The sequence below is a fragment of the Rhodococcus gannanensis genome, assembly GCF_042681175.1.
Taxonomy (GTDB): domain Bacteria; phylum Actinomycetota; class Actinomycetes; order Mycobacteriales; family Mycobacteriaceae; genus Rhodococcus_G; species Rhodococcus_G gannanensis.
Map to the genome: position 1 here is coordinate 33,062 of NZ_JBHUFB010000019.1, position 57,671 is coordinate 90,732.

The following is a 57,671-nucleotide window of genomic DNA, read 5'->3' on the forward strand; positions in this document are numbered from 1 at the left end:
TGGAGATCAGGCCCCGGCCGGATCCCTTCTCCGCCAGCATCTTCGCGAGCGACGCCACGATGCGTCCACCGGTCGCCGCGAAGGGATGGCCGGCCGCGAGCGACGACCCGTTGACGTTGAGCTTGCTGCGGTCGATCTTGCCGAGCGCACCGTCGAGGCCGAGGCGCTCCTTGCAGTACTCGTCGGACTCCCACGCCTGCAGCGTCGCGAGCACGACCGAGGCGAACGCCTCGTGGATCTCGTAGTAGTCGAAGTCCTGGAGCGTGAGGCCGTTGCGGGCGAGCAGGCGCGGCACCGCGTACGTCGGTGCCATGAGCAGGCCGTCCGGGCCGTGCACGTAGTCGACGGCCGCCGTCTCGGAGTCGACGAGGTGCGCGAGCACCGGCAGGTTCCGCTGCTGCGCCCACTCGTCGGTGGACAGCAGTACCGCGGACGCGCCGTCGGTGAGCGGGGTGGAGTTGCCCGCCGTCATCGTCGCGTCGCCGAGCTTGGCGCCGAACACCGGCTTGAGGGTGGCCAGCTTCTCCACGGTGGACCCGGGACGCAGGTTGTCGTCGCGGGTCAGGCCGAGAAACGGCGTGACCAGGTCGTCGAAGAAGCCGCGGTCGTAGGCGGCGGCCATGTTCTTGTGGCTCGCGGCCGCCAGCTCGTCCTGGTCCTCGCGGCGGACACCGAACTCCTTGGCGGTGATCGCGGCGTGGTCACCCATCGACAGGCCGGTGCGCGGCTCGCCGTTGCGCGGAATCTCGATGCCGACCATCGACGGCCGGACGTGGCCGAGCAGCTTGACGCGCTCGCCGGTTGTGCGGGCGCGGTTGACCGCGAGCAGGAACTCGCGCAGTTCGTTGTTCACCCCGATCGGGGCGTCCGAGGTGGTGTCCGTACCGCCGCCGATGCCGGCGTCGATGCGGCCCGCCGCGATCGCGTCGCCGACCGCGACGATCGACTGCAGGCCGGTGCCGCAGGCCTGCTGCAGGTCGTAGGCGGGGGTGTACGGGCTCAGTGCGCTGCCGAGCACGGACTCGCGGATCAGGTTGAAGTCACGGCTGTGTTTGAGGACGGCGCCGCCGACGACGAGGCCGAGCTGCTCGCCCTGCAGGTTGAACCGGCTGACCAGACCGTCCAGGGTCGCGGTGAACATGTCCTGGTTGGATGCCTGGGCGTACGCCTTGTCGGAGCGCGCGAAGGGGATCCGGTTGCCGCCGACGATGGCGACGGGACGCAACTGACGACCGGTCGCTGCGGCCGGCTTCTTGGTGGTGCGCGCTCTGGGGGTCACGGTGTCTCCATCTGGACGAGGTCTCCAAGTCGGCGTTTCCTGCCTCGACACCAAACTTACTTCAGAGTAAGTTACTTGTCGACACCGCATCCGCCCCGGATGCACGAACACGCGACGAAGAAGGTGGACCGTGGCAGCCAGCAAGGGCGCTCCCGACCTCTACTCCCAGTTCCTAGGCTCCGCGCCGGGCGCATTCATCGCCAAGCAGGCAGGCCTGCCGAAGCCGGAGAACCTCCGTCGATACAAGGCAGGCGAGCCCGCCCTCGCCGGACCGATCCTCGTCGGCGGCAACGGCCGGCTCGTCGAACCGCTGCGTGAACTGCTGTCCGACTACCCTGCCGCGCTCCCCCACGACGACCGCTACGGCGCCCTCGTCTTCGACGCCACCGGCATCACCCAGGTCACCGAACTGGTCGAACTGTTCGAGTTCTTCCAGCCCGTGATCCGCAAACTCGCCCCGTCCGCCCGCGTCGTCGTCCTCGGCACCACCCCCGAGGAGACGTCGAGCATCGACGAGCACATCGCCCAGCGCGGCCTCGAAGGCTTCACCCGCAGCGTCGGCAAGGAGGTCCAGCGCGGGGCCACCGCCCAACTCGTCTACGTCTCGCCCGGCGCGTCCACCGGCCTGTCCGGCGTCGAGTCCACCCTGCGGTTCCTGCTGTCCGCGAAGTCGGCGTTCGTCTCCGGCCAGGTCATCCGCATCGGCGCGGCCGACGCCACCGCCCCGGCCTCCTGGGACAAGCCGCTCGACGGCAAGGTCGCCGTCGTGACCGGCGCCGCCCGCGGCATCGGCGCCACCATCGCCGAGGTACTCTCCCGCGACGGCGCACACGTCGTCTGCGCGGACATCCCCGCTGCCGGCGAGGCGCTGTCCGAGACCGCGAACAAGGTCGGCGGCACCTCCCTCGCCCTCGACGTCACCGCAGACGACGCCGCGGAGAAGCTCGCCGCCCACCTGCTCGAGCGGCACGGCGGCGCGGACATCATCGTCCACAACGCCGGCATCACCCGCGACAAGCTGCTCGCCAACATGGACGAGTCCCGCTGGAACATGGTGATCGGCGTGAACCTGCTTGCACCGCAGCGGATCACCGACCACCTCGTCGCCAAGGGCGCTCTCAAGCCCGGCGGCCGCGTCGTCGACGTCTCGTCCATCGCCGGTATCGCGGGCAACCGCGGCCAGACCAACTACGGCACCTCCAAGGCAGGCGTCATCGGCCTCGTCAAGGCCACCGCGCCGGTCCTGGCCGAGAAGGACATCACCATCAACGCCGTCGCCCCCGGCTTCATCGAGACCGCGATGACCGCGGCGATCCCGTTCGCCACCCGCGAGGCCGGCCGCCGCATGTCGTCGCTGCTGCAGGGCGGCCAGACCGTCGACGTCGCGGAGACCGTCGCCTGGTTCGCGAACCCGGCGTCGAGCGCCGTCACCGGTCAGATCGTCCGCGTCTGCGGCCAGTCCCTGATCGGCGCCTGATGGCCGGCCGCATCGTCGAGGTCGACAAGGCCCCGAGCACGCTGAGCATCTACACCAAGGCCGCCCTCGGCGCGCTTCCCGTCGTCGGGAAGTCCGGAGTCGGTCGGTCGCTTCCGGACTCGACCCTGGTCGTTCGCGGCATGAAGGTCGACGCCGAGAACCTCGCCGCGTACGCGCGGGTGTGCGGGCTGCGGTTCGGCGACACCCTGCCGCTGACGTATCCCTTCACCCTCGTGTTCCCGACCGTCATGCAGGTGATGGTGTCGAACGAGTTCCCCTTCCCCGCAATCGGTTCCGTGCACATCGAGAACGTGATCGAACGGACGCGGCCGATCTCGGTGTCGGAGCCGCTCGACCTCGCGGTCCGGGCCGAGAACCTGCGACCGCACCCGAAGGGGACCCAGGTCGACTTCGTCAGCGAGATCAGCGTCGGACGCGAACTGGTGTGGCGCCAGGTCAGCACGTTCCTGAAGATGCACCCGACCGACGCACCGAAGGAACCGCGGGTCGAACGCGCCGACGAGGTGCCTCCGCCTCCGACGACCACGCTGCGTGTCGACCAGAAGGCGATCAGCCGGTACGCGGCCGTCTCCGGTGACCGCAACCCGATCCACGTCTCGTCGCTGGGCGCCAAGGCCTTCGGGTTCCCGCGCAGCATCGCGCACGGAATGTGGAGCGCGGCCGCGGCGCTGGGTGTGGTCGAGGGCCGGATCCCCGACGCCGTCACGTACAGCGTGAAGTTCGGCAAGCCGGTGGTCCTGCCCGCAACGGTGAACGTCTACGCCGACGCCACCACGGACGGCGGCTGGGACCTCGCGCTGCGGCACCCGAAGAAGGGCTACCCGCACCTCACCGCCACCCTCCGCTGACCCCCCCAAACCCCACCCACTCTTGGCTGAACGTGGCGTTCATCCGATCTGACGAGCCGAACGGGACGTTCAGCCAAGAGCTGGGGCACGGTCCGCGTGTGCCGCCCCTCTCGGCTGAACGTGGCGTTCATCCGATCTGACGAGCCGAACGGGACGTTCAGCCAAGAGCTGGGGGCGGCCGGCCGGTGTGGGGGCTACTTCTTCTTGCCCGCGAGGCCGCGCCAGGCGAGGTTCTCGAGCAGGTCCGCAGCCTTTTCGACCTCGATCTCGCCGCCGGCGACCCGGTCCGCGACGGCCTCGCCCGCGCCGACGAGCGCGACGGCCATGATCCCGAAATCGGTGTCCGGCTCCGGATCCTTCGTGCTGGACTCGAGCAGCTTCGCGGTCAGTTCGATGAGCCGCGCGCGACTGGTCCGCACCTGACTCGCGAAAGTCTGCTCCCCCATCGACTGCCGGTACAGCACCATCCACGACGACCGGTGCTCGTCGACGAAGCCGAGGAACCCGAGCAGGGCGGCGCGCAGCTGCTCGCGCGGCGTGAGCGAGGGGTCCGCGGCGGGGGTGATCGCCTCGACGAACCGCTGACCCTCGCGGGCGATGCCTGCGCTGAACAGTTCGTCCTTCGAGCCGTAGTAGAGGTACAGCATCGGCTTGGAGATCTCGGCCGCGGCGGCGATCGCGTCCATCGACGTGTCGTGATAGCCCCTGGCAGAGAAGACCTCGACGGCCGCGTCCAGCATCTGCTGCTCGCGCACGGCGCGCGGGAGCCGTTTCGTTCCGCCTGCCATCGTTCCTCCAGAGTCTGTGGTGCCGAGCACAGTCGGCCCCCAGGGGGTCTATCTTACTCTAGAGTAAGAATGATTTGTGTCCACCGGCATTCTGCCGGAACGCCGCGACCATCATGCACACCGCGCAGCGACCGGCCTGCGCCGACACACGGCGCACCCCGGATCAGCAGGCGACGACGCCCTTCGCCGTCGCGACGCGGAGCGCGGAGGCATCCACCTGCGACTGCGGCAACCGTCCCGCCGCGACCTCTGCCTCCAGGTGGTCCAGCACCGCGGGCACCTCGGCGGTCGTGAGCCACAACGCGACGTCCGCGCCCGCGGCCAGCGCCGCCGCGACGGCGTGCGGGACGTCCATCCGATCCGTGATCGCCTTCATCCCCGACAGGTCGTCCGTGAAGATCGGCCCGTCGAACGGCGGCGCACCGTAACCGGTGCCCGTCCGCAGCAGTGACATGGCCGCAGGGCTGATGCTGGCCGGCACGCCCGGCGACGTCAGGCCCGGCACGTCCAGGTGCCCGACCATCACACCGACGTCAGTCGTGACGAGCGAGCGATACGGTACGAGATCCCACGTCTGCAGCTCGTCCAACGGCGGCGTCGTCACGGCGCCGGTGTGCGAATCCCCCGACGCAGACCCGTGCCCCGGGAAGTGCTTGATCACCGGGAAGACCCCGGCATCACGCAGTCCGCGGGCGTACTCGCCCGCGTACGCCGTCACCACGTCCGGATCGTCGGCGAACGAGCGGTCGCCGATCACAGAGTCCGCAGGCTGCCCGCTCACGTCGACGACCGGCGCGAAGTCGACGGTGATCCCGAGGTCGGCGAGGCCGCGACCACGCTCGAGCGCCATCTCGTACGTCTCCTCGGGCGTCATGGTCTGTGCGACCGTCCGCGGCGCCGGATCGGCGCCGAGCAGGTCGGACACCCGCGACACCCGGCCGCCCTCCTCGTCGATGCTCACCATCACCGGCACCGTCGCCACGGCCTGCACCTGCGGAACCTGCCGGCTGGCGAGCATCGACTCGTCCGTCCAGCTGCCGACGAAGATGCCGCCCACCTGCTCGTCGCGTACCACCGCGACGGCGTCGGCGGTTCCGGTGACGCCGACGTTGAGCAACTGCGCCAGTCGCTGCCGAGGAGTCAGGTCGGAGAGGAACTCGGCGCCGCACACCGGTGCCGCAGGCGTCGCGGCCTCGGTCGTCGGGGGCGTCGTCGACTCGGTCGTCGCCTCGGTGGACGACGCCGCCGTGGTCGCGTCCTCACCCGATTCCGAGTTGGTGCATCCGGTCGCCACACCGAGACCGAGAATCATGGCCAGAACACGGGTCGAGCGGGTTGCATTCACCACGCCAGGGTAGGCCACGCCGCCCGCCCGGCCTGCCCCGAACAGGTACCCTGGCAGCAGGATCGTCCCCCGCCACCAGGAGGTTTCGATGCCCGCAGACCTGATGCTCATCGCCTACGACGGAACCGAGAACTCCCGGCGCGCAGTCGAGCACGCCGGACGATTCCTCAGTGCGGAACGTGCCGTCGTCGTGACGGCCTGGGAGCCGATGGTGCGCCAGGCGGCGCGCATGTCGGGACTGTCCGGGGTGGTGCAGCCCGAGTGGGTGCCGGACGAGGACACCGAGGACATCGCCCTCACCGACGCCAAGGCCGTCAACAGCGAAGGACTCGACCTCGCCCGCAGCGTCGGCCTCAACGCCGAGGGCCGCACGATCGAATCGGTGACCACCATCTGGACCACCATCGTCGAGGTGGCCGACGAACTCGACGCGGACATCATCGTCACGGGAACGCGTGGCACAACCGGCCTCAAGTCGCTGCTGCAGTCGTCCGTCGCCGATCACGTCCTGCGACACAGTCACCGGCCGGTGCTCATCGTCCCGCCCGGACGCTGAGAGCCAGTCCCACCCCTCAGGAAATCGAGGACCGGGTCTCCGCCTGCCGACCCGAATCCGGGCCTGCAGGTGATACCTTGGCGCGAACGTTTCCGTATGGCAGCAGCAATTGGGAGATCCGAGATGAAGTTCCTTGTCCCCGGCGTGGCAAGTGCAGTGATCGGCGCGGTCCTCGGACTGGCCGTGGTCTTCGGCGTCACCGCCGCCGCCTCGGACAACACCCGCCCGGACGTCGACCGGAGCGGTAACGCGAACTCGTCGCTGCTGAACCAGGTGGAGTACGGCAGCCGCTAACAGCACCGCAGGGGAGGGCGACGCGATCGCTCACCCGTGACGAACCCGTACCACTCGACCACCGAGGCGCCCGACACCGAACCGCTGACCAGGCGGTGGCTGTCGGGCGTCTCGGTGGTCGCGTTCGTCCTGGCCTTCCTGCAGGCCCCCGGCACGCTCGTCGCCGACACCAAGTACGACCTGACGCAGAATCCGCTGGGGTTCCTGGAACGGGCCTCGCACCAGTGGTCGTCGCTCGCCCCGCTCGGCCAGGTCCAGAACCAGGCGTACGGCTACTTCTTCCCGCACGGCGCGTTCTTCGGCATCGGGCACGTCCTGCACGTTCCGCCGTGGATCACCCAGCGGGTGTGGTGGGCCCTGCTCCTGATCGCCGGCTTCTGGGGCATCGTGCGACTGGCCGAGGCACTCGGCATCGGCAGTCGCAGTTCCCGCATCATCGCGGCCGTCGCGTTCGCGCTCTCGCCCCGCGTGCTGACCACGCTCGGATCCATCTCGTCGGAAACCCTGCCGATGATGCTGGCCCCGTGGGTGCTGCTCCCCGTGGTTCTTGCGACTTCGGCGCCTGTGCGCGCTTTTGGTAGCCCCCACTACCAAAAACGCGCACAGGTGCAGCTCGCCGCGCAGTCCGCGCTCGCCGTCGCGCTGATGGGCGCGGTCAACGCCGTCGCGACCGCCGCCGCCTGCCTCGTCGCCGGGCTCTGGTGGATCGCGCATCGACCGAACCGCCGGTGGTGGATCTTCACGGCGTGGTGGCTGCCGCTGTGCCTGATCGCCGTCACCTGGTGGATCGTCCCGCTGCTGCTGCTCGGGCGCGTCAGCCCACCGTTCCTCGACTACATCGAGTCGTCCGGCGTGACGACGCAGTGGACGAGCCTCACGGAGGTCCTCCGCGGCACCGACAGCTGGACCCCGTTCGTCTCCCCCGAGCGGATCGCGGGGGCCGTCCTCGTCACGCAGCCCGCCGCCGTCGTCGCGACCGGTGCGCTCGCCGCTGCCGGCATGGCCGGGCTGGCGATGCGCTCGATGCCCGCCAAGGGCCGACTGGTCCTGATCCTGTTCGTCGGGCTCGCCGGTCTCGGCGCCGGGTATGTCGGCGAACTCGGCTCGCCGATCGCCGACGCGGTGCGGACGTTCCTCGACTCCGGCGGCGCCCCGCTGCGCAACGTGCACAAGCTCGAACCGTTGGTTCGGCTGCCACTCGTCCTCGGTCTCGCGCACCTGCTGGCGAAGGTGCCGCTCCCCGGGTCGGTGTCGACGGCCCGGTGGCGCAGTGCGTTCGCCCACCCCGAACGTGAACCGATGGTCGCACTGACCAGTCTGATCCTGGTCGCGCTCACCCTGGCCACCTCGCTCGCGTGGACCGGCAAGCTCGCCCCTCGCGGCGCCTACGACGAGGTGCCCGCGTACTGGCACGAGGCCGCCGACTGGCTCGGCGAGCACGCCGCCGGGGACTCCCCGGACGGTTCGGACGCCGTCCGCGCACTCGTCGTGCCCGGCGCCCCCTTCGCCGCGCAGATGTGGGGACTGACCCGCGACGAGCCGCTGCAGGCCCTCGCCACCACACCGTGGGCCTCGCGCGACGCGGTCCCGCTGGTGCCGCCCGGCGCGATCCGCGCCCTCGACTCGGTCCAGCGGCTCGTCTCCGACGGCACCCCGTCCGCCGGTCTCGCGGCGACGCTGCGCGGACAGGGCATCGGCTTCGTGGTGATCCGCAACGACCTCGACCCCGAGACGTCGCGCTCGACCCGGCCGCTGCTCGTGCACCGGGCGATCGAAGGATCCCCGGGACTGACCCGGGTGGCCGAGTTCGGGGACGAGATCGGGCCTGCGGCGATGGAGGGCATCGTCACCGACGGCGACCTGTACCCGGAGTACCCGGCGATCGAGATCTACCGCGTCGACGCACCCACCGCGTCGCCCGCCGGCCCGTACACCGTCGACCTCGCGGGTGTCCCGGTCGTGCAGGGCGGTCCCGAATCGCTTCAACGTCTCGCGGCGCGCCGGGCCGTCGACGGCGACGGGGTCGCGGCCGGGCCGGCGCTCCTCGCCGCCGATGCCGCGGCGGCCGGGCTGCCCGTCGACGCGGTCACCGTCACCGACACCCCCACCGACCGCGAAACCGACTTCGGGCAGGTCGACAACCACAGCTCCGCGCTGCGCGGACCGGACGACGCCCGGCGCACCCACAACCTCGTCGCGGACTATCCCGTCGCCGGTGCAGACCTCGTGACCGGCCGGTGGGAGGGTGCACGGATCACGGTGTCGAGCTCCGCGTCCGACGCCACCCAACTCGGCGGGACCGCGCCCGGCAGCGGGCCCGCCGCGACCGTCGACGACGATCCGGCCACCGGCTGGTTCAGCAACGGCCTCGAGAGCGCACTCGGCCAGTGGATCCGCCTCGACTTCGACGAACCGGTCACCAGCGGACTGCTGAAGCTGCGCACCAGCGGGGCCGCCCTGGGCGTCCCGGTCCGGCAGCTGGAGGTCACGACCGCGAACGGCAGCACCGCGGTCCGCATCTCGGAACCCGGTGAGCCGGTGGTCGTGTCGCTGCCCCCGGGCCGCACCGAGTGGGTGAAGGTCACCGCGACCCACACCGAGGACGGGTCCGTCGGAACCCAGTTCGGGATCAGCGAGATCTCCGTCGAGGACTACAGCGACCGCGACAACCCCGTGACGGTGCCGATCCGGCATCACACGGTCCTGCCGGCGACGCCTCCGGGCGCGACCGTGACGGGCTGGGACCTCGGTCAGGAGCTCCCCGGCCGCACCGCGTGCGTCGACGGCCCCGACCGCGTCCGCTGCCATCCCGGCCTCGGCCTGCAACCGGAGGAGCCGGGCGTCTTCGAGCGCACCCTGTCCGTGCCTGCGGACACCGCAGTCACCCCGCGACTGCTGGTGCGCTCCCGTCCGAGCCCCGAGCTGGACGACCTGCTCGCCGACCCGACCCGTCCGCGCGCCGGCGGCGACGCCCTCGTCGCCGACGTCCGCGGATCCACCGCCGCGAGCGTCGACGGCGACGAACGCACGAGCTGGACCGCCTCCCGCGACAGCATCGGCGAGCCGGGCGGGAAGCCCACCGTGACGCTGTCACTGCCGCAGCCCGTGCTGGTGTCGGGCCTCGACCTGACGCCGAGCATGGGGACGGTGCCCGCGCACGCGACGCGGGTCGCGGTGAATCTCGGCAACGGCCCCCAGGTTCGGGACGTCGACGAGGACAACCGAATCGAGCTGGCGCCCACCGTCACCGACCGCATCGTCGTCAGCATCGTGGACTGGGACGACGTCCTGGACCGCACCGCCCTCGGTTTCGCTCAGCCGTATCCGCCCGGCATCGCCGAGATCGGCGTCCTCACCCCCGGCGGCGACGGCCCGGTCACCGTCGCAGGTACGGGCGTCGCGGAGGCTCCCGGTGACCGCGTCGTCACCGTGGGCTGCGATCTCGGGCCGGTGATCTCGTTCGCCGGGTCCGTCGCCCGCACCACGATCACCGCGACGGTCGACGAACTACGTTCCGGTGCAACGGTTCCCGCGACGGTCTGCGCCGTCGAGGGCGCCGGGGGAACCGGGCCGTCCGTGCCGCTGCCCGCGGGCGAGCCGTCGGTGGTCGTCGCGCCCGGACCCGCGTTCACCGTCGACAGCCTGAGGCTCGACGCCGCGATCCCGACCGTGGTCGCGCAACACCTCGTTCCCACGCCGACGACCGCCTGGACCCCGAACCACCGTGAACTGACCGTTGACGAGGGCGAGGTCGACCGGATCCTCGTGAACCCGGAATCCCAGAACGTCGGCTGGGTCGCGACCGCACCCGACGGCACCGAACTCACTCCCGTCGTCGTCAACGGGTGGCAGCAGGGCTGGATCGTGCCCGCGGGAACGGCAGGCACCGTCACCCTCGAGTTCGCCACCGACCGCTGGTACCGCTTCGGGATCTTCGCCGGTCTGCTGGCGCTGCTACCGCTGCTCGCGCTGGCACTGTGGCCGCGCGGCCGCAGGCGCGTCGACCTCGGCCCCGCGCCCCGGACCTGGCACGGAACCACGGCCGCGACGCTCGGCGTCCTCGCCACCGCGACCGTCCTCGCCGGCTGGGTGGGCGCGCTGCTCGCGGTCGCGACGGCCGCTGCCGCCGTGGCGCTCGGGCGCCGCCGCGGCGCGCGGTCCGCATCCCGCGCTCTCGTCGCCGCCGCCGGACTCGGGACCGCGCTCGGCGCGGCGCTGCTCTCGACCGGGCCGTGGCGTTTCCCCGACGGCTACGTCGGGCACTCCTGGCTGGTTCAGTCGGCGGCGCTGATCGGCGTGGTCGCGGTCGGCTGGTCCGCGGTTCCGCTCTCCCGGACCGCGACGCGCCTGTTGCGCCGACGGGCCTCCCAGCGGGCGAGCGCCACCCGCGCCGGCTCCTCGACAAGCGCGTAACTCGCCGACGCGACTGCCAGGCTGAGGATCACCGTCACCACCAGCACGAACACGAAGTTGCCGTCGAACGGGAGGATCCCGAACACGGGGAACACGATCGACAGCACCAGCAGATGCCAGATGAAGACGCCGTACGACCACCGCCCGACGGCGAGCGCGAGCGGCGACGACAACGACCACACCACCCGAGGCTTCGCCCGAGAAGCATCCGTGCCCGCACCGAACACGAGCGGGGCGAGCAGGCCGAACGCGAGCACGGCACCGAGGACGATCTTGACCGCGTACTGCCACGGTTGCGCCCGCTGCAGCCCCTCGGGCCCGGCGAGATCGGTGCACGCGAGAGCGAACGCGACGAGCGCGATCGCGGTCATCGGTCCCCGGCGCCGCACGAACCGGTGCACCGGTCCCTCCGGCAGCATCACGAGTTCGGCGAGCACCATGCCCGCCCCGAACCAGGGCAGGTAGCCCGGCAGCCAGTTGTCGGCATGAATACCGTCGGGCGTCGGGACGGGTACGAAACCCCACCCGAGGCTGAGCACGATCACGGTCGTCAGCACCGGGATCCGCAGCCGCGCCGCGTCGCCCCGCAACCGGACCAGGGCGAACGCGAACAGCGGCAGCACCAGGTAGAACGCCACCTCCACGGACAGGCTCCACATCTGGGTGAGCCCGTCGGTCAGCGTCAGCGGCACGAACACCTGGACGAGACCGAGGTTGGAGAGCCAGACCCGCCAGCCGCCGCCCGCGCTCGGCAGGAAGGTCAGCACCACCACGACCACGACCCAGTAGGCGGGGAGGATTCGGACCGCGCGGTGCAGGAAGTAGCGGCCGACGGGCGAGGCGGAACCGAAGCCGCGTGCGGCCGCGGCGTGCGGGCGCCACAGCAGGAAGCCCGACAGCGCGAAGAACACCGCCACCGCGAGATCGAACCGTCCCCAGACCCGGCCGAGGACCGGTGTCGACACGGCACCGGTCTGGAAAGCGACGTGGGTGACGAGGACGCCGAGTGCGGCGAGCCCCCGCATGCCCTCGAGCGCGGGAACGAAACCGCGAACCGCCTGGTGAGGCAGCGGCGGCGGCGTGTCGGAACTGGCTTCGGAGGTGTTCATCAGGGGTCCAGTGTGCGCGATGGCCACCGATTCGACCTACCGGTGAGTTTTCTACGGCGCGCAATATTAGGCGTGCCAGCGCAATCGAACACCCGACACTGTTACTGTCTCGTCTCATCGGGTGTCTCAGGACACTCCGCGATCAGTGCGGTCCTGCTGCCGCGCTGGTTGGGCCACCAGGAAACTAAGGAGATTCAGTATGGCGGAACGCTCAGGGCCGAGCAGGACACTCGCCTGCATTCTGGTGGGGCTCGGCGCATTCCTACTGGCTGCCGCCCTGCTGATCCCGACCTACACCGTCGGCAAGCTCAAGAAGACCCCGCTCGACCTCGAGGTCACCACGGTCGCCGAGGGCACCGGCGACGTGCTGGACGCCAAGTCGCTGACCGCGGGCAAGGCCGTCGTCGACACCAACGTCCCGATCGTCGCCCAGCGCTACGTCACCGTCGTCGACCCGTCCGACGCCGACCGCATCACGCTCCAGGCCGGCCAGACGCTGCGCCGCACCGACAAGCAGGGCGACACCGGCCTGCTCACCGCGACCGTCGACACCTCGACGACCGACCGCGTCACCGCGATGCCGGTCGAGGGCGTCAGCACCATCCAGGTCGACGCGAACAAGCCGGCCGAAGAGGTCGAGCGTGACGGTCTGCAGTACAAGTGGCCGTTCGACTCCGAGGAGAAGGCGTACCCGTACTACGACCTGAACGCCCGCGCCACCTCGGACATCAACTTCGTCGAGGAGACGGAGATCAACGGCCAGAAGGTGTACCACTACAACCAGAAGGTCGGCCCCGTCGACCTGTCGAAGGTGGTCTCCGCGCCGACGAACAAGCTGGCCCTGCCCGCCGACACCTGGGGCGTCGAGGGTGGCGCCGCACCGATCACCATGACCCGCTGGTACACCAACGAGCGTGACGTGTGGGTCGACCCGACCACCGGTGTCGTCATCAAGGGCCAGGAGCAGATCTACCAGTACTACGCCCGCAAGGCCGACACGCCCGAGGTCACCGTCCTCAAGGCCACGCTGCCGTTCAACGAGGCCACCATCGAGTACCAGATCGGCCAGGCGAAGGACGGCGCGGACAAGCTGAACACCTTCGGCCGCATCGTTCCGATCGTCGCCGGCATCCTCGGCGTGATCGCGCTGATCGCAGGCATCTTCCTCGGCACCCGCGGCGGCCGCGGCCAGAAGCCCGCGACCGCGGGCGGTGCACCGGTCGCCCCGGCGCCCAGCCGTGGCAACGACGCCGAGACCGAGATGATCCCGCGTCACGACTACTCCGCCGACGAGACGGCCGTGATCCCGAAGGTCGATCCCGACCAGGATCCGCCGACCACCCGGCAGTAACACCCACGAGAGGGCCCCGCACTCGATTCGAGTGCGGGGCCCTCTCGCATGTCCGGTGACTCGTAGGCTGGGGATCGTGCAGGCGCCCGGCTGCTGCGAGTTCCGTTTCTACGAGGAGCTGAACGACTTCCTGCCGCCCGACCGCAGGCGGCGCACCTTCCGGCACACCGTCGACGGGACACCGTCGGTGAAGGATCGCATCGAGTCCCTCGGCGTGCCCCACACCGAGGTGGACCTGATCCTCGTCGACGGCGAGCCCGTCGGCTTCGACCGCCTGCTGCGTGGTGGGGAACGCGTCGCCGTGTACCCGGTGTTCGAGCGCTTCGACCTGACCGGTGTCAGCCCGCTGCGACCGCGACCACTGCGGGTTCCGCGTTTCGTCGCGGACGTCCATCTCGGTCGCCTGGCGTCGCTGCTTCGTCTGCTGGGGTTCGACTGCCGCTACGACAACTCGTCAACGGACGAGGCTCTCGCCGCCGTGTCGGCGGCCGAGGCGCGGACCGTGCTGACCCGCGACGTCGGGCTGTTGCGCCGCTCGGCGGTGACCCGCGGCGCGTTCGTGCACGCCACCGATCCGCGACTGCAGCTACGCGAGATCCTCGACCGCTTCGACCTGCGCGGGCGGGTCGAGCCGTTCACCCGGTGTGCGCGCTGCAACGGTGCCCTGACGCCCGTCGACCGCGCTGCCGTCACCGTTCCCGACGCCGTCGCCGCCCGGCACACGCGATTCACCCGGTGCGACGGCTGCGGGCAGGTCTACTGGCCCGGCAGCCACGTCGAGCGGCTACGCAGGCGTCTCGCCGAGGTCGGTATCACGATGTGACGCGCGGTGCGGCGAGTTCGCCTGGCGAGGCGGGTCGTTCGGCGCGATCAGCGCCAGCGCACCGACAGCGGCGGCGACGACACCCGACGACGCAGCCACCACGGTGACGAGTTGCTGCACCGTGGACGCGACGGTCAGCATCAGTCCGACCTCCACGGCGAGTCCGATCCAGGCGACGACCGCGAGCACCGTGCGTTCCCGCGCGATCGCGGACAGCAGCGCGCCCTGCAGGACGGCGAGGAACGCACCGTTCAGCGCGAACACCCAGAGCAGGCCTTGCACGGGCGCGTAGTCGTCGCCGACGATCGCGGGCACGAGCGGCGCGGCGATCGCGGCACCGGCGACGGCGACCGCACCGATTCCGACAAGGACGCCCAGCGCGGACCGGACGGCGGCGGCGGAATGCGTCGGGTTCGCCATCCGCGGATAGAGGACCACCCCGACCGCGGCGGGCAGCCAGAACGCGACCTTGGTGGCGACCGCGCCGAGGGCGTACTGACCGGCCTGGTCCTCCCCCAGCACCACCCGCGCCAGCATCACGTCCACCGACGACAGCGCGATCAGCGCCAACTGCACCTGCGAGGCACGCAGCACGGATGCGACGCCGACACCGGCGCGTTCCGCGGTGCGTCCGCCGCGCCGGCCGGTGAGCAGTCGCGCAGCGGCGGCCACGGCCCCGGTGCCGACGGCCGACGCGGTCAGCGCGGCGCCCGGCCCGCCGCCGACGGCGAGCACCGCGACGGCGGGCAGCACCTTCCCGAGACCGGCGGCGCCGAGCACGACGGCCAGCGCGCCGAACCGTCCCTCGCCCTGCAACAGTCCCTGTTCACCGCCGAGCAGTACGAGCATCGGCGCCGTGAGCAGCGCCGCGGCCGTCGCGCCCACACCGGTGCCGAGCAGCGCGGCGACGGGCACCACCAGCAGCGCGGCGAGCGCCGCGACGATGGCCGTGCAGCGGATGGCGAGCCGGCGCAGCGCGGCGGCGTCCCCGCCGAGAACCACCTCCCGGGCGACCACGGTCTGCAATGCCAGCGCGGGAACGGCCAGAACCAGCTGCGCGGCGGTGAGCGCGGCGAACTCGCCGTAACCGGCGGGCCCGAGCCAGGACGCGGCCAGCAGCGCCAACAGGTAGGAGGCGACGTTCGCGGTCATCGATCCCGCCGTCACCAGGGTCATCCCCGCCACCGTCGAGGAGGTTCCGGTGCGCGAGGTCATCCGCCCATGATCGCACCCGCTAAGTTCGCACCATGACGTCACGGCCCGTGTGGCTCTCCCGGGCCGTCGAACCCGCGTATGCGCTGGTGCTGGCTTTCGTGATCGTCGGACCGCTGCTCGGCCCCGGGTACCTGTTGCTCCGGGACGCGGTCAGCACGCCGCGATCGTTCCTCACGGACAGCGCGCTGGGACTGTCGGATGCGGCGGCGCGCGCGGTCCCGCAGGACGCCGCCGTCGCGGTGCTGTCGTCGGTCGTGGACGGCGGCCTGGTGGTGAAGGCGATCCTCGTCGCGGCGCTGTGGGCGGCCGGCTGGGGCGCGGCGCGGATGGTCGCCGTGGTGCTGCCGTCCGTCGGGATCGGCGGACGTCTGGTGGCGGCGACGGTGGCGGTGTGGAATCCGTATGTCGCCGAACGTCTCCTGCAGGGGCACTGGAGCCTGCTGACGGGGTACGCGGCCCTGCCGTGGGTGGTCGTCGCGACGACCCGTATCCGGTGCGGCGGGCCTCGCGGGTGGCCACTGCTCGCCGTGGCACTGGCCTCTGCGGGACTGACGCCGACCGGCGCGGTGCTGGCGTCCCTGCTCGCGCTGATCCTGCTCGCGCTGCCCGATGGGCCTGTGCGCACTTCTGGTAGCTCCGACCACCACAAGCGCGCACAAGGGGTGAGGCTCGGGATCGGGGTGCTGCTGGCTGTCGTGGCATCCGCCCCGTGGCTCGTGGCGACCGCCGTGTCCGGGGCAGGTGCGGAGGGCGACGCGGCCGGGGTGGCGGCGTTCGCGGCGCGCGCCGAACCCGGGCTCGCGACCGTCGGCAGTCTCGCGGGCCTCGGCGGGATCTGGAACTCGGACGCCGTGCCCGGCAGTCGCACCACGGTGTGGGCCGTCGTCGCCACCGTGATACTCCTGGCCGTCGTCTCGCTGGGGCTGCCCGCGCTGTGGCGGCGCCGCCGGAACCCGGTCCTCGTGGCGCTCGCGGTTCTCGCGGCGCTGGCGGTCGTCGGTCCGGCGCTCGCCGCGACCGGATGGGGCCTTGCCGTCGGCGAATGGGCCGTCGCACACGTGCCCGGTTACGGACTGCTGCGGGACGCGCAGAAGTGGGTGGCGCTCGCCGTCCCGTTCTACGCGCTGTCCGCGGCCGCCGGCGTCACCGTGCTCGCGTCACTGACGCGGCGCGTCTTCGCCGACGACCGGACACCCACCCGGGCCTCCCGCGCGGGGGCGGCGGCCGTCGCGATCGGGGCGGTGCTGCTGTCGCTGCCGGACCTCGCGTGGGGAGTCGGGGGCGCGCTGCGGCCCGTGCACTACCCCGAGTCATGGCGGACGGTCACCGCGCTGGTCGAGGGCGGTTCGGGCGACGTCGCGGTCCTGCCTGGAGGCATGTTCCGGAGGTTCCCGTGGTCGGGTGCTGCACCCGTCCTCGACCCGGCGCCACGGTGGCTGCCCCTCGATGTTCCGCAGACCGGGCAGCTGATCGTCCTGTTCGGTGGAGCATCGACGATCGCGGGCGAGGGCGACCGCAGCGCCCAGGTCGAACGGGTCCTGATCGGCGGCGGCACCCCCGCGGACCTCGCCGAACTCGGCGTCGGCTGGGTTCTCGTCGAGCACGGCACGCCAGGGACTCCCGGTGACGAGAAGGTGCTCGCGGCCCTCGACCGCGTCCACGACGACGAGCACCTGACGCTGTACCGGGTACCGGGGACCCCGACCGCGTACGACCCGAGCACGGCAGCACGGGTCGCGGTCGTGTCCGCCCACCTGGCGTGGGCGGCGCTGCTAGCCGGCGGCGTGCTCGGCTGCGTAGTGGGTGCCCGGCGCGGTCGCGCCCGTCGCGCCGATCAGTCCTGACACGTGGCGTCCCTGCGCCGACGCGGTGAGGACGGCGAGCACCCCGTCCGCGGTCTGAGCCCAGGAGAACTCCCGGGCGCGGGCGCGGGCCTTGTCGCCGAGTTCGGTGCGCCGCGCGTCGTCGAGCAGCAGACCCTCGACGGCCACGGTCAGTGCGGCGACGTCGGCGTCGGCGTCGCGGTCGGCGGCCTCGTCACCGACGACCAGTCCGGTGACGCCGTCGACGATGGAGTCGGTCAGTCCGCGGGAGCTGCGGTAGCCGACGGTCGGGACGCCGTGCTGCGCGGCCTCGATGACGGCGAGCCCCCACCCTTCCTTGCGGGACGGCATCACGTGCACCCACGCACGGGCGAGGAGTTCGTGCTTGCGCTGCTCGGGGACGTGGCCGTGGAACGTCACCGCGTCGGCGATACCCAGCTCGGCAGCGGCGTCCCGCAGGTTCTGCTCCCACCAGCCGCCGCCGACGACGTCGAGGTGCAGTCCGGGAATGCGGTCGCGCAGCGTCGCGACGGCGGTCAGGGCGTCCTCGATCTGCTTGTGCGGCACCAGCCGTGACAGGACGCAGATGCTGGGGTGCGCGGTGCGGGTGCTCTCGTCGCCGACGGGCGCCTCGAGCGGGACGGCGTCGACGCCGTTGCGGACCACTGCCACTCGACCGCGGTCGACGCCAAGGGCGTCGAGTTCCTCCGCGGAGGGCAGCGAGACGGTCAGGTACTGGTTGTCGCGGTGCACCCGCGGCGACAACACGGACTCGACCCACCAGCCGATTCGGCCGACGAGCCGCCCCGCGACAGGCCATTGCTCCCGGTGGCAGTGGTGCACGAGGACGGTGCTGGGGGCGCCCGCCACGAACCGGGCGAAGAACGGGATCCCGTTCTGGGTGTCGACGACGGCGTCGGGCCGGATGCCCTTGAGCGGGCCGAACCCGAGACGGCCTGCGGCGATGGCCGCGAGCGCACGCGGATAGACGGTGAAGCGCCCACCGCCGCGACTGATCCGGATGCCGTCGGCGACCTCGTCGCGGGCGGCGCCGGGATAGCCGGCGGTGCGGAGGGTGACGGTGATGCCGCGGGCCGCGAGACCGGCTCCGACCTGCTCGAGGTACCGCTCGCTGCCGCCACCCTGCGGGTGTCCGGTGTCCCGCCAGCACAGCAACAGAACCTCACGCACGGCACTACTCCTGGAACCCTCGGGGCTGTCGACCGCGGCGGCGGCCGTTGCACACCTTATCGGCTTTGTCGTCGCCGGTGGTGCGGTCGGGGCCGATGCGTTCGCGGTGGATAGGCTGACCGGTCGTGACCTCGACCCCCGTGACCCGCCTCTTCGCCCGCCGGGCCACCCTTCGCCGCTCGGTGCGGCTGCTGTCGGACTTCCGGTTCGAGCAGTCCGACCCGGACCGCTTCTACGGCGCACTGGCGACGGATTCGCTCGAGTTGATCGACGATCTGCACGCCGGTGCGACGGGCCGGTCCCTGGACGGTCTGACCGTGCTGGACGTCGGCGGCGGTCCGGGCTACTTCGCGGACGCGTTCCGGGGCGCGGGGGCGACCTACGTTCCGGTGGAGCCGGATCCGACGGAGATGCACGCCGCGGGACTGCCCGCGCACGGCGGTATCCGCGGCTCGGGGATGGCGTTGCCGGTGCGGGACGCGTCCGTCGACATCTGTTTCTCGTCGAACGTCGCCGAGCACGTGCCGCATCCGTGGACGATGGCCGCGGAGATGCTGCGTGTCACGAGGCCGGGTGGGCTGATGGTGCTGTCGTACACACTGTGGTGGGGGCCGTTCGGCGGGCACGAGACGGGTCCGTGGCACGCGTTCGGCGGCGAGTACGCGGCGCGGCGCTATGCCCGCAAGCACGGCAAGGAGCCGAAGAACCGGTTCGGGGTGTCCCTGTTCGACGTCGGAGCGGCGGACGGCCTGCGCTGGGCGCGGTCCGCGTCGGACGGCGAGCTGCTGGCGGCGTTCCCGCGGTACCACCCGCGTTGGGCCTGGTGGCTGGTGAAGGTGCCCGTCGTCCGGGAGTTCCTGGTCTCCAACCTCGTCCTGGTGGTGCGCAAGCGCTGACGCGCCCGGAGGCGGCACATAATTCCCCATGACCTTTCTGGCGCTCGACATCGGTGGCACCAAGTTCGCGGCGGCACGGGTGGAGCCGGACGGAACCCTGGCCGGCGAGCAGCAGGTGCCGACGCCTGCCACCGACGTGTGGGCGGCGGCCGAAACGCTGCTGACCACGGTCGCGGGCGGGCGCCCGGTACGCCGGGTCGGCATCGCCTCGGCTGGGCCGGTCGACGTCGCGGCGGGCACCGTCGGCCCGCTCAACCTCCCCGAGTGGTGCCACGGATTCCCCCTGGTCGACGCGGTGCGCGACCTGTTCCCGGACGCCACCGTCACGCTCGCGATGGACGGGGCCTGCTGCACCCTCGCCGAGTACCGGTTCGGTGCCGGTCGCGGCACCGACAACCAGATCGGGATGATCGTCTCGACCGGTGTGGGCGGCGGGATCGTCGTGGACGGCCGGGTCGCGCACGGACGGACCGGCAACGCCGGGCACATCGGGCACGTCGTGGTGCCGGGCGCCGAGGACGTGCCCTGCGCGTGCGGCGGGTTCGGGTGCCTGGAGGCGGTCGCATCTGGCCCGTCCGCGGTCCGATGGGCGAACGAGCGGGGCTGGGCGGGGTCCACGGGCCTGGAGTTGTCGCAGGCGGCGGCTGCCGGGGACGACGTCGCCGTGGCCGCGCTGGACCGGGCGGGCTCGGCGATCGGTACCGCGATCGCGTCGGTTGCGGCCGTCCTGGACCTGGACCTGGCGGTGGTCGGCGGCGGCTTCGGACAGGCAGGGGCGCCGCTGTGGGATCCGCTGCTGGAGGCCGCCCGTCGGCACGCCGGACTGTCGTTCAGCCGCGGGCTCCGGGTCGTGCCCGCCACCCTCGGCGCCCGCGCCACCCTGATCGGCGCGGGCGTCCTCACCCTCGACTCCTGAATTTCGTTATGGTCTCGACCGAAATAGGGGCTGTTTTCGTACCCACAACTCTGTAACGTGTTCTAGTGTGCTTCTCACCACACTCAGCCTCCCCGGCCGGGACCACCCCGGCCGCGGGGACGACGGAACGAGGGCACCGTGAGCGCAACCGACGTCGCCGGCGGCGACAACCATGTAGCCGACGCCGAGGGTGACAACCACGCCGAGGTCGCGCGACCCAGCGAATCCCGCCGCGACCCGGACGAGCTCCGAGCAGCGCTGCAGACCTGGTTGAGCGGTCGCCTGCCGGACGACGCCGACCCCCACGTCGTCGAGGTGCGCCTCCCCGACGCCAACGGCATGTCCAGCGAAACCGTCCTGTTCGACGCCGAGTGGACCGAGGACGGCACCCGCCGCGTCCACGAGCTGGTCGCGCGCGTCGAGCCCGGCGCGACGTCGATGCCGATCTTCCCGAGCTACGACATGGGCACCCAGTTCGCCGTGATGAAGGCCGTCGGCGAACTGTCCGACATCCCGGTCCCGACCGCGTACTGGTTCGAACCCGACCCGGACGCCCTCGGCGCCCCCTTCTTCGTCATGGCGCGCGTCGAGGGCATCGTCCCGCCGGACGTGATGCCGTACAACTTCGGGTCGTGGCTGTCGGAGGCCACGCCCGAGCAGCGACGCACCCTGCAGGACGCGTCCGTCGGCGTCCTCGCGGCGCTGCACCGGATCCCCGACGCCGGGGAGAACTTCGCGTTCCTGCGACTGCACGATGCCGGCCCGACCGCCGAGGACGCGTTCCGCGCCCACCTCGACCGCCAGCGCGGCTACTACCGGTGGGCCACCGCCGACGGCCCCCGGTCACCGCTGATCGAGCGCGCCCTCGACTGGCTCGAGGCCAACGTCCCCGCCGACCCGTCGCCCGCCGTCCTGTGCTGGGGCGACTCCCGTATCGGCAACATCATGTTCCGCGACTTCACCCCCGTCGCCGTCCTCGACTGGGAGATGGCCGCCCTCGGACCGCGCGAGATGGACGTCGCGTGGATGGTGTTCCTGCACAGGTTCTTCGAGGACCTCGCCGCTGTCGCGGGCCTGCCCGGACTGCCCGACTTCATGCGCCGCGACGACGTCGCCGCCACCTACGCCGACCTGACCGGCCACACCGCCGAGAACCTCGACTACTACAGCGTCTACGCCGCACTGCGGCACGCGACCATCATGTTCCGCGTGCAGAGCCGGGCCATCGCGTTCGGACACGCCACACTCCCCGACGATCCCGACGACATGATCATGCACCGCAAGACCCTCGAGGACATGATCGACGGAACCTACTGGGCCGGGCTGCCGTGACGCCCGCAGCACCATCCGGGGAGGTCCGCACCTGACCGCCCGCGCACCATCCAACGACGACCTGCACGAGCCGAAATCCGCACCAGCAAGGAAGAATTGATGACCGACTACGACAAGCTCTACATCGGCGGACAGTGGACCGCGCCGTCCACCTCCGAGCGCCTCGAGGTGTTCTCCCCCGCAACCGAGGAGCGGGTCGGCAGCGTGCCGGTCGCCGCTCCCGCCGACGTCGACGCCGCCGTCGCCGCCGCCCGCGCGGCCCTCACCGGCCCGCTGGCGAGCACGACCCCGACGCAGCGCGCCCAGATCCTCTCCAATGCGGCCAAGCTCATCGAGGAACGCTCCGAGGAACTGTGCACGCTGATCTCGTCCGAGATGGGTGCGCCGCGCGCAGGCGTCGAGTTGATGCAGAAGACCCCCACGCTCGCCGCCCTGAACGCGTACGCCGGCATGGCCGAGGCGTTCCCGTGGGAAGAGGAGCGCACGGGCGTGTTCGGCACCACCAAGGTGCTGCGTGAGCCGGTCGGCGTCGTCGGCGCCGTGATCGCCTGGAACGTGCCGCTGTTCCTGATGATCAACAAGCTCGCTCCCGCCATCCTCGCCGGCTGCACGATGGTGCTCAAGCCCGCGCCGGAGACCCCGATGAGCGCGAACCTGGTCGCGGAGATCTTCGCCGAGGCCGGCCTGCCCGAGGGCGCGCTGTCCATCGTCCCCGGTGGCGCCGAGACCGGGGAGTACCTGATCTCGCACCCCGATGTCGACAAGGTGACCTTCACCGGCAGCACCGCCGTCGGACGCAAGATCGGTGCCATCGCGGCCGAGAACCTCAAGCGCTGCTCCCTGGAGCTCGGCGGCAAGTCCGCGGCGATCCTCCTGGAGGACTTCGACATCACCGCGTCGATGCCGATGCTGGTGCTGTCCGGCCTGATGAACTCGGGACAGGCCTGCGTCGGCCAGACCCGCATCCTCGCGCCGCGGTCCCGCTACGACGAGGTCGTCGAGGCGATGGTGCAGTTCGCCGGCTTCTTCCCGGTCGGCGGGCCCGACGACCCGGCCGCACAGCTCGGCCCGATCATCACCGCCAAGCAGCGCGACAAGATCCTCGGCTACATCGAGAAGGGCAAGGAGGAGGGCGCACGCCTCGTCCTCGGCGGCGGCGTCCCGGCCGGACTGGAGAAGGGCTACTTCGTCGAGCCGACGATCTTCGCCGATGTCGACAACTCGATGACCATCGCCCGCGAGGAGATCTTCGGACCGGTCCTGTCGGTGATCCCCTACGACAGCGTCGACGAGGCGATCAAGATCGCCAACGACTCCGACTACGGTCTCGCCGGATCGGTGTACACCACCGACGTCGAGAAGGGCCTCGAGGTCGCCAAGCAGATCCGGACCGGCACGTACGGAATCAACTGGTACGCCTTCGATCCCGGATCGCCGTTCGGTGGCTACAAGAACTCCGGCATCGGCCGCGAGAACGGCCCCGAGGGTATCGACGCCTACTGCGAGCTCAAGTCCATCCTGATGCCCGCGGGCTACGGCGCCTGATCATCGCCTGACAACGACACGCGCGCCGCATCCTGTCGGGTGCGGCGCGCGTTCGTCTCTGTCTGTCACATCCACCCGCGGCGGATGAACAGCATCTTCACGAGCTGGCTCACCGTGCAATATGCCACGGTGATTCCGACCAGCCACGGAAAGACGTTCCACGGCAGCGGGATCAGTCCCAGCCCGTGCCCGAGACCCGTGAACGGCAGGATCAGGCCGAACGCACCCGCGAGACCCGTCGCCACGAGGACCGGCAACGACGCCCGGGACTGGGCGAACGGAATGCGCCGCGTGCGAGCGACGTGGACGATCAGCGTCTGCGTCAGGATCGACTGGACGAACCACCCGGACTGGAACAGTGCAGCCTGCTCGGGCGTGTCGGCCGCGAACACGAACCACATCACCGCGAACGTCGCGATGTCGAAGATCGAGCTGATCGGACCGAAGGACACGACGTACCGGGCGAGACCGCGGGTGTCCCACCTCCTCGGCTTCGCCAGGAACTCGCGATCGACGCGGTCCCACGGAAGCGCGAGCATCGACAGGTCGTAGATCAGGTTCTGCACCAGCAGCATCAGTGGAAGCATCGGCAGGAACGGCAGCATCGCGCTCGCCACCAGCAGCGAGAACACGTTGCCGAAGTTCGAGCCTGCTGTCATCTTGACGTACTTGACCGTGTTCGCGAACGTGCGACGGCCTTCCACAACGCCGTGCTCGAGCACCCCGAGATCCTTCTCCAACAGGACGATGTCGGCGGACTCACGCGCGACGTCGACGGCCCCGTCCACCGAGATCCCCACGTCCGCGGCGGACAACGCAGGCACATCGTTCACACCGTCCCCGAGGTACCCGACAGCACATCCGGTTCGTCTCAGCGACTGTACGATTCGGGCCTTCTGCATCGGGTCGACCTTGACGAACACCGTCGCGTCCCGCACGAGCACGTCCAGCTCGTCGTCGCTCGCCCGTTCCACCGTGTCCCCGCCGACCCCCGTCGCGGCGTCGATCCCCGCTTGACGACAGACGGTTTCCGTGACGATCGCACTGTCCCCGGTGATCACCTTGACGTCCGTGCCACGTCCCCGGAGGCCTGCGATCGCGGACGCGGCGCAGCGCTTCGGTGGATCCAGGAACGTCAGGAACCCGACGAGGGTGAGCGCGGACTCGTCCGACGCCCTGTACTCCCTCCGGGCGTCGCCGGTGACCCGCCGGTACCTGCGGGCCACCGCGAGTATCTGCTTGCCTTCGCCACCGGCCCGCGCGACGAGGCCGTCCACGTCCGACCGGACCGCGCTGTCCAGCTCCTGGACCCGGCCGTCCAGGAGGACCGAATCACACACCGCCAGAACTTCTTCCACCGCACCCTTGGTGACGATCAGGTCCTCGCCTCCGTCCTCGACAACGACGGACACCCGGCGCCGGCGGAAGTCGAACGGGATGTGGTCCACGAACGAACGGCTACGCGCGATCCACTCCGCCATGGGCTTCCCTGCGGCGGTCGTGACGGCACGATCGATCGGATTGTGCGGGTCAGCCTGGAAATGCGCATTCACCGCTGCCAGGTGCAACGTCGTCGCGCTGCGCCGGCCCGCCGGATCCACGTGCTCGGCAAGAGTGATCCGGCCCTCGGTCAGGGTTCCGGTCTTGTCGGTGCACAGGACGTCGAGGGCGCCGAGGTCCTGAATGGCGCTGAGCCGCTTGACGATCACCTTGTGACGTGACATGTGCACCGCGCCCTTGGCGAGCGATGCGGTGACGATCAGCGGCAGCATCTCCGGCGTCAACCCGACGGCGGCGGCGACGCCGAACAGCAGTGCCTGGCTCCAGTCGGACGTGAGGCCGTTGATCACGAACACCGCGGGGACCATGACGAGCATGAATCGGATCAACAGGTGGCTGACGCGCCGCACACCCGCGTCGAAGTCCGTCACCGACCGGGCGTCGCCGAGTTCCGACGTCATCGCACCGAACCAGGTCCGCCGCCCCGTGTTCACGACCACCGCCGTCGCAGAACCCGCGACGACGGACGTCCCCATGAAGGCGAGATTGCCGGTTTCCGGTATCCGCCCCTCGTCCACGCTGACCACCAGGTCCGAGGTCTTGTCCGCAGGGGCCGATTCCCCCGTCAGGATCCCCTGATTCACCTGGAAGCCTCGCGCGCTCACCAACCGCACGTCGGCGGGGATCACGTCGCCGACGGCGAGGGAGACCACGTCACCGGGAAGCAGGTCCTCGACGGGGAGCGCGGCGATGACCACCGAGTCGCCCCGCTTCCGGGTGGTCGTCGCGGTCGCGGTGATCATCCCGTCGAGTGCCGCGACGGTCCGAACCGAACGGTGTTCCTGCCAGAACCGCAACGCGACGCTGACGACGACCATCACCGCCACCGTGACAACTCCGTCGTAGGACGGCCCGGTGTTCGGGTCGGCCCACCAGACGTCCGTCACGAACATCACCGCGCACAGGAACACGAGGATCAGGACGAAGGGATTGGTGACGGTTCTCGACAGTCGGACGAGCGCCGACGTCGATCCGTTCCGGGGAATCCGGTTCGGACCGTGCTCGTCACGGAGACGACTCACCTGGTCCGACCGCAGTCCGCGAGCGGTCGTGCCGAGGTCCGCATACACCTCACGTGGCCCACGACGGGCGGCGGCGACGAGTCGGGCGACAGCATCCGGTGCCACGAGGGAGGTCCGCGGCGGTGATGGCGTTCTCCCCGTTCGGGACAGCGTGAGCAGGGTGGTTGGTGACATGACTGTGTCCTTCTCCGCGCGCGCCCGTCACAGGTCGGGTGCGCGCAAGACAACTCCGCGACAACGACAGTCGCGTGAGTGTGCACGGCATCGTGCCGTGGGTGAGGACCGGGGCGGAGCAGCCGTGGTCAGAGTGCGGGGTGACCGCCGCCGGCCGAGATGATGCGCGTCGAGAGTCGACTGGGCGGATCGTCCACGGTGGTCACCTCCTCGGACCCCGGACACCGGCCGGTGGACCCACCGGCGCCGGGACGTCGCCGCGAACCCACGCTGTCGTGAGTTGTTTCCGCGGAACGCATTTCGTGAAACACGTCACCTCCACGTAAGAGCTTCGGCACTGCACGACGTGTCCCGTGTCCGGGAAGCCACCTGGGGTCACCCCTTAATCCGGGGAAACCTGTCCTGACCTTGGGCGTCTCTCGACGTCGTGAGGTCAGTGGCCTGTGTTCGTGCAGGAGCCTCGCCTAACGAGGTGCTGCGCCATCCAACCAACCATCGCGGCCGGACGACTGTCAAATCACGTGCCGTGGGGCACATGAGAACGCGCGCCGCACCCGGTTGGGTGCGGCGCGCGTGTCGTCGTCGACGGAGATCAGCTTCCGCTGCTGCCGCCGTCACTGCTTCCGCTGCTGCCGCCGCTGCTGCTGCCGCCGAGTGCCGCGTCACCGCCGAGCAGGGCCAGGAAGAACGGGATCGAATCCGGGTTCTCGATGACGGTGCTGCCGAGATCGAACACCCCGGCGACACTGCCGACCCCGGACGGCGCGATCACCGGTTCGACGGCGATCGCCGTGTCCTTGCCGATGCCGGCGCACGCCGCCACCACGGCGTAGACGCCGGTGGGCAGGTCGTAGACGGACTGCTGCGCCGTCCGGTCCAGCGCGGTGGTGATCAGCGGGGTGCCCTTGATGACGCCGGACCGCAAGACGTCGATCACGTCGGAGATCTTGCTCAGGTTGGCGAGCCTGTCGCTGATCTCGACGGCACGACCCGCGTCGACGAGGCCGCCCGCGCAGCCGTCGAGCAGGCCGGTGTTCGGATCGGTGAGCGACATCGTCAGGTCGCTGCCGCTCAGGTTCGCGGTGAGCTGCGGCGCCTGGGCCGTCGCCGCGGAGGCGGTGGCGGGAAGCGACAGTGCCACGGCACCTGCCGCGGCGGCCGCGACGACTGCGCCGCGGGCGAACCTCTTCTGGGTGGAACTCGACATCATTGCCCTTTCTCGGTCGTGCTGTGGTGACCGCGGCGCGTCGAGCAACTCTGCCGCGGAGGAACGGACGGAGATTCGTGCACATCCCGTTCGCGCACAGCCCTACTACATACGATCCGATGCGAACAGGACAGTGAGGCACTGTATTGGACGGTCGTCCGAATTGTGGCGGAATAGGAGCGGGCCTCACCGATCCACTCCCGACGCCGTGCGGCGACCGCCGCACCAACGCCCCGCGCACCTCCCGGCGAAAGGCGCTCGGTCTCCGTATCGTTCCGACACATGACCCACGCGGACTCCGATGCCGACCAGGAGAGCACCCTCACCGTCGTCCTCGCGTTCGTCGCGAATCTGGCCATCGCACTGGCCAAGTCGGTGGCGGCCGCACTGACCGGGTCGGCGTCGATGGTCGCGGAGGCGACGCACTCCTGGGCCGACACCGGCAACGAGGTGCTGCTGCTGATCGCGAACCGACGGTCGCGGCACGCGCCGGATCGCGCACACCCGCTCGGCTTCGGTCGCGAGGCGTACATCTGGTCGATGTTCGCGGCCCTCGGACTGTTCGCGTTGGGCGCGGGGGTGTCGATCACGCATGGCATCCAGGAGCTGTTCCACGCGGAACCCGCCACCGACTACGGCATCGCCTACGCGGTCCTCGGCATTTCGTTCGTTCTGGAGACGATCTCGTTCCGGCAGGCGTTCAAGCAGGTGCGCGGCGAGGCGGCCGCAGCGGACCGCGACCTGCTCGAGCACGCCCTGCACACCTCCGATCCGACGGTCCGCGCGGTGTTCGCGGAGGACGCCGCCGCGCTGATCGGGCTGGTGATCGCGTTCGTCGGTGTCCTCCTGCACCAGGTGACCGGATCGCCGGTGCCCGACGCGATCGGCTCGATCCTCGTCGGGATCCTGCTCGGCGTGATCGCGGTGATCCTCATCGACCGCAACCGCCGGTTCCTGGTCGGCGAGGAGGCGTCCCCACAGCTGCGGAACGCGGGCCTGCGGTCGCTGCTGGACCTGCCGGAGGTGGAGCGCGTGACGATGCTGCGGATGGAGTACCTCGGCCCACGACAGGTGTACCTCGTCGGCGCCGTCGACCTGGTCGGGGACGCCGCCGAGCACACCGTCGCCGAGCAACTCGACCGCTGCGAGCGGGCGCTCGAACGGCACCCGAACATCCGCAAGGCGGTGCTGTCGCTGTCTACCCCCGGCGACCCCGCGCTCACCCCCGAGAACGGCTGAACGTGGCGTTCATCCTGTTGGATCGAATGAACGCCACGCTCAGCCGTGGGTTGGTGGAGCCGGAAAAGCTCAGATGTACATCGCGGGGTCGATGTACGCGTTCGGGTCGACGAGCTGCTCGTGCTGTTTGACGCTGCGCGGACGCACCGCGGCCGGGATGCCCGTCGCGATCGAGTCCGCGGGCACGTCACGCGTCACGACGGCGTTCGCACCGATCGCGCTGTCGTCCCCGACCACGACCGGACCGAGCACCTTCGCGCCTGCGCCGACGGTCACCCGGTTCCCGATCGTCGGGTGCCGCTTCGTCTTCGCCAGCGACCGGCCACCGAGGGTGACGCCGTGGTAGAGCATCACGTCGTCACCGATCTCGGTGGTCTCGCCGATCACCACACCCATGCCGTGGTCGATGAAGAACCGACGGCCGATGGTCGCGCCCGGATGGATCTCGATCCCGGTCAGGAACCGGGTGAACTGGGACAGCATCCGCGCGGGACCGCGCAGCGCGGGCACCTCCCACATCCGGTGCGCGACCCGATGCGACCAGATCGCGTGCAGTCCCGAGTAGACGATCGCGTTCTCGACGTTGCTGCGCGCGGCCGGATCCTGGCCCCGCGCGGCCTGTAGGTCCTCACGGACCGTGCGCAGCATTCCCACGTCAGTCCCGGATGTGCTCGAACAGCGGAGTGGAGATGTAGCGCTCACCGAAGTCCGGAACCACCACGACGATCAGCTTGCCCGCATTCTCGGGACGCTTCGCCAGCTCCAGCGCACCCCACACGTTCGCGCCTGCGGAGATGCCGCCGAGGATGCCCTCGTCGGTGCCGAGACGACGGGAGACGTCGATCGCGTCGTCGAGCTTGACGTCGATGATCTCGTCATAGACCTCACGGTCGAGGATGTCCGGCACGAAGTTCGGGCCCAGGCCCTGGATCTTGTGCGGGCCGGGCTGGCCGCCCGTGAGGATCGGCGAGTCGGCGGGCTCGACACCCACGATCTTGACGCCGGGCTTGCGCTCCTTGAGGACCTGGCCGACGCCGGTCAGGGTGCCGCCGGTGCCGATGCCCGCGACGAAGATGTCGATCTCGCCGTTGGTGTCGGCCCAGATCTCCTCGGCGGTGGTGGCCCGGTGGATCGCCGGGTTGGCGGGGTTCGCGAACTGACGGGCGAGGATCGCGTTCGGGGTCTGCCCGACGATCTCCTCGGCCTTCTTCACCGCACCGGCCATGCCCTCGGCGCCCGGGGTGAGGACGATCTCGGCACCGTAGGCGCGCAGCATGACGCGACGCTCGGTCGACATCGTCTCCGGCATCGTCAGGATCACCTTGTAGCCGCGGGCCGCCGCGACCATCGCGAGCGCGATGCCGGTGTTGCCCGAGGTGCCCTCGACGATGGTGCCGCCGGGCTTGAGCTCACCGGACTTCTCGGCGGCGTCGATGATCGCGACACCGATGCGGTCCTTGACGCTGTTCGCCGGGTTGTAGAACTCGAGCTTGGCAACGACCTGGGCTTGCGCGCCGTCGGTGACGCGGTTCAGGCGGACGAGCGGAGTACGCCCGACCAGTTCGGTGACGTTGTTGTAGATCTGGCTCATCGCTGATCCTCTCCCCGAGCGTATACGCCGGGCGTCGCTGTTCGTTGAATGTATTCCACCACTGCCACCGAGACGGTTCCACACCGACTCCCCCCGAAACGGACGAAGGGCACTTCCGTCCGGTTGAACCGAACGAAAGTGCCCTTCAGCCTGACGGCGGGGTGACTCAGCCGAGACGCTGCTTCAGTGCCTCGAACTCGTCACGAACGCCCGAGGGAACCTTCTCGCCGAGGAACTCGAACCACTCCTCGATGAGCGGCAGCTCGGCCTTCCACTCGTCGACGTCGACCGCGAGGGCCTCGTCCACGTCGGCGGCGACCACGTCGAGGCCGTCCAGCTCGAGATCGGCCGCGGTCGGCACGTAGCCGATCGGGGTGGTCTGGGCGCCGGCCTTGTGCTCGATCCGGTCCACGATCCACTTGAGGACGCGGGAGTTCTCACCGAAACCGGGCCACAGGAAGCGGCCGTCCTCGCCACGACGGAACCAGTTCACGTAGAAGATCTTCGGCAGCTTCTCCGCGTCGGCGTTCTTGCCGAGGGTGATCCAGTGGTTGATGTAGTCACCGGCGTTGTAGCCGATGAACGGGATCATCGCCATCGGGTCACGACGGACGGAACCGACCTTGCCCTCGGCCGCAGCGGTCTGCTCGGACGACAGCGTCGCACCGAGGAAGGTGCCGTGCTGCCAGTCGAAGGACTCGCTGACCAGCGGGACCGTCGTCTTGCGGCGGCCGCCGAACAGGATCGCCGAGATCGGCACACCCTGCGGGTCGTCCCACTCGGGGGCGAGGATCGGGCACTGCGACATCGGGGTGCAGTAGCGCGAGTTCGGGTGGGCGGCCTTCTCGCCGGACTCGGGGGTCCAGTCGTTGCCCTTCCAGTCGATCAGGTGCTGCGGCTCGCCCTCGAGGCCCTCCCACCACACGTCACCGTCGTCGGTCAGCGCGACATTGGTGTACAGCGTGTTGCCGGCCTCGACCGTCTTCATCGCGTTCGGGTTCGAGCCGTGGTTGGTGCCGGGGGCGACACCGAAGAAGCCGAACTCCGGGTTCACGGCGTACAGGCGGCCGTCCTCACCGAAGCGCATCCACGCGATGTCGTCGCCGAGGGTCTCGGCGCGCCAGCCGGGGATGGTCGGCTGGATCATCGCGAGGTTCGTCTTGCCACACGCGGACGGGAACGCGGCCGCGATGTAGTAGTTCTTGTTCTCCGGCGAGATCAGCTTGAGGATGAGCATGTGCTCGGCCAGCCAGCCCTCGTCGTGGGCCATCGCAGAGGCGATGCGCAGCGAGTAGCACTTCTTGCCGAGCAGGGCGTTGCCGCCGTAGCCGGAGCCGTAGGACCAGATCTCGCGGTCCTCGGGGAAGTGGGTGATGTACTTCGTGTCGTTGCAGGGCCACGGCACGTCCTGCTGGCCCTCGGCGAGGGGCGCACCGACGGAGTGCAGCGCCTTCACGAACGGCTTGTCGGTGCCGAGCTTGTCCAGGGCGGCCTGACCCATGCGGGTCATGATGCGCATCGAGACGACGACGTACTCGGAGTCGGTGATCTCCACACCGAGCTTCGGATCGTCGGCGCCGAGCGGGCCCATGCAGAACGGCACCACGTACATGGTGCGACCGCGCATGCTGCCGCGGTACAGGTCGGTCATGATGCCGCGCATCTCGGCCGGGTCCATCCAGTTGTTGGTGGGGCCTGCGTCGATCTCGTTGCGCGAGCAGATGTAGGTGCGGGACTCGACACGCGCCACGTCGGACGGGTCGGAGTTGCCGAGGAAGGAGTTCGGCTTCTTCTCGTCGTTGAGGCGGGTGAAGGTGCCTGCCTCGACGAGCTGTGCCGTCAGGCGGTCCCACTCCTCGTCCGAACCGTCGGCGAAGACGACGCGATCGGGCTGGGTCAGCTCCGCCACCTCACGAACCCAGGCGAGGAGTTCGCCGTGCGAGGTGGGCGCGGTGTCAGTGCCAGTCAGACCTGGAATGGTCGCTGAGGTCATCAAACTCTCCCTGGGGTGTTCCGGAATCGAGTCACTGTGCCCTGTCGGACCACAGTGCACAGGGGATCACGATCGGCCCCTCTCGGTGGGGCACTACCCGCTGTTCCATCGGCCGCGTGCGAGTGGTTTCACACGGTTGACGACGACACGGGCGCCGGGTGTCCTGCATAGAGGTTAGCGCTGCGTGTCCGACTAATGGGAATCGGGTGTCGTCCGATCGGTCACAGGACCGATTCAGTGCCCACACAGCTCCGAACACGACGTCGGCGGCGGTGACCGAGGTCACCGCCGCCGAAATCCGTGTGGTGCTGTATCAGCTGATCAGGCCCTCGATGGCACCCGAGTTGATGACGTTCGCGATGGTGTCGCCGAGGATGTCGCTGACCGAACCGGTCGAGGACAGCTGGCCCTCCTCGGAGCCGAGGCCGGCGGAGTCGAGGCTTCCGAGCGTCGCCTCACCCGGGTTCGGCGCACGCATGGTGAAGCACGCCGTCAGGTTCGGCATGTTGTTGTCGACGCCGACGGTGCCGGCGACCTTGAAGCCACCGCTGGTGATCGCGGTACCGGCGGCGGCCGACGGCACCACGTAGGTGGTTTCGAGGGTCAGCGGGTTGCCCGAGTTCACGAACCATCCGGTGTGGGTGAACTTGAAGCTGTTGCCGTCCGGGATCGCGGGGACGTCCACGGTCTTCAGTCCGCCGATGGCATGGAAGACGGTGAGCTTCGCGGAGACCGGGGCGCCGAAGCCGGCGGGCGGCGTGTCGACGAGGGTGTTGACGTAGGGGTTACCGATTCCCGAGGTGGAGACGATGGTCTTGTAGGTGACCTGCGAGCCGCTGGCCGCCTCGGTCACGTTGACCGACCGGTCGTACGAGTGCTTCACACCCCAGGTTTCCAGGTTCGGGCCCTTCTCTGCGTGGCTCGACTGTGCGCACGCCGTCTGAGCAGACGCGACGCCGGTTCCGAGGCCGACGGAGACGGTCGCGCCGCCGAGGACGAGGGCGCCTGCGGCGACAGCGGCGGCAGTGCGACGCATGGGAGATCGAGACATGGAAACTCCGTTCACGATTCGGTCCGGACCCAACGCGACAACCCCTTGCGGCGAGCCCGTGCAGTCAGTTACATGTGCGCAACACGGTCACGCACCGAACCTTTATACGGACGCTCGTCCAACTGTTTGACCGTTTTCGCTGAATTGGACGCAGAACGGCCCGAAACAGCCTGCCGGCACGGTGTTCGTCCGTAGAGTTCTTCGCCGCCGCGAGATGTCCGGCAAACGAGCCCTCGACCTGGTGCGGCAACCGGGCCGATGCGTCCCCGGCGGCGGCGACCGCAGTCACCGCCGCCGGAGCCGAGTGGAGCGAAGGTCAGCTGAGCATGCCCTCGATCGCACCCGACTCGATCACGTCGACCAGAGCGTCACCGAGGATGTCGCTGACGGAACCGGTGGAGGAGAGCTGTCCCTCCTCCGAGCCGAGGCCGGTCGCGTCCGCGACGCTGAGCACCGTCTCGCCCACGTTGGGGAGGCGGACGCTGAAGCACGCGTTGAGATCGGGAAGGTCGTTGTCGATGCCGACCGTGCCGCCGACCGTGATGCCACCGTCGGTGACGGTCGAACCGGGAGTGACCGTGTTGGGCACGACGTAGGTGGTCTCCAGGACCAGCGGCTTGCCGTTGGTGACGAGCCAGCCCAGCGCGCTGGCGGAGATCTTGTAGCCGTTGCCGTCCGGGAGGGCCTCGATCGGCCCGGCGGCACCACCGTTGTACGTGAGACGCGCGGAGACCGGTGCGGCGAACCCGGTCGGGGGCACCTCCTTCAGGGAGCTGACCACCGGCAGCCCACCCTTCGACGAGACGACCGTCTTGTAGGTGACCTGCTGGCCCGCGGTCGTCTCGACGGCGTCCACCGAGCGGTCGTAGGTGTGGGTCGAGCCGATGGTCGCGAGGCTGGGGCCCTTGACCGCCTGGCTGGTCTGCGAGCAGGCCGGTGCCTCCTGGGCGCCGGCGACACCGGCGCCGAGGCCGAGGGAGGCGGACGCGCCACCGAGGACGAGGGCGCCCGCAGCAGCCGCGGCAACAACGCGACGCATGGGAGATCGGGACATGGAAACTCCGTTCAAGATTCGGTCCGGACCCGCACGGCAACAGCCCTTCGAGGTCCGTTACATGTGCGTGACCCGCTCACGCACCGCACCTTTATACGGACGCGGAATCCCCGGTCAGGCCGTTTTCGAAAAATCTCGTCACGTGAACGGTGATTCGCCCTTCGACCGGCAGACGAACCGCTGTCCGCCCACCCAGGAAGTGAACCGCCGTTCGCGGCGCGGACGACCCGGATCCGCCTACAGGCGTCCCTCGTCGACAGGCTCCCAGCGCACGGTCCCGTCCGCCTCGCGTCGCGGTTCCCACGCAGCGTAGGAACCGTCCTCCTCGATCCGGGTGATGTGGTCCACCCAACCGTCCTCGTCGAGGTCGGATGCGATGGTCATCCCGTCTGCGTCCTGGAAGACCCGGGTGTCGACGATCCCGTCGCCGTCGAGGTCTACGGTCGGTTCGACGAGCGCGAAGTCGCGGGCGTCCGGACCCTCCTCGACGGTCACCGCGTGCTCACCCCCGATCCCTGCGAGCAGCGTCTCGTCCTGCATCATCTCGGCGTCCTTCCCGACTGCTCCGGCCGGTTCGGGAAACCGGTCACTGTGGACTTGGACGCAGCGCACTGGCGGACGGTTCCGCCAGCGCGCGATCGAGAACCACGAGGTCCCGTTCGACCGCGGCGAGGCGCCCGGACGACCGGGCCGCGCTCTCCCGCAGCTCCCGGTCCACCGCGACGAGCGAGTCCTCCGTCGTCCGCACGCGGTCGCGGTGCGCCCGCTGAACGGCGTCCACGATCTCGGCCTCCGACTCCACCAGCCGGGCCAGGACGCGCCCCTCCAGCGCCGATCGGACCTGTGCTGTCGCCTCCGCCAGCCACAGCCGGAGGTGGGCGCGGTCGGCAGCGAGCCCGCGCATCCGTGTCAGCGCCCACGCCGCGACGCCGCCGACGACCAGCGGCAGCGGCAGTGCCAGCAGGTCCAGCGCGGGAATCTCGGACATCGGGGCAACGACGAGCCTGCCGAGCCCGGCGCCGGCCGAGGCACCGACCAGGATCATCATCCGGTCCTCGACACCCCGGTGCCGGGGTTGCGGATCGTCGACGGCGGGTGGCGGACGATTCGGCCCGGCCACCGGGTGGGGTGCGCCGAGCACCTCGGAGGCCAGTGCGTCGAGAGCGCGTGCGGTCGTCGCGTCCACCTCGGCGGTGAGCGACTCGATCTCGCCGCGCACGCGATCCGGGAACGCGTCCAGTGCCGACTTCCCGGACCTGTCCAGTTCGGCCCGGAGCCCGGCTGTCCCTGCGCGGACCCGGTCCGCGACGTGGTGGGTGAGATCCACTCGGGCGAGCGCCGACAGCCTCCTCAGTGCGGCCCCCGATTCGGCGCGGGGACCGTCGCGGTCGGCGACGAGGGCGGCGCGTCGCTCTCGTAGCGCGGCGGAGTCGCCGTCACGGCGCAGGTCCGCCGCCGTGGCCAGGACCAGCGTCCTGGCCCGGTCGAGTTCCGCGCGACGGTGAGGTGTCGAGCCGGTGTCCCCGAGAGCGTGGCCGACTACCGCGCACAGTTCCGGGAGGCCGCGCCCGGTCGTCGCGGACACGAGCAGGACCGGGCCCGTGACGGCACCGGGCGCGTGCACCGACAGCAGTGCGGCGTCACGGTCGGCGACCGTCGCCGCGGCGTGGTGCAGGTCGACCCGCGTCACCACCGCGATCACCGTCGACCCGCGTTCACGTGCCTCGGCGAGCAGGCCGAGCTCCTCCCGGCCGATCGGCGCCGAGGCGTCGAATGTCAGGACGGTGACCACCGTTCCCGGGTCCGCCACGCCGTCGCCGACCCGGACCCCGGACAGCAACGGCGCCAGCGCGGCGGCGAGGGCGCTGCGGCCACTGCCCGCCGGGCCGACGACCGCGACGCTCGGAGCGCCCGACCGGGGCAGCCAGCGTCGCATCACCTGATCGACTGCTCCGTGCAGGTCGGTCCCGGCTTCAGTCACCGCGCACCCACTCGCGCACGGCGTCGCGCTGGAGTGCGAGCGCGGCCCGCAGCGCGTCGGGTGAGTCGCTCGTGTTCATCCGGGCACGCCAGTACCGGGCCCGGGCCTGCGCATCGCCGGGCGGGTCCGCCAGGCCCGTCGCCTGCGCGACGAGACGGACCCCGGCATCGGTGGTCAGGAAGTCGTCGAACGCACCGGGCGCAGCATGCCGCTCGGGTCGAGCCCGTAGCCGGCCCAGCACCTCCGCGGCCCGCGCGGCCCGGACCGCGCGCACCCGGTCCTCGACTGCCTGCCGTAGACGCGGCAGCCCGATGCCCGCACCGACGGTGCTCACGGGGAGGCAGGGCGCCCGCAGAGCAGCGGAGGCGCGGGCGAGCGCGGCGTCGGGGTCGGCGAGGGTGTCGGTCTTGGCCAGCACCGGCAGCAGGCGGTCACCGGCCTCGACCGCCGCGGCCGCATCCACGTTCCTCGGCGGGTCGAGGACGACGAGCACGACGATGTCCCCGGTGAGGACCGGATCGGGGAAGCCCGGACGGTCGCGCGCCTCCGACTGGACCAGCTCGGCGCCCTCGATCCGACCGAGTGCGGCGACGATCGCGGACCTGCCGACGCCTCCGCGTCCGGTGATCTCCACGCGCACCGTGTCGAGGTGCCCGGCGGCGAGCCGCTCGGCGTGGTCGGCGGGCGGCACCGCCCGGCCATGAGCCGAATCCGTCGACACCTGTTCGCCACCCCCGCGTGTTCTTCGGTCCCCGCGCGCCTCCCCGACGCGCGTGGTGATGATGACAGTCCGACTCCGTGAACGGGAGGCAGGTCACCCCCGATGCGGGAACCATCCGAGAAAAGGCCAGGTCCCAGCCGTTCGGCGCGACCATCGGCAGCATCGAGACCAGGCGGTACGGACCCGAAACCCTCAACCCGCCCTTGAGACCCAGCTGCCGGAATCGGTGGTCATGCGTGACAATGGTCGGGTGAATGACGCCGAACCCCGGGTGGAGGGTGCCGCCGACCGCGGATCCCGCCTGTATCCCCGGGTGACCAGTTTCCGCTCCCGACGTGGCTCCCTCACCGATCCCCAGCAACAGGCCTGGGACCGGATGTGGCCCTCCATCGGCGCTGATGTGTCCGACACGCCCATCGACATCGACGGGTGGTTCGGCCGACAGGCGCCGACGATCATCGAGATCGGGTGCGGTACGGGCACGGCGACGACCGCGATGGCCCAGGCCGAGCCGCACATGAATCTGCTCGCGGTCGAGGTCTACCGCCCCGGCCTCGCCCAGCTGTTGCAGTCGGTGGAACGCGAGGGCATCACCAACATCCGCATCCTGCGCGGCGACGCGATGGACGTGCTGGAGAACATGCTCACCCCCGGGTCCCTGGTCGGTGCGCGCGTCTTCTTCCCCGACCCGTGGCCCAAGGCCCGGCACCACAAGCGGCGACTGCTGCAGCCCGCGACGTTCGCGCTGATCGCGGACCGGCTCGCAGACAACGGCGTGTTGCACGTGGCGACGGACCATGCCGAGTACGCAGAATGGATCGCCGAGGCCGGTGACGCCGAACCACGGTTGACCCGGCTCGACTGGGAGCAGTTGGCGGGCGGCTCGATCGACTCGCCGATGTCCCACGAACGCCCGGTGACGAAGTTCGAGGACAAGGCGCACCGCGTCGGGCGTCCGATCACGGAAATGATCTGGGGAAAGGCCACCGGATGAGCGTCAGCGAACGATTACCCGATTCTCTCGGGGCCGCAGGCGACGACGCCACCGAGCCCCGACAACCACGCCGGGTACTCCTGGTCTGGGACGCGCCGAACCTCGACATGGGGCTCGGCGCAATTCTGGGTGGCCGTCCCACCGCCGCATACCGGCCGCGTTTCGACGCGCTCGGACGCTGGCTGCTCGGCCGCACCGCGGAGCTGTCCGGGACGAGCGGCGTCCGGCTCGAGCCCGAGGCGACGGTGTTCACCAACATCGCGCCCGGCAGCGCCGACGTCGTCCGGCCGTGGGTCGAGGCACTGCGCAACGTCGGTTTCGCGGTGTTCGCCAAGCCCAAGATCGACGAGGACAGCGACGTCGACGCCGACATGCTCGCGCACATCGAGCAGCGTGCTCGCGGTGGCGGGCTGGCCGGTGTCATGGTCGCGTCCGCCGACGGGCAGGCGTTCCGGGAGCCGCTCGAGGACCTCGCGTCCGAAGGTGTCCCGGTGCAGGTGCTCGGGTTCCGGGAGCACGCCGCATGGGCGGTGTCCTCGGAGACGCTCGAGTTCGTCGACCTCGAGGACATTCCGGGTGTCTTCCGTGAGCCGCTGCCGCGGGTGAGCCTGGACTCGCTGCCCGACGAGGGCGCGTGGCTGCAGCCGTTCCGTCCGCTGTCCGCCCTGCTCCTCGGGCGTCAAGGAGGGCAATAGTGTTCGCGACCTGGGGTCGACTCGTCTACAACCTCCGATTCACGGTGATCGGGGTGATGGTCGCGCTCATGCTCGGCCTCGGCGCGTACGGCCTCGGGCTGGAGAAGAACCTGAGTCAGAGCGGCTGGGACGATCCGGGTTCGGAGTCCGTCGCGGCCGCGAAGCTCGCCGACGGCACGTTCGGTCGCGACACCACCGCCGACGTGGTGATCCTCTACACCGCGCCCGAGGGCAAGACCGTCGACGATCCGGCGTTCGCGTCGCAGATCACGAAGAACCTCGAAGAGGCCGTCGAGAACCATCCCGACCAGGTCCTCAAGGTCAACGGCAGCTACTGGACGACGAAGCTGCCGCAGCTGGCCGACGCCACGAAGGAACATGCGATCGCGAGTGTCGCGATCGCAGGCGCCAACGACACCGAGGTCGCGGCGAACTTCCGCGAGATCCGCGACATCTTCTACATCGACGGCATCGACGTGCAACTGGCTGGTCTGCAACCGGTGACCGGAACGCTGAACGACACGATGGCGAACGACGTCCACCGCATGGAGTTGCTCGCGATTCCCGCTGTCGGCGTCCTGCTGTTCTTCGTCTTCGGCGGTCTCGTCGCCGCTGCGCTGCCGCTGATCGTCGGCGGCCTGACGATCCTCGCCGCCAACGGCATCGTCAAGCTGTTCACCCAGTTCACCGAGGTCAACGCCTTCGTCGTGCCGGTGGTCTCGCTGATCGGCCTCGGTCTGGCGATCGACTACGGCCTGTTCATGGTCAGCCGCTTCCGCGAGGAGATCGCGGAGGGCTACGACAACAGCGACGCGGTCCGCCGCACCGTGATGACGGCCGGCCGGACGGTGGTGTTCTCCGCGACGATGGTCACGGCGAGCCTCGGTGGCCTGCTGATCTTCCCGCAGGGCTTCCTGAAGTCCGTCGCGTACGGCGCGATCGCCGCCGTCATGCTCGCGGCACTCATCTCGGTGACCGTGCTGCCCGCGATCCTCGCGATCCTCGGGCGCCGCGTCGATGCCTTCGGTCTGAAGTTCATGCGCAAGACCAAGACCGCCGAGGAGATCGAGAACAGCTTCTGGGGACGGTTGACCCAGTGGGTGATGAAGCACCCGCTCAAGGTCGCGATCCCCATCGTGATCGGCCTGCTGCTGCTGACGATCCCGATCTCGGGGATCAAGTTCGGCGGCATCAACGAGACCTACCTGCCGCCGGACAACCCCACCCGCATGGCGCAGGAGGAGTTCGACGAACTCTTCCCGAACAATCGCACCGAGCCGATCAAGCTGGTCGTGCAGGACGCGGAGGGCGCCGATCTCACGCAGATCGTCAAGACCGCGAGCGAGGCCCCCGGCCTGGTCGAGAAGTTCAGCATCAACAATCCGACGAAGGACGGGGTGACGGTCTTCAAGGCCGGCCTCGTCGACCGCAACGACTCCGAGGAGACGATCGCCTACCTCCGGTCGATGGAGGTGCCCGACGGCGCCACGGTGCTGGTCGGCGGCACGCCCGCGATCGAGCAGGACTCGATCGCGGCGCTGCTGGACAACCTTCCGTTGATGGTGACGCTCGTCGTGTTGCTGACGACGTTGCTGATGTTCCTGGCGTTCGGATCGCTGGTGCTGCCGATCAAGGCGGTGCTGATGACGGCGCTCGGCCTCGGTGCGACCCTCGGCATCCTGACGTGGATCTTCATCGACGGGCACGGCGCGAGCCTGATGAACTTCACGCCGGGACCGATCATGTCGCCGGTGCTGGTGCTGATCATGGCGATCATCTACGGCCTCTCCACCGACTACGAGGTGTTCCTGCTGTCGCGGATGGTCGAGGCCAGGGCGCAGGGCGCGAGCACGACGGAGTCGGTGCGGGTCGGCACGGCCCACACCGGCCGGATCATCACGGCGGCGGCGCTGATCCTGATCGTGGTCACGGGCGCGTTCGCGTTCTCCGAGCTGGTGATGATGAAGTACATCGCCTACGGCATGATCGCGGCCCTCGTCCTCGACGCCACCGTGATCCGGATGTTCCTGGTGCCCGCGGTGATGAAGCTCCTCGGCGACGACTGCTGGTGGGCGCCTGCCTGGATGAAGCGGATCCAGGAGCGACTCGGACTCGGTGAGCCGATCCTCGACGACGAGCGCATGCCCGACGACGTGCCGGAGATCGCGGCGGTCGGCGTTCCTGCGCCGCAGCAGCCGCAGCAGGCTTCGGGACAGCGCCCTCCGCTGACCCGGGACGCGGTCGAGCGGGTGCTGCCGCCGAGGACGGCGGCGGCGTCGCGCATCGCGGAGACGGCGGAGCCGTTGACGGGTGAGCCGATGACGGAGCCGATCCCTCAGATCGCGCCCCGTCCCGCGCCCGAACGGCAGGCCCCGCGGCCGCCGCAGGACGCTCCGAGGCCGCCGCAGGACACCGTGCGTCCTCCGGCTCGGGAGGCACAGGAGCCTCCGGTCCGGCGGCCCACGCAGCCGCAGGTGTCACCGAGGCGCAGCACCGAGCCGCCGGCCACCGAGGACCGGCCGATCGAGAGCTGGCTGTCGAGCCTGCGGATGCCGAACGGTTCGCAGTCGAACGGGCACGTGGTGGCGGATGCCCGCGGAGGCGCGAGCCCGCAGCCTCAGCAGCAGTCGCGCCCGCCGCAACCTGCGCCGGCCGGCGCACCCCAGACGCGCCAGGCCCAGCCGACCGCGCAGCAGCAGCCGCGTCAACCTCAGCAGCAGGTGCGTCCGGTCCAGCCGCAACCACCTGCCCAGCCGCAGGCACGTCCGCCGCAACCGCCGGCCGGCGCGTCGCGCCCCCAGCAGGAGCGGCAGGCACCGCCTGCGACAGCGGCGTGGCCCGCACCCACCAAGCCCGCCGAGAGCACCGACAAGCCCACGCCGAACGGCGCGTCGACCCCGCGTCGGGGCCGTCACGCCGAGGGTGCTCAGACCGTGAGCGTCAGCGAGCTGCTGGCACGTCAGCAACGGGACTGAGCGGGAAGAAACCGACGTTCGGGACGGGCCTCAGCCGAGCATTCGCTTGAGGCCCGTCCCGAACGGGTGCTTCGCAGTGACGGACGCGAACCGCACGCGCCCGCGCACGACGATGTGCAGGCCCCCGCGGTTCGGTCCGGTGCGCACCTTGTTCGTGGCGCTGCCGCCGGTGGTCTCGACGCCGTTGAGGTCGACGGTGGCCTCGTCGGGCACGACGAGGGTGACCGACCCGCAGAAGGCGTCGACCGTGATCTCCACGACCTGGCTCTCGAGCATCGCGGACGTGAAGTCGAGCGTGACGTCGGACAGCCAGTTCTCGATCTGCAGCCTCGGCGGCACCTGCCAGGGGCCCTTGCGAGTGACGCTCGACATCTTCGCCCGAATCACCGTGGGCTCCCCCGCCTGGTAGGCGGGCGCGACGGGAACGCTCTGCGGGCGGACGTGCGGCGCATGGTCCGCACCGACGACCCGGATTCCCGGCAGGTCGAACAGCACGCTGTTGAGCTCGCCTCGCGTGCGCGCCGCCAACGCGGTGTCCATCCGCTCGGTGAACTCGCCGAGCGAGAGCATGCCCTGCCCGACCGCCCGCTGCAGCAACTGACCGACGTACTCCCGCTCGGCGTCCGACACCCGAAGATCCCTGTCCTCCATGCGGACCAGGATAGGCGTCCGGCGGATCATGCTCGGGCGGCTGTGGTTCCGCTCGTGCCGCCGGCCGCGAACGCCCGCGCGTAGCGGGTGCCCACCGCCAGCAGCAGCAGTCCGACGCCGAGGAAGGCCAGCACGCGGTAACCGCCGTCGAGGGTGGCGAGGTCGAAGAGGAACAGCTTGACCAGCGCGGCTCCGGTGAGCGTCAATCCTGCGACGAGCGCGAGGCGCGCCTGCTCGGGATGCGCCAGGCCCCAGCGCAGCGTCGCGGTGGCGAGCACCATCCACACCAGCGTCGCGACGGTGTGGCCGGCGACGAATCCGGTGCCCGGGCCGAATGCCGCGACACCTGCCGTCACCACGGTCGCGGTCACGCCGTATCCGGCCACCACTCCCGCGGTGATCGTGGCGACGGCCGTGTTGTCCGCGGTGAGCAGTCCGAGCGCGCGGGCGGTCAGGGGGAACGCGACCGCCGCGACCGCCAGCAGTGCGCCCGCGACGAGGACGACGAGCGAGGCACTCGCGGCAGCCGGGTCGGTCAGGGATTCGGGCGAGGCGACCGTGAGGAACACCAGTCCGCCGAGCCCACCGAATCCCGTTGCGGCGGTGAACGCGATCCGCGATCCGGTCCGGTGCGAGACCGCGACCAGTCCGAGTGCGATCGTCAGGAGGGTGACCGGCAGGGCGTCGCCCGGCGTCCCGACGACGCCGGCCTGCAGTGCCGCCAGGGCCGCGACGGCCGACGCGGCGATCCGGGTGTGCCGGGGCAGGTTCGGCACCGCCACCAGCCAGTGTCAGGAGGCCCACCGCCGTCACCACGAGCACCGCCACCTCGGTCCACCGGGTCAGCACGGCGCCGGTGAACAGCAGTGGCACGGACGAGACCGCGAGCATCACGCTGGACGTGACGTCGTCGGCGTTGCGCCGCACGACGAGCACGGCCGAGCCGGCGCCGACGACCGCGACGGTCGCGGCCGCTGCGAGCAGGAGCGCGACGGTCGGCCGGAACCCGTCCGGCCACAATCCGACGGCCGACCACGCGGCGTCCGCCAGCACGACGAGCAGGGCGACGACCGCGGGGAGGGTTCGTGCGACGTGCAGGTACGGCCAGTCCCGCCCGAGTTCCGGGTAGACCCCGGCGATCTGGAGCACGACGAGGAAGGCGAGCAACGTGACGGTCACGCCGTCGGTGAGCACGGGCGCGAGGACCGCGATCGCGGTCGTGACCAGCGCCGCCAGTGGCTGGGACTCCCAGCGGGTCGCGAGCAGCATCCCCGCGGCGGCGACCGAGGCGGCGACGGCGAGACCGAACAGCGGCGGGAACCAACCGTAGTAGGCGGTCGCCGCGGCGACCGAGAGGAAGCCGCCCGCGAGTCCGGTGACGGCCAGCGCGATCGCGCCGACGCGGCCACCGTCACGGGTGGACACGCGAACACCCACCGCCACGAGCACAGCCGAGAGCGCCGCACCGCTCACCACTCGTGCGACGGGACCGAACAGACCCGCCTGCGCGGCGAGCACGAGCAGCATCACCACGCCGATCAGTGTGACGGCCGCGCCCGCGGCCGCGAGAACCCGGCTGACCAGGTCGTCGCGCTGCCACCACGGTTCACGTCGCGGCCGCGCGGCGGGCGGGCGTGCAGGTACCTGGTACACGGGCTGCGGGTACACGGGCTGCGCGTACGCGGGCCGCGGAAACGGGTGAACGGGCGGCATCGGGACCTGCGGCGGTGCCGTCGCAGCAACCGGAGGCTGCGGCGCAGTGGCGGCCGCGGGTGCGTGCGGCACGGGGACCTCGAGTTGCACGCGGAGCCGGGTCAGGTCTTCCGAGACGCCGCGCAGGTGCTGTCCGAGCGCAGCGAACTCCCCCGACAGTCTGGCCACGAGCTGTGGATCGATCTGTGTACCACCGGGATTCGTCATGGTTCCAGCATCGAGCTGTTCGTGCGCCCGGACATGAGTAGTACTACTCGGCCCGACCGGGGGTTTCCCGTGGCGGACGTGCGGGAATCACTCCAGTCCGTGCTCCATCGCGTACCGGGCCAGTTCGACCCGATTGGCCAGCTGCAGCTTGCGGAGCGTCGCCTGGACGTGGTTCTCCACCGTGCGGTGGCTCAGTGCGAGCCGGGTCGCGATCTGCTTGGCGCTCAACCCCTTCGCGACGAGTCGCAGGACCTCGGTCTCCCGGTCGGTCAGGCGCGGCACCGGCGTCGCCGATTCGGCCGCGTCCGGGGCTGCGCCCGCGATCCGCCGGTACTCCCCGAGGACGAGTCCTGCCAGGCCCGGAGTGAAGACGGCCTGTCCCGCGGCGGTGGCGTGGACGGCCGCGACCAGTTCCGGCGCGGATGCGCTCTTGACCAGGTACCCGCTGGCACCGGCCTTGATCGCGTCGAGCACGTCCTCACGTTCCGCCGACGCCGACAGCACCAGCACCCGCGACTCCGGCGACACCGCGAGCACCGCGCCCGTGGCCTGGGCTCCGTTGCCGTCCGGCAACTGCATGTCCATGAGCACCACCGCCGGTTGCACCGCCGTAGCACGTCGTGCGGCCGCAGCGACCCCGTCCGCGGTGGCGACCACGTCGAATCCCGCCTCCGCGAGGTCTCGCGCCACCCCGTCCCGCCAGATCGGATGGTCGTCGACGACCATCACCGTCACCTGCTCGGCCACGCTCACCTCGTCCCCGTCGCGTGCTTGCCCACCCGGAACTCCCATTCGACTCCCTCACCGACGGCGGTGTCCAGCGTGGCGGCGCCGCCGAGCGCCTCGATCCTGCCGAGGATGGACCGCGACACACCCATCCGTCCTTCCGCCTCTGCGGCCGCGAGCCGTCCCGGTGCGATCCCGACCCCGTCGTCGCGCACCGAGACGATCACCTCGTCTCCGATGTCCTCCACCAGGACATACGCTTTGGCGTCCGGGCCGGCGTGCCGCGCGACGTTGGACAACGCCGTCCGCACCGCGGCCGCGAGTTCCGTGGCCCGGTCCCGGGGCATCTCGACGGCGTGTCCGGGCGTCGACACGGACACCACGCCGTCGGCGTGGGTACGCAACAGGGACCGCAGGTCGACGTCCACGCCGGCATCGGCGACCGGCGCGGACTGTTCGGAGATCAGCTCCCGCAGCGCGACCTCCTGCTCACCGGCCAGCGTCGCCAGCTCCAGTGTGGGACCGCCGATCTCCGCGCCACGCCTGCGGACGTACGCGAGCACCTGGAGCACGCCGTCGTGCACCTCGCGTCCGAGCCGCTCACGTTCCTCGGTCGCCGCGGCCAGCCGCGCGGCGCGTTCGAGCTGCTGCTGTGCCCGCCGGGCGGTGTTCGCCGCCATTCCGACCGCGAGCCCGACGGACATCAGCACGGGCGCAGTCGCGTCGCCGGCGAGGTCGAGATCCAACGGCCCGCGCACCACGACCGCTACGACGGCGATCCCGAGTCCCGCGACGATCCCGACGAGTGGCCCGCTCAGGATCGCGGCCGAGATCACCGCATTGGTGGCCCACAGGGTGGTGGGCAGGGTCTGATGGGTGGAGTACCAGTCCTGCTCGGCGACCAGCCGCGTCGCCGTCATCGCGCACACCACCACGGCCACGTCCGCCACGACCCACCCGCGACGCGATGCGCCGTTCCTCGAGAAGACGACCGCCGTCACTCCCGACCAGACCGCCATGAACGCGACGATCACCCAGCTGAGGGTGGGCCGGACGTACTCGGACACCGCGTACGCCTGGTAGCCGATCGCGTACACGAGCGTGGCCAGCCGGAACACCTGTCCGGCCCGCCACAGGGGTTCGGTGGGCCGATTCCGCGGCGAGTCGTTCGAGGTCACCCGGGCGACCCTACGGTCCCCGGCCCGATCCCGGGACGTGTGACCCAGGTCGCGGATTGGGTCCTCCGACTCTGCTCACACCGGGCGGCCCCCGCTAAATTGGTCGCTGTGCTGGCATCCTCCTACCGAGCGGTCGCGCTGACCATGCGCAGTCGTTGGCCCCTCTACATGGGGTCGATGATTCTCGCGAACTTCATCGGTGCGGTGCTGGTGCTCGCGTTCATCCGGTACGGACTGCCGATCACGGAGTCGGAAGCGATCATCGACGACCGCGTCCGCAACGTCGTCATCTTCGGCATCTACCTGATCCTCGCGGGTGTCGTGAGCCTCGGCGCGGCGGCCATGATGCTGAGGTCGGTGATCCGGTGGCAGTTGCGTGGCGGCCCGCCGACCCGCGGCGAACAGATGGCCGCGCTCCACGCACCGCTGCGGCAGGCGATCGTGCACCTGATCCTGTGGGTGGTCGGCGGCGTCCTGTTCGTGATCCTCACGGTGACGGAGATGCCAGAGCTGGCCGTCGCGGTGATCGTGACCGTGTGCATGGCGGCGACGACGACCTTCGGATTCACCTACATGCTGGGCGAGCGAATCCTGCGGCCGGTGGCGGCGCAGGCGCTGTCGGAGGGCCGGTTCGACCGCACGCTGGCTCCGGGTGTCGGCACCCGGATGGCGATGACGTGGGGCCTCGGCACGTTGATGCCGGTGATCGGCATCATCCTGCTGTGCGCGACACAGCTCAGCACCGACCTGCAGTTCTCCACGAACTCGCTGGCGATCGCGATCCTGCTGCTGTCGGGGATGACGATCACGACCGCGTTCGTGCTGTCGATGCTCACCGCTTCGCAGATCTCCGACCCGGTGCGCCAGCTGCGGCGGGCGATCGAGCGGGTGCAGCGCGGCGCGACGGACGTCCAGGTCGAGGTGTTCGACGGCAGCGAGATCGGCCGGCTGCAGGTCGGGTTCAACCGGATGATGCAGGACTCGGCCGAGCGCCGGGTGCTCCGGGAACTGTTCGGCCAGCACGTCGGGGAGGACGTGGCCCGGCGGGCGCTGCAGTTCGGAACCGAGCTCGGCGGCGAGACACGCTTCGTCGCGGTGCTGTTCGTGGACATGGTCGGGTCGACCGGCGCGGCGGCGGAACGTCCTCCGGGCGAGGTGGTGAGCCTGCTCAACGAGTTCTTCAACGTCGTCGTCGACGTTGTCGACCGGCACCACGGGTTCGTGAACAAGTTCATGGGCGACGCCGCGCTCGCGATCTTCGGGGCACCGCTGGACCGGCCCGACGCTCCGACCGCGGCGCTGGCGGCGGCCCGTGAACTGCGATTCGCCCTCGACGGCATCACGGCCCTCGACATCGGCATCGGCGTGTCCGCGGGCCTGGCGGTCGCGGGCAACATCGGCGCCGCGGAGCGCTTCGAGTACACGGTCATCGGAGATCCGGTGAACGAGGCGTCGAGGCTGACCGAGCTGGCGAAGATCCACCCCAGCCGTGTGCTGGCGTCGACGAGCGCGCTGTACTTCGCCGACGAGGAGGAACAGTCGGAGTGGGAGCTCGGCGACCAGGTCCAGCTACGGGGCCGCAACCGGGTCACGCATCTGGCGTCCCCGGTGCAGTATCCGTGAACCGGAGTTCGCGGTTCTGAGGTGAACTCACCTCGATTGGCTACGCTGGCCTGGTGGTGACGCCGGAGCCGGACCGGAGTGGGGACTCCCCCACCGATCAGGCGGTGCCGGTGGCGTCCCGGCGGCGCGGCCGCTACCGGTGGCTCAAGTGGGTCGCGGCTGCCGCTCTGGTGGCACTGCTGATCGGCGAGGGCATCTACCTGTGGCCGCGACTGCACGATTCGTGGCTCGTGCTCACCGAGATCCACTGGGGATGGCTGGCGGCCTGCGTGATCGCGCAGGCCGTGTCCCTGAGTGGGTACGGCCGCCTCCAGAAGCAGTTGCTGCACGCGGGCGGCGTCGATGTCGGGCAACGGAAGTCGGTTGCTGTTGTCTACGGGTCGACGGCGATGGCGGTGACGTTGCCGGCCGGTCAGGTCTTCTCGACCGCGTTCACCTATCGCGAGACGCGCCGGTGGGGCGCGAATCCGGTGGTTGCGTCGTGGCAGTTGGCGATGTCGGGGGTGATCGCGGGCATCGGTCTGGCGTTGATCGGCCTGGGCGGTGCGATGCTGGTCGGTCAGTCCGTGAGCCCGGTGATGCTGGGACTGTCACTGGCTGCGCTGGTCGGCCTGATCGTGGCGATCCGCTACGTGTCGGCGCATCCGCACGCGATCGAGGTCGCTGCGCGGTGGGTGCTCGGCCACGTGAACCGGTTCCGGTCCAAGCCTGCCGGGACGGGCATGGCCACGGTCCGAGAGACGCTCGCGCAGCTCGAGTCGGTTCGGCTCGGCAAACGGGACGGCGTGCTGAGTGCGGGCTGGGCGGCGGTACATCGGGTCGGCGACATTGCGTGCCTCGGTTTCGCCTGCTGGGCGGTGGGAGCGGACCCGCGGTTGTCGGGGATCTTGATCGCATTCGCGGCGGGCAAGGCGGTCGCGACGATTCCGCTGGCACCGGGCGGGCTGGTGTTCGTCGACGCCACCCTGATCGCGACGCTCACGACCGCCGCGAGCATCAGCGCGTCGCAGGCGGTGGCCGCAGCGTTCGTCTACCGGGGCGTCAGCTTCATCCTGGTCGCGATCGTGGGGTGGATCGTGTTCGCGTTCCTGTTCAAAGGTCATCAGCACGAGGACCTCGAGTTCGACGTCGAGATGGAGCGCCGCGAACAGCGTGAGCAGATGGAACAGCGCTCGCAGATCGAGCAGGCGAGCAGCCCCGATCCCCCTCCCCCGTCCGGCTGAACGTGGCTTTCACTCGATCTGACGGCATGAAGGTGGCGTTCAGCCGGGGCTCCGGACGGCGACGAGCATCGCGTCGAGGTGGGCACGGCTGATCCGCACGGCCGATTCGGTGTCTCCGGCCGCGATGGCGTCCACGAGCGCCCGATGCTCGTCGGCGTCGGGTGCGGGGTCGTGACGGCGGGCTCCGAGGAGCTCGATCATGTCGATCATCGCGTCGGTCAGCCGCGGAACGAAGGTTTCGAACAGTTCGGTGAGGACGGCGTTGTGCGCGGCCGCGACGACGGCGCGGTGGACGTCGATGTCGGCGTCGACGAAGTCGCGGTCGCCGGCCTCGAACGCGGCGGCCCGCCTGTCGAGGGCGCGCCGCATGACGGTGACGTCGGCGGCGGTGGCGCGCTCGGCGGCGAGGCGGGCGGCCTCGACCTCGATGGCGTTGCGGACCTCGACGACCTCGGCGATTGCCTCCCCACGCAGCACCGTCTCCCACGCCGCCACGGGGCTGACGCGTTCGACGAAGACGCCCGCGCCCTGCTTGGTGCGGACGAGTCCCTGCCCGGCGAGGATCCGGAGCGCTTCGCGGACGGTGGACCGGCCGACGCCGAGCTCCGCGGCCAGGGTGGTCTCGCCGGGAAGCCTGGCCCCGACCTCCCACTCACCGTCGGCGAGGCGGCGCTGCAGCAGGTCGGCGGCCTGATCGGTGAGCAGATGGCGGCGAAGCGGGGCGGGCATCCAATTCCTCAGGTTGTCTGACAAGTGGCTCTCGCCTAGCCTACCTTCCGTGGCCATGCGCGGACTGCTCCTCGACTGCCGCGGCGGGGTCTGACCGGACCGGCACCCCACCGCGGGGTTCGGTCGTGCCGGTCGTCCTCACCGAACCGGAAAGTCCCCGCCGTGCACTGGAACCGTCAGACCCCGTCCGCGATGCCCTCCTACCGCTACCGCTCCCACACCGATCGGGTGGAAATCCCGATCTCCGAGCGATCCTGGCCGACACGACAACTCACCGAAGCCCCACTGTGGGTCCCGGTGGACCTGCGCGACGGGAACCAGGCGCTCGCGGAGCCGATGGACCCCGGCCGCAAGCGTCGATTCTTCGAACTGCTGGCGGCAATGGGATACAAGGAGATCGAGGTCGGCTACCCGTCCGCCAGCCAGACCGACTTCGACTTCGTCCGCGATCTCGCCGAGCAGGACCTGGTTCCCGACGACGTCACGATCGTCGTGTTCACCGCCGCTCGCACCGACCTGATCGAGCGGACCTACGAGTCGGTCCGCGGACTGTCGAACGTGGTCGTGCACATGTACACGGCAACGGCACCGACGTGGCGCGACGTGGTACTGGGACACGACCGGGAGTCGTTGCACCGCTTGATCTTCGACGCAGCCCAGGATGTGGCCCGCGGCGGAGACAGACATCCGGGTTCGCGTTTCGAGTTCTCCCCCGAGGTGTTCAATCTGACCGAACCGGATTTCGTGCTGCAGGTGTGCGACAGCCTCACCGCACTGTGGGACGCGTCCCCCGACCGGCCGGTGATCCACAATCTGCCTGCGACCGTGGAGATCTCGACACCGAACGCGTACGCCGACCAGATCGAGTACATGCACCGCAATCTGTCCCGGCGCGAGTCCGTGATCCTCTCCGTTCATCCTCACAACGACCGCGGCACCGGCGTCGCCTGCGCCGAACTGGCGGTCCTGGCCGGCGCGCAACGAGTGGAGGGATGCCTGTTCGGCAACGGCGAGCGAACCGGGAACGTGGACCTGGTGACGCTCGCGCTGAACCTGCACGCACAGGGCGTCGATCCGATGATCGACTTCTCCGACATCGACGCGGTGCGGAGAACCGTCGAGCACTGCAACAGGATCGAGGTCCATCCGCGACATCCGTACGGCGGTGACCTGGTCTACACGGCGTTCTCCGGCACCCACCAGGACGCGATCAAGAAGGGGTTCGCTCGCCATCGCGCCGCCGCGGCAGCATCCCACCTCGACCCGGATCGAGCTCCCTGGGAGGTGCCCTATCTGCCGATCGACCCACGCGACGTCGGACGCGACTACGAGGCGGTGATCCGGGTGAACAGTCAGTCCGGCAAGGGCGGTGTCGCGTACCTGCTGCAGGAGGAGTACGGCGTCGACCTGCCGCGCGGCCTGCAGATCGACTTCGCGCGCCGCGTCCAGCACGCCACCGACGGCAGCGGCACGGAGATGACGGCTCCGCAGCTGTGGGCGCTGCTGCAGGACGGCTACTCCCACCACGGGTCGCTGGACCGGTGGGCGGTCGACCACGTCGAGGGCGGTGATCGGCTGCGCGTCGCCGCGACGATCGGCGACATCCCGATCGAGGGTGACGCCATCGCATCGGAGCCCGCGCACGCCCTGGCCCGGGTGCTGTCGACACCCGACACCGAGGTCGAAATCCTGTCGCTGACGCAGCAGCCGGCCCACGTCGGACGCGACACCGCGACGGCGACCTTCGCTCACTGCCGCGTCGGCGGACGCACGCAGTGGGGCGTCGGGCTGGACCGGTCCGCGACGGCGTCCTCGCTGCACGCGGTGCTGGCGTGCGTCTCGCGAGTTCCGTCGGCCGCGCCGACAGCGCGAGTGACCGACGTCACACACGGTTGCGGGAAGCATTCCCCGGATGGCACGGTTGAGACCGACAGAGCTTGAAAGTTAAACTAAATCCGAAGCGACCCACACGAGGAGTTCCCATGACCACCGCCATCGCCCTCCCGACCCTCACCGCAGGCACCTGGGCCATCGACACCACCCACTCCACCGTGGGCTTCTCCGTCCGGCACCTGATGGTCAGCAAGGTTCGCGGCACGTTCAACGACTTCTCCGGCGCGATCACCGTCGCCGAGGACGGCACGCCGTCCGTGAATGCGGAGATCCAGGTCGCGTCCATCGACACCAAGAACGAGCAGCGCGACGGCCACATCAAGTCCGCCGACTTCTTCGACGCCGAGCAGTTCCCGACCGCCACCTTCGTCTCCACCGCGGTCAACCCGAAGGGCGACGACTTCGTCCTCACCGGCGACTTCACCCTCCGCGGCGTCACCAAGCAGGTCGAACTGAACCTCGAGTTCAACGGCGTGAACCCGGGCATGGGCCACGGCGCGGTGGCCGGCTTCGAGGCGACCACCGTCCTCAACCGCAAGGACTTCGGCATCTCCATCGAGATGCCCCTCGAGGGCGGCGGCGCGGTCGTCGGCGACAAGATCACCATCACCCTCGAGATCGAGGCGCTGCTGCAGGCCTGATCGCCCCCACACTCGCGCCCGTCGCAGCCACCCCCCTCGGCTGCGGCGGGCGCGTTCGGGTTTCAGCCCTCGGCGGGACCGCCCGCCATGTCCAGGGCGGCGAGGTGGCCGAACACCATGCTCGCGCCGATCGGGTTGCCGCCACCGGGATAGGCGGTGCCGGACACCGGAGCCATCGTGTTGCCCGCCGCATACAGTCCGGGGATCACGGCGCCCGCGGCGTCGAGAACCCGGGCGGTGGTGTCCGTGACGAGTCCGCCCTTCGTGCCCAGGTCGGAGATACCGAACGCCGCGGCGTGGAACGGGCCCTTCTCGATCGGCACGAGCGGGGACCGGCCACCGGAGAACGACCTGTCGTACGGTTCGTCGCCACGACCGAAGTCGCCGTCGACGCCGGTCGCGGCGAACTCGTTGAAGCGCCGGACCGTGGCCACGAGGTTGTCCGCGGGCACCCCGATGACACCGGCGAGTTCCTCGAGGGTGTCGGCGGTCCGCCACAGACCTGCGGACGTGTACTCCTCGGTGGACGCCAGCGGGACGTTCGGCGCCTTGACCGGCGGGACGAGCCCTTCCCTGTCGTCGTAGATCATCCAGAACCGGGCATCGGACGTGTCGATTCCCTTGTGCGCGATGACGTCGCGGCCGAGTCGGTCGTACGGGGCCGACTCGTTGACGAACCGATTTCCCGCCCCGTCCACGAAGATTCCGCCGGTGAACCACAGCGCGAACGCCGACCGTCCACCCGGATGGGTCAGACCGGGCGACCACCACGCCTGGTCCATCGACCGGGTGTCCGCGCCCGCCGCGACACCGGCGCGATGCGCCTTCCCGAGGTTGCCCCACGGGCCCATCGTGTCGCGGGCGGAGCCGGGCACACCGTACGCATCGCGCAGTTCCTGGTTCTGCTCGAAACCACCTGCAGCCAAAAGGATTCCGCGACGCGTGCGGATGGCGCGACGCTCCCCGCCGTCGGACACGACCGCACCCACGACGACACCGTCGGCAAGGACCAGTTCCTCCAGTGCCGTGCCGAGTTGCAGGTGCGCGTTCGCCATGTCCTCCATGGCCCACAGGAACCGGCCGACGAGCGCGCGACCGCCGACGAGGTAGTCGCCGGCCGGCTCGTCCGCCCACTCGCGCCCCAGCGGCCCGCGCACACTCTCCCCCGCATCGGCGAGCTTCGCCGCGCGTAACGGACGCGGGACGATGTGCCTGCCGCCCGCCCTCGCCTTCGGCGCCTTGCCGAAGTAGTCGGGCCACGGCAGCACCTGGAAGACGAAGTGCTCGTCTGCCTCCAGGTAGTCGATCAGCGGGGCACCGCCGCGGACGAACGCCTCCTGCATCTCGTGCGGGCTGCCGTCCCCGACGACCGCACGGAAGTACGTCAGCGCGTCCTCGACCGTGTCCTCGTCACCCTCGCGTCGCAGGACTGCGTTGCACGGGAACCACATGCCGCCACCGCCCGAGTAGGCGGTGGTCCCACCGAACCGTTCGGTGGCCTCGACGAGGATCACGTCGAGGCCCTCCCGGGCCGCGGTGTACGCGCCGGTGACGCCACCGGCGCCCGACCCGACCACCAGAACGTCACACTCGTCGTTCCACTGCATCGTCGCTCCCGCTCTCCCGTGTTCCGGACGCAGTATCGCGGTCCGACCCCGGGCCCGTCCGGCGAATCGCCTCGCTAGGCTGGCAACCGTGAAGAAGGTACTGCCGTTCCTGCTCGTCGACGTCGTTCTGGTCGTCGTGTTCTGCGCGATCGGACGCCGCAGCCACGACGAGGCGAACGCGGTGACCGGACTGCTGACGACGGCGTGGCCGTTCCTCGGTGGACTCGCGCTGGGATGGCTCGCGAACGAGGCGCTGTACCGCAACAAGTCGCGGCCCGCGTCCGTCGTCCCCGCCGGGATCGTGATCTGGCTGTGCACCCTCGTCGGCGGAATGCTTCTGCGGGTGGTGTCCGGGCAGGGCACCGCGTTCAGCTTCATCCTCGTCGCCGCGACCGTGTTGGCGGTGTTCCTCCTCGGGTGGCGCGCCCTCTACGCGCTCGTGAGCAGGCGGTCCGCCGCCCGCTGACCCCGGCCGTCCACCCGGTGACAACTTCGCATCGACACCGGACGGGCTCCGTCAGCCGTGGGACAGTTCTGTGATGAGCGAACTCGCGTCGCCACCGCACGACCCCAAGTCCGACCACGGGTTCTTCGGCCAGCCGTTCGCGCTCGCCAACCTCTTCTCGGTCGAACTGTGGGAGCGGTTCTCCTTCTACGGGATGCAGGGCATCCTGATCTACTACCTGTACTACTCGACGGCCGACGGCGGGCTCGGGATCTCGGAGGCGTCGGCGGTCTCGATCGTCGGCGCGTACGGCGGCACCGTCTACCTGTCGACGGTGCTGGGCGCGTGGATTGCCGACCGGGTGCTGGGATCGGAACGGACGCTGTTCTACAGCGCCGTCCTCGTGATGCTCGGGCACATCGGACTGGCGGCGATCCCGGGACTCCCCGGCGTGGGAGTGGGGCTGATCCTCATCGCCGTCGGCAGCGGCGGGTTGAAGGCGAACGCGACCTCTCTCGTCGGGGACCTGTACTCCGAGGGCGACGAGCGCCGCGACGCCGGATTCTCGCTCTACTACATGGGCATCAACATCGGCGCGTTCATCGGCCCGCTGCTGACCGGATGGGCCCAGGAGAACTGGGGCTTCCACGTCGGTTTCGCGCTCGCCGCGGTCGGCATGGCCCTCGGCCTGATCCAGTACGCACTCGGCCGCAAGCACCTTGGGAACATCGGTTCCGCACCGGCGAACCCGCTGCCCGGCTCGATGTTGTGGAAGTACTGGGTCGGGGCCGCGGCGGCGGTGGTCGTGGTGGTCGTGCTCTGCCTGGTCGGGGTCGTCACCACCGACAACCTGTCGGACGTGGTCGTCGCTCTGACGATCGTCGCGGCGGTCGGCTACTTCGGCCTGATCCTGTCGAGCCGGCAGATCACCAGCACCGAACGCAGCCGGGTGGTCGCGTTCATCCCGATGTTCCTGGCCAGCGCCGCGTTCTGGTCGCTGTTCCAGCAGCAGTTCACGGTGGTCCCGATCTATGCCGACAAGTTCCTCGACCGCAATCTGTTCGGCTGGGACTTTCCGCCGTCGTGGGTGCAGTCCATCAACCCGGTTTTCATCATCGTCTTCTCCGGAGTGTTCGCGGCGATGTGGACGAAACTCGGCCCACGCCAGCCGTCGTCACCGATGAAGTTCGCGATCGGCACGGGCCTGATGGGCCTCGCGTTCCTGGCCTTCCTGCCGTTCTCGAACGGCGAGCCGAACGGCACCCCGCTGCTCGCCCTGGTGTTCATCCTGCTGTTGTTCACCTTCGCGGAACTGTTCCTGTCCCCGGTCGGACTGTCCCTCTCCACAAAGCTCGCGCCGAAGGCGTTCCACACGCAGATGGTCGCGCTGTTCTTCCTGTCGGTGGCCCTGGGCAGTGCGATGGCAGGCACCCTCGCCAAGTACTACGACACCGCCGACCAGGCGCCCTACTTCCTGTGGATAGGTCTCGCCTCGATCGGCGTCGGCGTCGTCATGGTGGTCCTCTCGCCGTGGATCAGCAGGATGATGCGCGGCGTGCACTGACTCCTGTGGTCAGTTGGGGGCGGTCTGCGCCTGGGCCAGGTCGTAGACGGCCTCCTCCTGATCCGTGAAGTGGGCGGCCGACATGTAGGGGCGCGCACTGTTCATGCCGGCGAGGACGGTCTCCACGACCGGGAGGCCTCCGTCGGCGTTGACGAAGTGCGAGGTGACGCCGACCTGGATGCCCGTACCCGTGGCAGGGTCGAACTGCTCGAGCCAGGGACCGCCGCTGGACCCGGGGCTGAATGCGGAGGGCATCATGTCGAGGTCCTTGCCCGCCACGCCCTTCGACTGACCCGAATTCACCATCAGGGTGCGACCGTCGAAGGAACGCTGCAGTTCAGAGGGCACACCGTTGCGGTTCGCGTCTCCGGTCCGAGTCGGGATGCCGTTCACGATCGGCGGCGCGTACCAGCTCTTGATGTTGTCGGTGGGATAGCCGAAGGCGTTGAGCACCTTCCCCTGGGGCAGGTTGAAGCCGACCTGCTGGCCGCCTGTGACCTCCTGGATCGGCCGGCTGTCGGTGGGACTGTCGACCAGGAACGCAGCCATGTCGTGTCCGGGTCCCTCACCGAAGTGACTGGGGTCGGCCGACCACTCGTTGGTGATCCACTCACGGGTCACCGCCCACACACCGAAAGGCGCGATGTCGGTTCCGGGCAGCGAGCTGTCTCCGTCGCCACCGGGGATGTGGCGAGCCAGGGCCGCACCGTCGAAGCCGGGGATGAAGACGGCGCTGCTCGCCAGCGACTTCTCGAGCCCCATGCCGAAGTCCCAATTCGACGAGTCGAGCAGGAAGCAGTGGCCGGCGGTCAGTACGACGCTCTTGTTCGCGCTGTCGACGACGTTCGCCGAGCAGCTGGTCAGAAAGTCACCGCTGCCGTCGGGCAGGCTTCGCTTGACGAACAGTTTCCCTGCGGTCTTCCGTATCTGACCGGAACCGGTGTAGGTGGCGCTGAGGGCATCGTCGCCTGCCGTCGGCTCGATGGTGACGTCGCTGCCCTGGCCGTCGAAACCGGTGTCCGGATCGTCGTCGCTGAGCCCACCGAGCGCGAGTCGGTTGACGGTCCAGAAGTTCACTGCCGCTTCCAGGTCGGCGGCGTAGCCCTCACCGGCGGCGACCATCGGCGGCAGTTCGTGGGGTGTGGTGACCTCCGCGCCGAGGGATCCCGCTCCGGATCCGGACTCCACGCTCACCGAACCGGTCTGCGCGACCGCGGGCGAGGCGGTGGCGAGCAACGCCGCCGCCGCGGTCACCGCGACAGCCCAACTGACACCCGTCGATACGCGCATATATCCCCAACCCCCACGAGGCGAACTTGAATGACGCCGGTGAAGATACGGCACGAGGTGCCGTCAGGTCCCGGGTATCGACCAATTCCTCCCCGGTAGCGTGGTGGTTGCTGACAGTCAGCGCAGGGCGAGCCACCCGGCCAGCCCGAATCCGGCCAGGGCCACCGCCACTCGGAGGACGGTCGGCGGGATGACCTTCACCACGGGCGGGCCGCACCAGCCCCCGAGCAGGCAGCCGACGGCCATCGCCGCGGCGGCACCCCAGTGCACCTCCCCCGAGCCTGCGAACACCAGTGCAGCCACGAGGTTCGCGACACCGAGCAGGAAGCTCTTGAGGATCGTCGCCTGCCACACGGACATCGCCGTGCAGATCAGCGTCAGCGCGAGGAAGATCACCCCGGCGCCGGCGCCGAAGTAGCCGCCGTAGACGGCGACAGCGGCGAGCGCAGCAGGGAAGAGCACCGGAAACTCCTTGCCGCCTGCGAGTTTCCGCACCCGAGGCTGAGCGAGGAGCGCGATCGACGCCGCCACCACCAGGTACGGCACGACGGCCTCGAACGACCCCTCCGGCGCCCACAACAGCAACAGCGCGCCTGCGAGTCCACCGGCCGCGCACAGCGCCGCCCACCGCCACAGCCTCGGACCCATCTCGGTCAACTCGCGCAACGAGTTCGCGGTCGCCCCGATCCCGACGGCGACGAG

Annotated in this window: 45 protein-coding genes, 2 pseudogenes and 1 riboswitch (1 of these 48 cut by a window edge); of the genes and pseudogenes, 22 read left to right on the forward strand and 25 right to left on the reverse strand. The window is 70.1% G+C overall.

The genetic code is table 11. The annotated features are described in order from the left end of the window. The coding region (locus ACFSJG_RS19520) for an acetyl-CoA C-acetyltransferase (RefSeq protein ID WP_378486905.1) at positions 1 to 1,279 on the reverse strand (1,279 nt) is incomplete at its 3' end. Between the two features lie 130 nt (positions 1,280 to 1,409). Between ACFSJG_RS19520 and ACFSJG_RS19525 the strand changes: the two genes are divergently transcribed. Together ACFSJG_RS19525 and ACFSJG_RS19530 are read left to right on the forward strand one after the other, a co-directional pair. Then, a complete protein-coding gene (locus ACFSJG_RS19525) occupies positions 1,410 to 2,756 on the forward strand; it encodes a 3-oxoacyl-ACP reductase (protein WP_378486906.1) in 1,347 nt (448 codons plus the stop codon). Next, the gene (locus ACFSJG_RS19530; RefSeq protein ID WP_378486907.1) at positions 2,756 to 3,625 is read left to right on the forward strand and encodes a MaoC family dehydratase; all 870 of its coding nucleotides are present in this window, start codon (positions 2,756 to 2,758) and stop codon (positions 3,623 to 3,625) included. Before ACFSJG_RS19525 ends, ACFSJG_RS19530 begins: the two co-directional genes overlap by 1 nt. Positions 3,626 to 3,819: 194 nt before the next feature. On the opposite strand, the gene ACFSJG_RS19535 is transcribed toward ACFSJG_RS19530, so the two are convergent. Further along, a complete protein-coding gene (locus tag ACFSJG_RS19535; protein WP_378486908.1) occupies positions 3,820 to 4,413 on the reverse strand; it encodes a TetR/AcrR family transcriptional regulator in 594 nt (197 codons plus the stop codon). A 163-nt stretch (positions 4,414 to 4,576) separates the two neighbouring features. Next, a complete protein-coding gene (locus tag ACFSJG_RS19540; RefSeq protein WP_378487189.1) occupies positions 4,577 to 5,725 on the reverse strand; it encodes a glycoside hydrolase family 3 N-terminal domain-containing protein in 1,149 nt (382 codons plus the stop codon). Positions 5,726 to 5,846: 121 nt separating this feature from the next. Here ACFSJG_RS19540 and ACFSJG_RS19545 point away from each other — a divergent pair, with 121 nt between their 5' ends. The 3 genes from ACFSJG_RS19545 (at position 5,847) to ACFSJG_RS19555 (ending at position 11,021) form a co-directional block, all read left to right on the forward strand. Further along, a complete protein-coding gene (locus ACFSJG_RS19545) occupies positions 5,847 to 6,314 on the forward strand; it encodes a universal stress protein (RefSeq protein WP_007535979.1) in 468 nt (155 codons plus the stop codon). A 123-nt stretch (positions 6,315 to 6,437) separates the two neighbouring features. Beyond that, on the forward strand, positions 6,438 to 6,608 hold the full coding sequence (locus tag ACFSJG_RS19550) for a DUF2613 domain-containing protein (RefSeq protein ID WP_081607623.1): 171 nt from the start codon (positions 6,438 to 6,440) through the stop codon (positions 6,606 to 6,608). 36 nt (positions 6,609 to 6,644) lie between these two features. Next, complete coding sequence (locus ACFSJG_RS19555; protein ID WP_378486909.1) at positions 6,645 to 11,021, forward strand: alpha-(1->3)-arabinofuranosyltransferase domain-containing protein; 4,377 nt, start codon at positions 6,645 to 6,647, stop codon at positions 11,019 to 11,021. Positions 11,022 to 11,044: 23 nt separating this feature from the next. Here the strand turns inward: ACFSJG_RS19555 and ACFSJG_RS19560 are convergent. Beyond that, positions 11,045 to 12,130 (reverse strand): annotated as a pseudogene (locus tag ACFSJG_RS19560) (acyltransferase family protein); the annotation flags it as partial. Positions 12,131 to 12,329: 199 nt separating this feature from the next. Here ACFSJG_RS19560 and pgfA point away from each other — a divergent pair. Next, positions 12,330 to 13,481 carry a cell envelope lipid trafficking protein PgfA gene (pgfA, locus tag ACFSJG_RS19565; protein ID WP_378486910.1) on the forward strand — a complete coding sequence of 384 codons (1,152 nt, stop codon included), beginning with the start codon at positions 12,330 to 12,332 and terminating at the stop codon, positions 13,479 to 13,481. A gap of 67 nt (positions 13,482 to 13,548) precedes the next feature. Continuing rightward, on the forward strand, positions 13,549 to 14,304 hold the full coding sequence (locus ACFSJG_RS19570; RefSeq protein ID WP_378487190.1) for a Mut7-C RNAse domain-containing protein: 756 nt from the start codon (positions 13,549 to 13,551) through the stop codon (positions 14,302 to 14,304). On the opposite strand, the gene ACFSJG_RS19575 is transcribed toward ACFSJG_RS19570, so the two are convergent. After that, on the reverse strand, positions 14,266 to 15,519 hold the full coding sequence (locus ACFSJG_RS19575; RefSeq protein ID WP_378486911.1) for a polysaccharide biosynthesis protein: 1,254 nt from the start codon (positions 15,517 to 15,519) through the stop codon (positions 14,266 to 14,268). The genes ACFSJG_RS19570 and ACFSJG_RS19575 overlap by 39 nt on opposite strands. Before the next feature lie 32 nt (positions 15,520 to 15,551). Between ACFSJG_RS19575 and ACFSJG_RS19580 the strand changes: the two genes are divergently transcribed. Then, positions 15,552 to 17,363, forward strand: a complete 1,812-nt coding sequence (locus ACFSJG_RS19580; protein WP_378486912.1) for an MmpA family trehalose lipid delivery protein — start codon at positions 15,552 to 15,554, stop codon at positions 17,361 to 17,363. Here ACFSJG_RS19580 and ACFSJG_RS19585 read toward each other — a convergent pair. Further along, positions 17,292 to 18,533, reverse strand: a complete 1,242-nt coding sequence (locus ACFSJG_RS19585) for a glycosyltransferase family 4 protein (protein WP_378486913.1) — start codon at positions 18,531 to 18,533, stop codon at positions 17,292 to 17,294. The genes ACFSJG_RS19580 and ACFSJG_RS19585 overlap by 72 nt on opposite strands. Before the next feature lie 125 nt (positions 18,534 to 18,658). On the opposite strand from ACFSJG_RS19585, the gene ACFSJG_RS19590 reads away from it, so the two are divergent. The 4 genes from ACFSJG_RS19590 to ACFSJG_RS19605 all read left to right on the forward strand — a co-directional run bounded on the left by ACFSJG_RS19590 (position 18,659) and on the right by ACFSJG_RS19605 (position 23,222). Continuing rightward, entirely contained in the window at positions 18,659 to 19,429 is a 771-nt protein-coding gene (locus tag ACFSJG_RS19590; RefSeq protein WP_378486914.1) for a class I SAM-dependent methyltransferase, read from the forward strand. A gap of 28 nt (positions 19,430 to 19,457) precedes the next feature. Beyond that, entirely contained in the window at positions 19,458 to 20,345 is an 888-nt protein-coding gene (locus ACFSJG_RS19595; RefSeq protein WP_378486915.1) for an ROK family protein, read from the forward strand. A gap of 138 nt (positions 20,346 to 20,483) precedes the next feature. Continuing rightward, positions 20,484 to 21,677: a phosphotransferase family protein gene (locus tag ACFSJG_RS19600; protein ID WP_378486916.1), complete on the forward strand. Its 1,194-nt coding sequence runs from the start codon at positions 20,484 to 20,486 to the stop codon at positions 21,675 to 21,677. Between the two features lie 99 nt (positions 21,678 to 21,776). Next, positions 21,777 to 23,222: an aldehyde dehydrogenase gene (locus tag ACFSJG_RS19605; RefSeq protein WP_378486917.1), complete on the forward strand. Its 1,446-nt coding sequence runs from the start codon at positions 21,777 to 21,779 to the stop codon at positions 23,220 to 23,222. 65 nt (positions 23,223 to 23,287) lie between these two features. Here the strand turns inward: ACFSJG_RS19605 and mgtA are convergent, their stop codons facing one another. Both mgtA and ACFSJG_RS19615 read right to left on the reverse strand, forming a co-directional pair. After that, entirely contained in the window at positions 23,288 to 25,978 is a 2,691-nt protein-coding gene (mgtA, locus tag ACFSJG_RS19610) for a magnesium-translocating P-type ATPase (RefSeq protein WP_378486918.1), read from the reverse strand. Between the two features lie 309 nt (positions 25,979 to 26,287). Continuing rightward, positions 26,288 to 26,457: riboswitch (M-box (ykoK) riboswitch) on the reverse strand. Positions 26,458 to 26,570: 113 nt separating this feature from the next. Continuing rightward, positions 26,571 to 27,188 (reverse strand): hypothetical protein, encoded by a 618-nt coding sequence (locus tag ACFSJG_RS19615; RefSeq protein ID WP_378486919.1) that lies wholly within the window; start codon positions 27,186 to 27,188, stop codon positions 26,571 to 26,573. 279 nt (positions 27,189 to 27,467) lie between these two features. On the opposite strand from ACFSJG_RS19615, the gene ACFSJG_RS19620 reads away from it, so the two are divergent. Further along, positions 27,468 to 28,424: a cation diffusion facilitator family transporter gene (locus tag ACFSJG_RS19620; RefSeq protein ID WP_378486920.1), complete on the forward strand. Its 957-nt coding sequence runs from the start codon at positions 27,468 to 27,470 to the stop codon at positions 28,422 to 28,424. Between the two features lie 69 nt (positions 28,425 to 28,493). On the opposite strand, the gene epsC is transcribed toward ACFSJG_RS19620, so the two are convergent. The 8 genes from epsC to ACFSJG_RS19660 form a co-directional block, all read right to left on the reverse strand. Further along, positions 28,494 to 29,078 carry a serine O-acetyltransferase EpsC gene (epsC, locus tag ACFSJG_RS19625; protein WP_378486921.1) on the reverse strand — a complete coding sequence of 195 codons (585 nt, stop codon included), beginning with the start codon at positions 29,076 to 29,078 and terminating at the stop codon, positions 28,494 to 28,496. Position 29,079: 1 nt separating this feature from the next. Continuing rightward, complete coding sequence (gene cysK, locus ACFSJG_RS19630; protein WP_378486922.1) at positions 29,080 to 30,015, reverse strand: cysteine synthase A; 936 nt, start codon at positions 30,013 to 30,015, stop codon at positions 29,080 to 29,082. 166 nt (positions 30,016 to 30,181) lie between these two features. Next, positions 30,182 to 32,008: a phosphoenolpyruvate carboxykinase (GTP) gene (locus ACFSJG_RS19635; RefSeq protein WP_378486923.1), complete on the reverse strand. Its 1,827-nt coding sequence runs from the start codon at positions 32,006 to 32,008 to the stop codon at positions 30,182 to 30,184. A gap of 313 nt (positions 32,009 to 32,321) precedes the next feature. Beyond that, positions 32,322 to 33,059, reverse strand: a complete 738-nt coding sequence (locus tag ACFSJG_RS19640; protein WP_378486924.1) for a hypothetical protein — start codon at positions 33,057 to 33,059, stop codon at positions 32,322 to 32,324. 316 nt (positions 33,060 to 33,375) lie between these two features. Continuing rightward, positions 33,376 to 34,113, reverse strand: coding sequence for a hypothetical protein (locus ACFSJG_RS19645; protein WP_378486925.1), 738 nt, complete (start codon positions 34,111 to 34,113; stop codon positions 33,376 to 33,378). 237 nt (positions 34,114 to 34,350) lie between these two features. Then, the gene (locus ACFSJG_RS19650) at positions 34,351 to 34,656 is read right to left on the reverse strand and encodes a DUF6802 family protein (RefSeq protein ID WP_378486926.1); all 306 of its coding nucleotides are present in this window, start codon (positions 34,654 to 34,656) and stop codon (positions 34,351 to 34,353) included. Between the two features lie 43 nt (positions 34,657 to 34,699). Beyond that, positions 34,700 to 36,094 carry a hypothetical protein gene (locus tag ACFSJG_RS19655; protein ID WP_378486927.1) on the reverse strand — a complete coding sequence of 465 codons (1,395 nt, stop codon included), beginning with the start codon at positions 36,092 to 36,094 and terminating at the stop codon, positions 34,700 to 34,702. Then, on the reverse strand, positions 36,087 to 36,815 hold the full coding sequence (locus ACFSJG_RS19660) for a hypothetical protein (RefSeq protein ID WP_378486928.1): 729 nt from the start codon (positions 36,813 to 36,815) through the stop codon (positions 36,087 to 36,089). The genes ACFSJG_RS19655 and ACFSJG_RS19660 overlap by 8 nt, the downstream gene beginning before the upstream one ends. Positions 36,816 to 37,029: 214 nt before the next feature. On the opposite strand from ACFSJG_RS19660, the gene trmB reads away from it, so the two are divergent. The 3 genes from trmB to ACFSJG_RS19675 are packed head-to-tail and all read left to right on the forward strand — an operon-like array spanning position 37,030 to position 41,479. Then, on the forward strand, positions 37,030 to 37,809 hold the full coding sequence (gene trmB / locus ACFSJG_RS19665) for a tRNA (guanosine(46)-N7)-methyltransferase TrmB (RefSeq protein ID WP_378487191.1): 780 nt from the start codon (positions 37,030 to 37,032) through the stop codon (positions 37,807 to 37,809). Beyond that, positions 37,806 to 38,504, forward strand: coding sequence for an NYN domain-containing protein (locus tag ACFSJG_RS19670; RefSeq protein WP_378486929.1), 699 nt, complete (start codon positions 37,806 to 37,808; stop codon positions 38,502 to 38,504). Before trmB ends, ACFSJG_RS19670 begins: the two co-directional genes overlap by 4 nt. Further along, entirely contained in the window at positions 38,504 to 41,479 is a 2,976-nt protein-coding gene (locus ACFSJG_RS19675) for an MMPL family transporter (RefSeq protein WP_378486930.1), read from the forward strand. The genes ACFSJG_RS19670 and ACFSJG_RS19675 overlap by 1 nt, the downstream gene beginning before the upstream one ends. A 30-nt stretch (positions 41,480 to 41,509) precedes the next feature. On the opposite strand, the gene ACFSJG_RS19680 is transcribed toward ACFSJG_RS19675, so the two are convergent. From ACFSJG_RS19680 to macS, 5 genes and pseudogenes are all read right to left on the reverse strand, one after another. Beyond that, positions 41,510 to 42,130 carry a DUF1707 SHOCT-like domain-containing protein gene (locus ACFSJG_RS19680; RefSeq protein ID WP_378487192.1) on the reverse strand — a complete coding sequence of 207 codons (621 nt, stop codon included), beginning with the start codon at positions 42,128 to 42,130 and terminating at the stop codon, positions 41,510 to 41,512. 26 nt (positions 42,131 to 42,156) lie between these two features. Then, positions 42,157 to 42,912 (reverse strand): DUF2339 domain-containing protein, encoded by a 756-nt coding sequence (locus tag ACFSJG_RS19685; protein WP_378486931.1) that lies wholly within the window; start codon positions 42,910 to 42,912, stop codon positions 42,157 to 42,159. Positions 42,913 to 42,979: 67 nt separating this feature from the next. Beyond that, positions 42,980 to 44,050: pseudogene (locus tag ACFSJG_RS19690) on the reverse strand (DUF2339 domain-containing protein); the annotation flags it as partial. 87 nt (positions 44,051 to 44,137) lie between these two features. Next, the gene (locus ACFSJG_RS19695) at positions 44,138 to 44,776 is read right to left on the reverse strand and encodes a response regulator (protein ID WP_378487193.1); all 639 of its coding nucleotides are present in this window, start codon (positions 44,774 to 44,776) and stop codon (positions 44,138 to 44,140) included. 23 nt (positions 44,777 to 44,799) lie between these two features. Beyond that, the gene (macS, locus tag ACFSJG_RS19700; protein WP_378486932.1) at positions 44,800 to 45,954 is read right to left on the reverse strand and encodes a MacS family sensor histidine kinase; all 1,155 of its coding nucleotides are present in this window, start codon (positions 45,952 to 45,954) and stop codon (positions 44,800 to 44,802) included. Positions 45,955 to 46,122: 168 nt separating this feature from the next. On the opposite strand from macS, the gene ACFSJG_RS19705 reads away from it, so the two are divergent. Both ACFSJG_RS19705 and ACFSJG_RS19710 read left to right on the forward strand, forming a co-directional pair. After that, positions 46,123 to 47,577 carry an adenylate/guanylate cyclase domain-containing protein gene (locus ACFSJG_RS19705; RefSeq protein ID WP_378487194.1) on the forward strand — a complete coding sequence of 485 codons (1,455 nt, stop codon included), beginning with the start codon at positions 46,123 to 46,125 and terminating at the stop codon, positions 47,575 to 47,577. A gap of 53 nt (positions 47,578 to 47,630) precedes the next feature. Further along, entirely contained in the window at positions 47,631 to 48,800 is a 1,170-nt protein-coding gene (locus tag ACFSJG_RS19710; RefSeq protein ID WP_465270027.1) for a lysylphosphatidylglycerol synthase transmembrane domain-containing protein, read from the forward strand. A gap of 39 nt (positions 48,801 to 48,839) precedes the next feature. Here ACFSJG_RS19710 and ACFSJG_RS19715 read toward each other — a convergent pair whose 3' ends face one another. Further along, positions 48,840 to 49,529 (reverse strand): FadR/GntR family transcriptional regulator, encoded by a 690-nt coding sequence (locus ACFSJG_RS19715; RefSeq protein WP_378486933.1) that lies wholly within the window; start codon positions 49,527 to 49,529, stop codon positions 48,840 to 48,842. A 192-nt stretch (positions 49,530 to 49,721) separates the two neighbouring features. Here ACFSJG_RS19715 and ACFSJG_RS19720 point away from each other — a divergent pair, with 192 nt between their 5' ends. Together ACFSJG_RS19720 and ACFSJG_RS19725 are read left to right on the forward strand one after the other, a co-directional pair. After that, positions 49,722 to 51,470, forward strand: a complete 1,749-nt coding sequence (locus ACFSJG_RS19720; protein ID WP_378487196.1) for a 2-isopropylmalate synthase — start codon at positions 49,722 to 49,724, stop codon at positions 51,468 to 51,470. Positions 51,471 to 51,511: 41 nt separating this feature from the next. Continuing rightward, positions 51,512 to 52,063 (forward strand): YceI family protein, encoded by a 552-nt coding sequence (locus ACFSJG_RS19725; RefSeq protein WP_378486934.1) that lies wholly within the window; start codon positions 51,512 to 51,514, stop codon positions 52,061 to 52,063. A gap of 62 nt (positions 52,064 to 52,125) precedes the next feature. Here ACFSJG_RS19725 and ACFSJG_RS19730 read toward each other — a convergent pair whose 3' ends face one another. Then, complete coding sequence (locus ACFSJG_RS19730; RefSeq protein ID WP_378486935.1) at positions 52,126 to 53,670, reverse strand: FAD-binding protein; 1,545 nt, start codon at positions 53,668 to 53,670, stop codon at positions 52,126 to 52,128. Positions 53,671 to 53,758: 88 nt separating this feature from the next. Between ACFSJG_RS19730 and ACFSJG_RS19735 the strand changes: the two genes are divergently transcribed. Both ACFSJG_RS19735 and ACFSJG_RS19740 read left to right on the forward strand, forming a co-directional pair. After that, positions 53,759 to 54,136 (forward strand): DUF3054 domain-containing protein, encoded by a 378-nt coding sequence (locus ACFSJG_RS19735; protein ID WP_378486936.1) that lies wholly within the window; start codon positions 53,759 to 53,761, stop codon positions 54,134 to 54,136. A gap of 73 nt (positions 54,137 to 54,209) precedes the next feature. Further along, on the forward strand, positions 54,210 to 55,679 hold the full coding sequence (locus ACFSJG_RS19740) for a peptide MFS transporter (protein ID WP_378486937.1): 1,470 nt from the start codon (positions 54,210 to 54,212) through the stop codon (positions 55,677 to 55,679). Between the two features lie 9 nt (positions 55,680 to 55,688). On the opposite strand, the gene ACFSJG_RS19745 is transcribed toward ACFSJG_RS19740, so the two are convergent. Together ACFSJG_RS19745 and ACFSJG_RS19750 are read right to left on the reverse strand one after the other, a co-directional pair. Continuing rightward, positions 55,689 to 56,969 (reverse strand): trypsin-like serine peptidase, encoded by a 1,281-nt coding sequence (locus ACFSJG_RS19745; protein ID WP_378486938.1) that lies wholly within the window; start codon positions 56,967 to 56,969, stop codon positions 55,689 to 55,691. Positions 56,970 to 57,086: 117 nt separating this feature from the next. Further along, on the reverse strand, positions 57,087 to 57,671 hold the 3' portion of the coding sequence (locus ACFSJG_RS19750; RefSeq protein WP_378486939.1) for a sulfite exporter TauE/SafE family protein. Its footprint extends 153 nt past the window's final position; only the last 585 of its 738 coding nucleotides appear in the window; the start codon falls outside the window, past its right edge; the stop codon is at positions 57,087 to 57,089.

Excerpts from the sequence above, each read along its gene's own strand:
- ACFSJG_RS19715 (WP_378486933.1), bottom strand. The coding sequence starts at position 49,529 with ATGCCCGCCCCGCTTCGCCGCCATCTGCTCACCGATCAGGCCGCCGAC.
- ACFSJG_RS19635 (WP_378486923.1), bottom strand. The coding sequence starts at position 32,008 with ATGACCTCAGCGACCATTCCAGGTCTGACTGGCACTGACACCGCGCCC.
- ACFSJG_RS19620 (WP_378486920.1), top strand. The coding sequence starts at position 27,468 with ATGACCCACGCGGACTCCGATGCCGACCAGGAGAGCACCCTCACCGTC.
- ACFSJG_RS19695 (WP_378487193.1), bottom strand. The coding sequence starts at position 44,776 with ATGGTCGTCGACGACCATCCGATCTGGCGGGACGGGGTGGCGCGAGAC.
- ACFSJG_RS19650 (WP_378486926.1), bottom strand. The coding sequence starts at position 34,656 with ATGATGCAGGACGAGACGCTGCTCGCAGGGATCGGGGGTGAGCACGCG.
- ACFSJG_RS19605 (WP_378486917.1), top strand. The coding sequence starts at position 21,777 with ATGACCGACTACGACAAGCTCTACATCGGCGGACAGTGGACCGCGCCG.
- ACFSJG_RS19720 (WP_378487196.1), top strand. The coding sequence starts at position 49,722 with ATGCCCTCCTACCGCTACCGCTCCCACACCGATCGGGTGGAAATCCCG.
- ACFSJG_RS19545 (WP_007535979.1), top strand. The coding sequence starts at position 5,847 with ATGCCCGCAGACCTGATGCTCATCGCCTACGACGGAACCGAGAACTCC.
- cysK (WP_378486922.1), bottom strand. The coding sequence starts at position 30,015 with ATGAGCCAGATCTACAACAACGTCACCGAACTGGTCGGGCGTACTCCG.
- ACFSJG_RS19730 (WP_378486935.1), bottom strand. The coding sequence starts at position 53,670 with ATGCAGTGGAACGACGAGTGTGACGTTCTGGTGGTCGGGTCGGGCGCC.
- ACFSJG_RS19575 (WP_378486911.1), bottom strand. The coding sequence starts at position 15,519 with ATGACCTCGCGCACCGGAACCTCCTCGACGGTGGCGGGGATGACCCTG.
- ACFSJG_RS19740 (WP_378486937.1), top strand. The coding sequence starts at position 54,210 with ATGAGCGAACTCGCGTCGCCACCGCACGACCCCAAGTCCGACCACGGG.
- ACFSJG_RS19745 (WP_378486938.1), bottom strand. The coding sequence starts at position 56,969 with ATGCGCGTATCGACGGGTGTCAGTTGGGCTGTCGCGGTGACCGCGGCG.
- ACFSJG_RS19530 (WP_378486907.1), top strand. The coding sequence starts at position 2,756 with ATGGCCGGCCGCATCGTCGAGGTCGACAAGGCCCCGAGCACGCTGAGC.
- ACFSJG_RS19540 (WP_378487189.1), bottom strand. The coding sequence starts at position 5,725 with ATGATTCTCGGTCTCGGTGTGGCGACCGGATGCACCAACTCGGAATCG.
- ACFSJG_RS19595 (WP_378486915.1), top strand. The coding sequence starts at position 19,458 with ATGACCTTTCTGGCGCTCGACATCGGTGGCACCAAGTTCGCGGCGGCA.
- ACFSJG_RS19670 (WP_378486929.1), top strand. The coding sequence starts at position 37,806 with ATGAGCGTCAGCGAACGATTACCCGATTCTCTCGGGGCCGCAGGCGAC.
- ACFSJG_RS19725 (WP_378486934.1), top strand. The coding sequence starts at position 51,512 with ATGACCACCGCCATCGCCCTCCCGACCCTCACCGCAGGCACCTGGGCC.
- ACFSJG_RS19615 (WP_378486919.1), bottom strand. The coding sequence starts at position 27,188 with ATGATGTCGAGTTCCACCCAGAAGAGGTTCGCCCGCGGCGCAGTCGTC.
- ACFSJG_RS19705 (WP_378487194.1), top strand. The coding sequence starts at position 46,123 with ATGGGGTCGATGATTCTCGCGAACTTCATCGGTGCGGTGCTGGTGCTC.
- mgtA (WP_378486918.1), bottom strand. The coding sequence starts at position 25,978 with ATGTCACCAACCACCCTGCTCACGCTGTCCCGAACGGGGAGAACGCCA.
- ACFSJG_RS19680 (WP_378487192.1), bottom strand. The coding sequence starts at position 42,130 with ATGGAGGACAGGGATCTTCGGGTGTCGGACGCCGAGCGGGAGTACGTC.
- pgfA (WP_378486910.1), top strand. The coding sequence starts at position 12,330 with ATGGCGGAACGCTCAGGGCCGAGCAGGACACTCGCCTGCATTCTGGTG.
- ACFSJG_RS19580 (WP_378486912.1), top strand. The coding sequence starts at position 15,552 with ATGACGTCACGGCCCGTGTGGCTCTCCCGGGCCGTCGAACCCGCGTAT.
- ACFSJG_RS19550 (WP_081607623.1), top strand. The coding sequence starts at position 6,438 with ATGAAGTTCCTTGTCCCCGGCGTGGCAAGTGCAGTGATCGGCGCGGTC.
- ACFSJG_RS19645 (WP_378486925.1), bottom strand. The coding sequence starts at position 34,113 with ATGTCCCGATCTCCCATGCGTCGCGTTGTTGCCGCGGCTGCTGCGGGC.
- ACFSJG_RS19535 (WP_378486908.1), bottom strand. The coding sequence starts at position 4,413 with ATGGCAGGCGGAACGAAACGGCTCCCGCGCGCCGTGCGCGAGCAGCAG.
- ACFSJG_RS19640 (WP_378486924.1), bottom strand. The coding sequence starts at position 33,059 with ATGTCTCGATCTCCCATGCGTCGCACTGCCGCCGCTGTCGCCGCAGGC.